This is a genomic window from Peribacillus sp. NPDC101481 (genome assembly GCF_044767165.1).
In the GTDB taxonomy this organism is placed as follows: Bacteria; Bacillota; Bacilli; order Bacillales; family DSM-1321; genus Peribacillus.
Genome location: NZ_JBIWNJ010000002.1, coordinates 632524 through 690194 on the forward strand (window position 1 = coordinate 632524; position 57671 = coordinate 690194).

62 protein-coding genes, 1 tRNA gene and 1 pseudogene (2 of these 64 only partly in view) are annotated in these 57671 nt (G+C 39.4%); 44 read left to right on the top strand and 20 right to left on the bottom strand.

Annotated elements, in window-relative coordinates:
• On the top strand, window positions 1–438 hold the 3' portion of the coding sequence (locus ACIROD_RS13045) for a putative glycoside hydrolase (protein ID WP_230177444.1). It extends 708 nt beyond the left edge of the window; 438 of the gene's 1146 nt are visible here — the last part of the coding sequence; its start codon lies beyond the left edge, outside the window; the stop codon is at window positions 436–438.
• Window positions 439–488: 50 nt separating this feature from the next.
• Here ACIROD_RS13045 and ACIROD_RS13050 read toward each other — a convergent pair whose 3' ends face one another.
• Entirely contained in the window at window positions 489–677 is a 189-nt protein-coding gene (locus tag ACIROD_RS13050; RefSeq protein ID WP_101224111.1) for a hypothetical protein, read from the bottom strand.
• 96 nt (window positions 678–773) lie between these two features.
• Between ACIROD_RS13050 and ACIROD_RS13055 the strand changes: the two genes are divergently transcribed.
• The 6 genes from ACIROD_RS13055 to pepF all read left to right on the top strand — a co-directional run bounded on the left by ACIROD_RS13055 (window position 774) and on the right by pepF (window position 8938).
• Window positions 774–1355, top strand: coding sequence for a GNAT family N-acetyltransferase (locus ACIROD_RS13055; protein ID WP_402941375.1), 582 nt, complete (start codon window positions 774–776; stop codon window positions 1353–1355).
• 1090 nt (window positions 1356–2445) lie between these two features.
• The gene (spxA, locus tag ACIROD_RS13060) at window positions 2446–2841 is read left to right on the top strand and encodes a transcriptional regulator SpxA (RefSeq protein WP_034314502.1); all 396 of its coding nucleotides are present in this window, start codon (window positions 2446–2448) and stop codon (window positions 2839–2841) included.
• A gap of 494 nt (window positions 2842–3335) precedes the next feature.
• Window positions 3336–4004: an adaptor protein MecA gene (mecA, locus tag ACIROD_RS13065; RefSeq protein ID WP_034314498.1), complete on the top strand. Its 669-nt coding sequence runs from the start codon at window positions 3336–3338 to the stop codon at window positions 4002–4004.
• 113 nt (window positions 4005–4117) lie between these two features.
• A complete protein-coding gene (gene cls / locus ACIROD_RS13070; protein WP_402941378.1) occupies window positions 4118–5626 on the top strand; it encodes a cardiolipin synthase in 1509 nt (502 codons plus the stop codon).
• 98 nt (window positions 5627–5724) lie between these two features.
• The gene (locus ACIROD_RS13075; RefSeq protein WP_402941381.1) at window positions 5725–6933 is read left to right on the top strand and encodes a competence protein CoiA; all 1209 of its coding nucleotides are present in this window, start codon (window positions 5725–5727) and stop codon (window positions 6931–6933) included.
• 187 nt (window positions 6934–7120) lie between these two features.
• Window positions 7121–8938, top strand: a complete 1818-nt coding sequence (pepF, locus tag ACIROD_RS13080; protein ID WP_101224107.1) for an oligoendopeptidase F — start codon at window positions 7121–7123, stop codon at window positions 8936–8938.
• Between the two features lie 927 nt (window positions 8939–9865).
• Here pepF and ACIROD_RS13085 read toward each other — a convergent pair.
• The 4 genes from ACIROD_RS13085 to ACIROD_RS13100 all read right to left on the bottom strand — a co-directional run bounded on the left by ACIROD_RS13085 (window position 9866) and on the right by ACIROD_RS13100 (window position 12659).
• The gene (locus tag ACIROD_RS13085) at window positions 9866–10759 is read right to left on the bottom strand and encodes a ClpXP adapter SpxH family protein (RefSeq protein WP_402941385.1); all 894 of its coding nucleotides are present in this window, start codon (window positions 10757–10759) and stop codon (window positions 9866–9868) included.
• Window positions 10756–11160: a globin domain-containing protein gene (locus tag ACIROD_RS13090; protein ID WP_402941388.1), complete on the bottom strand. Its 405-nt coding sequence runs from the start codon at window positions 11158–11160 to the stop codon at window positions 10756–10758. The genes ACIROD_RS13085 and ACIROD_RS13090 overlap by 4 nt, the downstream gene beginning before the upstream one ends.
• 233 nt (window positions 11161–11393) lie before the next feature.
• Entirely contained in the window at window positions 11394–12050 is a 657-nt protein-coding gene (locus ACIROD_RS13095; RefSeq protein ID WP_402941391.1) for a lytic transglycosylase domain-containing protein, read from the bottom strand.
• A 30-nt stretch (window positions 12051–12080) separates the two neighbouring features.
• Window positions 12081–12659, bottom strand: a complete 579-nt coding sequence (locus ACIROD_RS13100) for a CYTH domain-containing protein (RefSeq protein ID WP_101224105.1) — start codon at window positions 12657–12659, stop codon at window positions 12081–12083.
• Between the two features lie 316 nt (window positions 12660–12975).
• Here ACIROD_RS13100 and yjbM point away from each other — a divergent pair, with 316 nt between their 5' ends.
• The 3 genes from yjbM to ACIROD_RS13115 are packed head-to-tail and all read left to right on the top strand — an operon-like array spanning window position 12976 to window position 15357.
• A complete protein-coding gene (gene yjbM, locus ACIROD_RS13105) occupies window positions 12976–13596 on the top strand; it encodes a GTP diphosphokinase (protein ID WP_034314484.1) in 621 nt (206 codons plus the stop codon).
• A 49-nt stretch (window positions 13597–13645) separates the two neighbouring features.
• A complete protein-coding gene (locus tag ACIROD_RS13110) occupies window positions 13646–14440 on the top strand; it encodes an NAD kinase (protein WP_053534153.1) in 795 nt (264 codons plus the stop codon).
• Between the two features lie 17 nt (window positions 14441–14457).
• Window positions 14458–15357, top strand: a complete 900-nt coding sequence (locus ACIROD_RS13115) for an RluA family pseudouridine synthase (protein WP_402941395.1) — start codon at window positions 14458–14460, stop codon at window positions 15355–15357.
• Window positions 15358–15444: 87 nt separating this feature from the next.
• Here the strand turns inward: ACIROD_RS13115 and prpE are convergent, their stop codons facing one another.
• The gene (gene prpE / locus ACIROD_RS13120) at window positions 15445–16188 is read right to left on the bottom strand and encodes a bis(5'-nucleosyl)-tetraphosphatase PrpE (RefSeq protein WP_402941398.1); all 744 of its coding nucleotides are present in this window, start codon (window positions 16186–16188) and stop codon (window positions 15445–15447) included.
• Window positions 16189–16310: 122 nt separating this feature from the next.
• On the opposite strand from prpE, the gene mgtE reads away from it, so the two are divergent.
• From mgtE to spoVIF, 11 genes are all read left to right on the top strand, one after another.
• Window positions 16311–17681, top strand: a complete 1371-nt coding sequence (gene mgtE, locus ACIROD_RS13125) for a magnesium transporter (protein WP_402942911.1) — start codon at window positions 16311–16313, stop codon at window positions 17679–17681.
• Between the two features lie 133 nt (window positions 17682–17814).
• Window positions 17815–18588: an enoyl-ACP reductase FabI gene (fabI, locus tag ACIROD_RS13130; protein WP_402941400.1), complete on the top strand. Its 774-nt coding sequence runs from the start codon at window positions 17815–17817 to the stop codon at window positions 18586–18588.
• A gap of 306 nt (window positions 18589–18894) precedes the next feature.
• The gene (locus ACIROD_RS13135; protein ID WP_260356938.1) at window positions 18895–19209 is read left to right on the top strand and encodes a hypothetical protein; all 315 of its coding nucleotides are present in this window, start codon (window positions 18895–18897) and stop codon (window positions 19207–19209) included.
• Window positions 19210–19220: 11 nt separating this feature from the next.
• Window positions 19221–19793, top strand: a complete 573-nt coding sequence (locus ACIROD_RS13140; RefSeq protein ID WP_402941403.1) for a hypothetical protein — start codon at window positions 19221–19223, stop codon at window positions 19791–19793.
• A gap of 14 nt (window positions 19794–19807) precedes the next feature.
• Window positions 19808–20173 (top strand): DUF1360 domain-containing protein, encoded by a 366-nt coding sequence (locus tag ACIROD_RS13145; protein WP_402941406.1) that lies wholly within the window; start codon window positions 19808–19810, stop codon window positions 20171–20173.
• A gap of 402 nt (window positions 20174–20575) precedes the next feature.
• Entirely contained in the window at window positions 20576–20962 is a 387-nt protein-coding gene (locus ACIROD_RS13150; RefSeq protein ID WP_230177398.1) for a YhcN/YlaJ family sporulation lipoprotein, read from the top strand.
• Window positions 20963–20979: 17 nt separating this feature from the next.
• Window positions 20980–21450 carry a stage V sporulation protein AC gene (gene spoVAC / locus ACIROD_RS13155; RefSeq protein ID WP_230177400.1) on the top strand — a complete coding sequence of 157 codons (471 nt, stop codon included), beginning with the start codon at window positions 20980–20982 and terminating at the stop codon, window positions 21448–21450.
• Window positions 21451–21453: 3 nt separating this feature from the next.
• Complete coding sequence (gene spoVAD / locus ACIROD_RS13160) at window positions 21454–22479, top strand: stage V sporulation protein AD (RefSeq protein ID WP_402941411.1); 1026 nt, start codon at window positions 21454–21456, stop codon at window positions 22477–22479.
• Between the two features lie 16 nt (window positions 22480–22495).
• Window positions 22496–22852 (top strand): stage V sporulation protein AE, encoded by a 357-nt coding sequence (gene spoVAE, locus ACIROD_RS13165; protein WP_063577046.1) that lies wholly within the window; start codon window positions 22496–22498, stop codon window positions 22850–22852.
• Between the two features lie 102 nt (window positions 22853–22954).
• Window positions 22955–23095, top strand: a complete 141-nt coding sequence (locus tag ACIROD_RS13170; RefSeq protein WP_101224097.1) for a YjcZ family sporulation protein — start codon at window positions 22955–22957, stop codon at window positions 23093–23095.
• A 113-nt stretch (window positions 23096–23208) separates the two neighbouring features.
• On the top strand, window positions 23209–23463 hold the full coding sequence (spoVIF, locus tag ACIROD_RS13175; RefSeq protein ID WP_034314458.1) for a sporulation-specific transcription regulator SpoVIF: 255 nt from the start codon (window positions 23209–23211) through the stop codon (window positions 23461–23463).
• A gap of 197 nt (window positions 23464–23660) precedes the next feature.
• Here the strand turns inward: spoVIF and ACIROD_RS13180 are convergent, their stop codons facing one another.
• Window positions 23661–25934 (bottom strand): ATP-dependent helicase, encoded by a 2274-nt coding sequence (locus ACIROD_RS13180; protein WP_260357950.1) that lies wholly within the window; start codon window positions 25932–25934, stop codon window positions 23661–23663.
• A gap of 152 nt (window positions 25935–26086) precedes the next feature.
• Here ACIROD_RS13180 and ACIROD_RS13185 point away from each other — a divergent pair, with 152 nt between their 5' ends.
• Window positions 26087–26383, top strand: a complete 297-nt coding sequence (locus tag ACIROD_RS13185; protein ID WP_402941416.1) for a hypothetical protein — start codon at window positions 26087–26089, stop codon at window positions 26381–26383.
• A 55-nt stretch (window positions 26384–26438) separates the two neighbouring features.
• Here ACIROD_RS13185 and ACIROD_RS13190 read toward each other — a convergent pair whose 3' ends face one another.
• The 5 genes from ACIROD_RS13190 to ACIROD_RS13210 all read right to left on the bottom strand — a co-directional run bounded on the left by ACIROD_RS13190 (window position 26439) and on the right by ACIROD_RS13210 (window position 29335).
• Window positions 26439–26927: a spore coat protein gene (locus ACIROD_RS13190; protein ID WP_101224094.1), complete on the bottom strand. Its 489-nt coding sequence runs from the start codon at window positions 26925–26927 to the stop codon at window positions 26439–26441.
• 233 nt (window positions 26928–27160) lie between these two features.
• The gene (locus ACIROD_RS13195; RefSeq protein ID WP_101224093.1) at window positions 27161–27424 is read right to left on the bottom strand and encodes a hypothetical protein; all 264 of its coding nucleotides are present in this window, start codon (window positions 27422–27424) and stop codon (window positions 27161–27163) included.
• 159 nt (window positions 27425–27583) lie between these two features.
• Entirely contained in the window at window positions 27584–28012 is a 429-nt protein-coding gene (locus ACIROD_RS13200) for a GNAT family N-acetyltransferase (RefSeq protein ID WP_402941421.1), read from the bottom strand.
• A gap of 4 nt (window positions 28013–28016) precedes the next feature.
• Complete coding sequence (locus tag ACIROD_RS13205) at window positions 28017–28532, bottom strand: YjcG family protein (RefSeq protein ID WP_101224091.1); 516 nt, start codon at window positions 28530–28532, stop codon at window positions 28017–28019.
• 80 nt (window positions 28533–28612) lie between these two features.
• Window positions 28613–29335 carry an alpha/beta hydrolase gene (locus ACIROD_RS13210; RefSeq protein WP_101224090.1) on the bottom strand — a complete coding sequence of 241 codons (723 nt, stop codon included), beginning with the start codon at window positions 29333–29335 and terminating at the stop codon, window positions 28613–28615.
• Between the two features lie 191 nt (window positions 29336–29526).
• Here ACIROD_RS13210 and ACIROD_RS13215 point away from each other — a divergent pair, with 191 nt between their 5' ends.
• Window positions 29527–30084 (top strand): phosphatidylglycerophosphatase A family protein, encoded by a 558-nt coding sequence (locus ACIROD_RS13215; RefSeq protein WP_101224089.1) that lies wholly within the window; start codon window positions 29527–29529, stop codon window positions 30082–30084.
• Between the two features lie 17 nt (window positions 30085–30101).
• On the opposite strand, the gene ACIROD_RS13220 is transcribed toward ACIROD_RS13215, so the two are convergent.
• Window positions 30102–30323 carry a hypothetical protein gene (locus ACIROD_RS13220; RefSeq protein WP_101224088.1) on the bottom strand — a complete coding sequence of 74 codons (222 nt, stop codon included), beginning with the start codon at window positions 30321–30323 and terminating at the stop codon, window positions 30102–30104.
• Between the two features lie 211 nt (window positions 30324–30534).
• Here ACIROD_RS13220 and ACIROD_RS13225 point away from each other — a divergent pair.
• The 9 genes from ACIROD_RS13225 (at window position 30535) to ACIROD_RS13265 (ending at window position 37024) form a co-directional block, all read left to right on the top strand.
• Window positions 30535–30606 (top strand) — tRNA-Val (locus ACIROD_RS13225).
• Between the two features lie 346 nt (window positions 30607–30952).
• Window positions 30953–31192, top strand: coding sequence for a hypothetical protein (locus ACIROD_RS13230; protein WP_402941426.1), 240 nt, complete (start codon window positions 30953–30955; stop codon window positions 31190–31192).
• 243 nt (window positions 31193–31435) lie between these two features.
• Window positions 31436–31852, top strand: a complete 417-nt coding sequence (locus ACIROD_RS13235) for a hypothetical protein (protein ID WP_054397148.1) — start codon at window positions 31436–31438, stop codon at window positions 31850–31852.
• 287 nt (window positions 31853–32139) lie between these two features.
• Window positions 32140–32442, top strand: coding sequence for a WXG100 family type VII secretion target (locus tag ACIROD_RS13240; protein WP_230177407.1), 303 nt, complete (start codon window positions 32140–32142; stop codon window positions 32440–32442).
• A gap of 35 nt (window positions 32443–32477) precedes the next feature.
• Window positions 32478–32645 carry a hypothetical protein gene (locus ACIROD_RS13245; RefSeq protein WP_402941431.1) on the top strand — a complete coding sequence of 56 codons (168 nt, stop codon included), beginning with the start codon at window positions 32478–32480 and terminating at the stop codon, window positions 32643–32645.
• 260 nt (window positions 32646–32905) lie between these two features.
• Window positions 32906–34153: a glycine zipper domain-containing protein gene (locus tag ACIROD_RS13250; protein ID WP_402941434.1), complete on the top strand. Its 1248-nt coding sequence runs from the start codon at window positions 32906–32908 to the stop codon at window positions 34151–34153.
• 9 nt (window positions 34154–34162) lie between these two features.
• Entirely contained in the window at window positions 34163–34960 is a 798-nt protein-coding gene (locus ACIROD_RS13255) for a hypothetical protein (protein ID WP_402941437.1), read from the top strand.
• Window positions 34961–34973: 13 nt separating this feature from the next.
• Window positions 34974–35531 (top strand): DUF5381 family protein, encoded by a 558-nt coding sequence (locus ACIROD_RS13260; RefSeq protein ID WP_230177409.1) that lies wholly within the window; start codon window positions 34974–34976, stop codon window positions 35529–35531.
• Between the two features lie 665 nt (window positions 35532–36196).
• Window positions 36197–37024 carry a hypothetical protein gene (locus tag ACIROD_RS13265; RefSeq protein ID WP_402941440.1) on the top strand — a complete coding sequence of 276 codons (828 nt, stop codon included), beginning with the start codon at window positions 36197–36199 and terminating at the stop codon, window positions 37022–37024.
• Between the two features lie 473 nt (window positions 37025–37497).
• Here the strand turns inward: ACIROD_RS13265 and ACIROD_RS13270 are convergent, their stop codons facing one another.
• A complete protein-coding gene (locus ACIROD_RS13270; RefSeq protein WP_402941443.1) occupies window positions 37498–38634 on the bottom strand; it encodes a site-2 protease family protein in 1137 nt (378 codons plus the stop codon).
• Window positions 38635–39570: 936 nt separating this feature from the next.
• Here ACIROD_RS13270 and truA point away from each other — a divergent pair.
• Together truA and ACIROD_RS13280 are read left to right on the top strand one after the other, a co-directional pair.
• On the top strand, window positions 39571–40308 hold the full coding sequence (gene truA, locus ACIROD_RS13275; protein ID WP_402941446.1) for a tRNA pseudouridine(38-40) synthase TruA: 738 nt from the start codon (window positions 39571–39573) through the stop codon (window positions 40306–40308).
• A gap of 109 nt (window positions 40309–40417) precedes the next feature.
• A complete protein-coding gene (locus ACIROD_RS13280) occupies window positions 40418–40942 on the top strand; it encodes a type 1 glutamine amidotransferase domain-containing protein (protein ID WP_230177678.1) in 525 nt (174 codons plus the stop codon).
• A 177-nt stretch (window positions 40943–41119) separates the two neighbouring features.
• Here the strand turns inward: ACIROD_RS13280 and ACIROD_RS13285 are convergent, their stop codons facing one another.
• The gene (locus ACIROD_RS13285; RefSeq protein ID WP_402941450.1) at window positions 41120–41809 is read right to left on the bottom strand and encodes a DUF421 domain-containing protein; all 690 of its coding nucleotides are present in this window, start codon (window positions 41807–41809) and stop codon (window positions 41120–41122) included.
• A gap of 310 nt (window positions 41810–42119) precedes the next feature.
• Between ACIROD_RS13285 and ACIROD_RS13290 the strand changes: the two genes are divergently transcribed.
• From ACIROD_RS13290 to ACIROD_RS13305, 4 genes are all read left to right on the top strand, one after another.
• Window positions 42120–44222: a YhgE/Pip domain-containing protein gene (locus ACIROD_RS13290; protein WP_402941453.1), complete on the top strand. Its 2103-nt coding sequence runs from the start codon at window positions 42120–42122 to the stop codon at window positions 44220–44222.
• Between the two features lie 270 nt (window positions 44223–44492).
• Window positions 44493–45335, top strand: a complete 843-nt coding sequence (locus ACIROD_RS13295; RefSeq protein ID WP_101224077.1) for an ABC transporter ATP-binding protein — start codon at window positions 44493–44495, stop codon at window positions 45333–45335.
• The gene (locus ACIROD_RS13300) at window positions 45268–46020 is read left to right on the top strand and encodes an ABC transporter permease (protein WP_101224076.1); all 753 of its coding nucleotides are present in this window, start codon (window positions 45268–45270) and stop codon (window positions 46018–46020) included. The genes ACIROD_RS13295 and ACIROD_RS13300 overlap by 68 nt, the downstream gene beginning before the upstream one ends.
• A gap of 41 nt (window positions 46021–46061) precedes the next feature.
• Window positions 46062–47078, top strand: a complete 1017-nt coding sequence (locus tag ACIROD_RS13305; RefSeq protein WP_402941457.1) for an aliphatic sulfonate ABC transporter substrate-binding protein — start codon at window positions 46062–46064, stop codon at window positions 47076–47078.
• Between the two features lie 135 nt (window positions 47079–47213).
• Here the strand turns inward: ACIROD_RS13305 and ACIROD_RS13310 are convergent, their stop codons facing one another.
• Complete coding sequence (locus ACIROD_RS13310; RefSeq protein ID WP_402941460.1) at window positions 47214–48152, bottom strand: DHH family phosphoesterase; 939 nt, start codon at window positions 48150–48152, stop codon at window positions 47214–47216.
• 447 nt (window positions 48153–48599) lie between these two features.
• Here ACIROD_RS13310 and ACIROD_RS13315 point away from each other — a divergent pair, with 447 nt between their 5' ends.
• From ACIROD_RS13315 to ACIROD_RS13325, 3 genes are read left to right on the top strand one after another with little or no spacing between them, the layout of a single operon-like run.
• Window positions 48600–49787, top strand: a complete 1188-nt coding sequence (locus ACIROD_RS13315; RefSeq protein ID WP_101224073.1) for a CaiB/BaiF CoA transferase family protein — start codon at window positions 48600–48602, stop codon at window positions 49785–49787.
• Window positions 49788–49801: 14 nt separating this feature from the next.
• Window positions 49802–51007 carry an acyl-CoA dehydrogenase family protein gene (locus tag ACIROD_RS13320; RefSeq protein ID WP_101224431.1) on the top strand — a complete coding sequence of 402 codons (1206 nt, stop codon included), beginning with the start codon at window positions 49802–49804 and terminating at the stop codon, window positions 51005–51007.
• Window positions 51008–51030: 23 nt separating this feature from the next.
• Entirely contained in the window at window positions 51031–51342 is a 312-nt protein-coding gene (locus ACIROD_RS13325) for a DUF3870 domain-containing protein (RefSeq protein WP_402941463.1), read from the top strand.
• A gap of 206 nt (window positions 51343–51548) precedes the next feature.
• On the opposite strand, the gene ACIROD_RS13330 is transcribed toward ACIROD_RS13325, so the two are convergent.
• Together ACIROD_RS13330 and ACIROD_RS13335 are read right to left on the bottom strand one after the other, a co-directional pair.
• Window positions 51549–52046, bottom strand: coding sequence for a hypothetical protein (locus tag ACIROD_RS13330; RefSeq protein ID WP_402943007.1), 498 nt, complete (start codon window positions 52044–52046; stop codon window positions 51549–51551).
• A gap of 22 nt (window positions 52047–52068) precedes the next feature.
• A pseudogene (locus ACIROD_RS13335) lies at window positions 52069–52122 on the bottom strand (hypothetical protein); the annotation flags it as partial.
• 176 nt (window positions 52123–52298) lie between these two features.
• Between ACIROD_RS13335 and ACIROD_RS13340 the strand changes: the two are divergent.
• Together ACIROD_RS13340 and ACIROD_RS13345 are read left to right on the top strand one after the other, a co-directional pair.
• Window positions 52299–53390 carry a CotH kinase family protein gene (locus ACIROD_RS13340; protein WP_402941466.1) on the top strand — a complete coding sequence of 364 codons (1092 nt, stop codon included), beginning with the start codon at window positions 52299–52301 and terminating at the stop codon, window positions 53388–53390.
• 164 nt (window positions 53391–53554) lie between these two features.
• The gene (locus tag ACIROD_RS13345; RefSeq protein ID WP_402941470.1) at window positions 53555–54508 is read left to right on the top strand and encodes a TRM11 family SAM-dependent methyltransferase; all 954 of its coding nucleotides are present in this window, start codon (window positions 53555–53557) and stop codon (window positions 54506–54508) included.
• A gap of 157 nt (window positions 54509–54665) precedes the next feature.
• On the opposite strand, the gene ACIROD_RS13350 is transcribed toward ACIROD_RS13345, so the two are convergent.
• Both ACIROD_RS13350 and ACIROD_RS13355 read right to left on the bottom strand, forming a co-directional pair.
• Window positions 54666–55862 carry a M14 family zinc carboxypeptidase gene (locus ACIROD_RS13350; RefSeq protein ID WP_402941473.1) on the bottom strand — a complete coding sequence of 399 codons (1197 nt, stop codon included), beginning with the start codon at window positions 55860–55862 and terminating at the stop codon, window positions 54666–54668.
• 176 nt (window positions 55863–56038) lie between these two features.
• On the bottom strand, window positions 56039–57004 hold the full coding sequence (locus tag ACIROD_RS13355) for an MBL fold metallo-hydrolase (RefSeq protein ID WP_402941476.1): 966 nt from the start codon (window positions 57002–57004) through the stop codon (window positions 56039–56041).
• A 328-nt stretch (window positions 57005–57332) separates the two neighbouring features.
• On the opposite strand from ACIROD_RS13355, the gene ACIROD_RS13360 reads away from it, so the two are divergent.
• On the top strand, window positions 57333–57671 hold the 5' portion of the coding sequence (locus ACIROD_RS13360; protein ID WP_402941479.1) for a 2-hydroxyacid dehydrogenase. 639 nt of this gene lie beyond the right edge of the window; the window shows 339 of its 978 coding nt (coding positions 1–339); it begins with the start codon at window positions 57333–57335; its stop codon lies off the right edge, out of view.

The following is a 57671-nucleotide window of genomic DNA, read 5'->3' on the forward strand; positions in this document are numbered from 1 at the left end:
AGGAAACAACTGGAGCCATATGATGTGGAAGTATCTGTGGATATTTTTGGATATGCAGCTACATTGCCTGAAGCTCCCGGAATAGGGCAAAACTTCACAAAAATCTCTGAGAATGTCGATGTAATTTCCTCGATGATCTATCCGAGTCACTGGACATCTTATTTTGGTATCGATAAGCCTGATTTGGAGCCTTATAATCTCGTTAAGGAATATGCGAAATTGGAGAACGGGAAGCTGAAGGAATTAAAAACCCCACCTACTTCAAGACCTTGGCTACAAGATTTTACTGCCTCATATTTAGGTGAAGGGAATTACCAAAGGTACGGAAAGGAAGAAGTGGAAGCCCAAATAAAAGCATTGAACGATAATGGTATTGATGAATACTTATTATGGAATGCGGCAAATCGATATACAAAGGGAGTAGACTATACCCCGTGAAAAAAAGGATGACCTTGGAAGAACTTCCGGTCATCCAATTTCTCTCTGAATTACCGCTTTTTATTCCCGCCAACTTTACTCCACCCTGACTGAATTCGTTTGGATTGATCGAAAATATGAGAGTGACGTTTCCCGCCAAACCATTTTTCGCCGATGCCATTCGTCACAACGCCATTCACAGCTGTAATGCCAATAACGCAAGCAGCGACTAAAAAAAAGTCCAAAAAGTAACTGATCATCAAAACCCTCCTAATATTTTCAAGCTATTCAAGTTCCATTGTAGTGGATAAGAAAAAATCTGGAAAGTATAATCTAGCAAATGAGGAGATTAATTTATGAATTGGTATGATAAGCTGAACCAGTATTTCCCTATTGAAGAAATGAAGTCCAAAGAACATATAGAAGTTCTTTTAGAAGATAAGCAGGAAATATATAAAAAGGATGAAGGTCCCGATCATGTTTTATTATATGTGGAAGGAGAAGAGTTTATATTCGTTGATTACCTTTTTGTATCAAAGAATTCAAGGGGGCAGGGACTAGGAAGGAAATTAATTCAAAAATTGCAAAAAAAGCAGAAAACGATCTTGCTGGAAGTAGAACCAGTACAAGAAAATGATGACGATACATTGAAAAGGCTGAAATTTTATAAAAGGGAAGGATTCCAGCATGCCTCTTCAATTACCTACAGCAGAAAATCCCTTGCCACCAAGGAGAATACGCCTATGGAAATCCTATATTGGCCAGCAAACCCATCGGTTGATGAAGAAGACGTATTTGATTTCATGAAAGAGATTTATTCTGAAATCCATACCTACAAAGATGATGACCTATATGGGAAATCTTATCAAGATGTAGAGGATGTACTAAGCTTGAATGCAAGTCAGGAAACGGATATTTTTAAAGAGATGGAAATTTAGAAAAAAGGGGCCGGGCGCTTAACCGGCCCTTTTTAGTTTGTCGGAAAAAGTACGGTATAGAGGTCGAATAAAGTATGGTGTAGGTCGAATAAAGTGCGGTGTAGGTCGAATAAAGAGTGGTGTAGGTCGAATAAATTCGTGAACGGCTGAAAAAAGTGCAGTGATGGAAGAAAAAACTGCGTGAACGGCTGAAAAAACAGCTCAGTACGTCGAAAAAGAACAGTAAGGGCCGAAAAAAGTGCTCCAGCAGAAAACATCTGGAACGTTTTTTAAAGAAAAATTGAGGCAAACTGTTCTTTCTTAAAATTTGTCCATAAAGGAGGTTCGGAATGGTCTCACCCCAACCTCGATTATAAAAGGTTATCGTTTAGGGCTTTTTACTATTCTATGAAAACCCTCAATAGGTTGAAGGAAATTGCGACACTTCTGCCGAAAAACTGGCTAGCCGGGACCCCGGAGTCGCGTGCTTTGATGCGGCTTGCAGACAGTCGGCGGGAAAGGGAGCGGATTTCTGAAAACAACTGTTATGGTTTTTTCGAGTGCAGTCAAACTGTCTTTTCTTATTGTGCATTTTTTGCAGGCAAATGAATATCTATAACTTCTCGAATGGTAGATTACTCACTTATCGCCGATTTTTTCGAATTACTTTTTTACTTTTGGAAATATATGTGCTAAAAGAATGGTTTTTCTTGTAAAAGGAGGAATTTGCTTTTTATTAAAGAAAATATATTAACATGTACTTGTTTATTGACAAAGATAGGGGGTAAATAAAAGTAACGAGTTAATAAAAAAATCATGAGGGCCGAATTGAGAGTTAACTGAGAATGGCAGGTAGGTATTTTCAATTAGAAAAAGCGGTTTTAATGTATTACATAAAAAACAGAAAAAGCTATAGTACAGGCTAAACTAGAAGTTTATAAGGATTTTTCCAAATATCAAAAAGGGTATTCATTTTAAATAATTTAGTGTATAATAAAGAAAATGAAATACTTAATTAAAATTATTTCAAATTAGAGTGGTACTTATGAATACTAATAGTAGATTTCCCCTCATAGATCACCGATTCTATATTTAGGGAGTGTGAGTAAACATGGTAACATTATATACATCACCTAGTTGTACTTCATGCAGGAAAGCAAAAGCATGGTTAGAGGAACATGAGATTGGATATAAAGAAAGAAACATTTTTTCAGAACCGTTAACGATTGATGAGATTAAAGAAATTCTTCGAATGACTGAAGATGGAACCGATGAAATCATTTCAACACGGTCAAAAACTTTCCAAAAGTTAAACGTAAATTTAGAGAGCCTGCCTCTTCAAGAACTATATAAATTGATCAAGGAAAATCCAGGTCTGTTGAGACGTCCAATTATCCTTGACGAGAAACGGCTTCAAGTTGGTTATAACGAAGATGAGATAAGACGCTTTTTACCACGTAAAGTTCGTACCTTCCAGTTACGGGAAGCACAACGTATGGTCAACTAATAAGGTCTTTCAAGCTCTGCCAGGAAATGTGCAGGGCTTTTTCTTTATACATAACCGATTTTCCGCTGATTTTTTTTACTTAATGACGGGTAACATAACAGGATTCATAGGGGACAGCAGACGTTTCGGATTTGCAGCAGGTTCCTTGAACCGGTCATCATTTAAAGAAAAAATAAGAATGCACACCATCATGCCGTGTATATAATAAGGCATAAATGGCAGGAAGTTTAAAATTGAAGAAAGCATTAGGATAGTTGCATGCGGATGAATTTTTTTATAGAATGAATGGAATATTAGGCAAACAATTGTTTTTTAGATAAGTAATGTTTTTTATTTCCCTTCTTCAAGGTTTTGTCATAAAATGATGTAAAATAGTCTGTTTTAATGGCTATCATGATTTACAGTATTCACTTACGGGTAAAGAGCTTTTAAGAGCAATTTTCGCTTGGGGGTTATTATCCCTTCAAAATGAGATAGGAAGGGAGAGGGGAATCATGGAAATCGAACGCATAAATGATGATACAGTTAAATTTTATATTTCCTATATAGATATTGAGGAAAGAGGCTTTGATCGCGAAGAAATTTGGTACAGCCGTGAGCGAAGTGAGGAACTTTTTTGGGAAATGATGGATGAAGTGCATCAAGAAGAAGAATTCATGATTGAAGGACCTTTATGGATTCAAGTTCAAGCCCTTGAAAAAGGCTTGGAAGTTTTGGTCACAAAAGCCCAGCTTGCCAAAGATGGTCAAAAACTCGAGCTGCCTCTTTCAGATGATAAGTTAAGGGATTTGAATGTATCAGACAAGATGGATACGCTTCTTGATCAACATTTTCATGGAAAAGATGAAGAAAGCGGTATGACATTCGAAGATGGTATGATTGAATTCATCACGACTTTCGAGGATTTTGAAGATGTCATTTCATTAAGCAAGCGTCATGGCTTGGATGACTGGACGACTAAACTTTATGTTTATCAGAATAAATATTATCTTTATATCGAATTTTCCGAAGCAGAAATTGATGAGGAAGAAATCGATAATGTTCTAAGTCTTTTATTGGAATATAGTCAGGAGTCACCTATAACGGTGCACATGCTTGAAGAGTACGGGAAGATAGTTATCGAAAATGATGTATTCACAACGGTCGATAAATATTTCGCATAGACTGTTGAGGCCGATTTCAGTAGAAATCGGCCTTTTCGTCCAAGAATGAGTGTTTTACCTCAGCAGGGAGGTTTTTATCATGTGCCTGTGTTTGTTAATTGGAGGTAGTCTAGGTGAAGAATATAGTTGGCATCGGTCTGCTAATTCTCTTGTTGGTCGGCTCTTGGTATTTTCTAATAAATGGTGTCGATGGCAGGGTGATTTTTTATTCCAGCCTTGTATTGACCCTTTTCTTGGTGATAATTGGATTCAACATTTTCCTGGAAAACAGAGATCCCATCGAGACCATAACATGGCTGGTTATTTTTTGCGCTTTCCCATTCATCGGTTTCATTTTTTACTTTTTGTTTGGCGGTCATTTTCGGAAAGAAAGGATATTTCGCAAGAAGTACTTTTTGGATAAACAGAGTTTCGTTAAAATAGGCGGCGAGGCGGAGTATAATGACCGAATTAAGGAAATGGGCGAGAACCCTCAGCAGTTAATCACTCTTGCAAATAGGCTGGGTAATAGCCCTATTTCATTTACGACTGAAACCCGGGTTTTAAGGAATGGTGATAAGACATTTTCCAATATCATCGAAGAATTAAAAAAAGCCACACATCATATTCATTTGGAATATTATATTGTTAGGGATGACCGCATTGGCGGTCTGCTAAAGGACATCTTGATACAGAAAGTAAAAGAAGGGGTAGAGGTCAGATTTCTCTATGATGCGGTTGGTTCCTGGAAGTTAGCTCGTTCATATATCGATGAACTGAGGAGTGCGGGAGCTGAAATGGTTGCTTTTGGTCCGTTGCATCTCCCTTTATTAAATAATACATTCAACTTTCGCAACCATCGTAAAATAATTGTGATAGATGGCTCTGTCGGATTCATCGGCGGCCTCAATATTGGGGATGAATATTTGGGACAAGATCAGAAATTCGGTTCTTGGCGGGATACACATCTTATCATAAAGGGGGAAGCGGTCAGGACTTTACAGCTCATATTTCTGCAGGATTGGTATTATAGCACCAATAATAGTTTTTTAAGTGATGAATATCTCATGGTTGGCCTGCCGAACCATCATGGACCTGGCGGAGTTCAATTGATTGGCGGCGGGCCGGATAGTGAGTGGACGATTATTAAAAGCATTTTTTTTAAAATGATCGCTTCGGCAGAAAAGTCAGTCTGGATTGCCTCTCCGTATTTCGTTCCTGATGACGATATCTTTCAAGCGTTGAAGGTAGCTGCCTTAAGTGGTTTGGATGTCAGGCTGCTCGTACCGAAGAACCCCGATAAACGTATCGTATTTCATGCTTCGAGAACTTATTTTCCCGAATTGCTCGCTTCCGGAGTTCGTATATTCCAATATAATGAAGGCTTCATGCATAGTAAAATCATCATCGTTGATGACCAACTGGCGTCAATTGGGACAACCAATATGGATATGAGAAGCTTTCACCTGAATTTCGAAGTCAATGCTTTTCTCTACAGGACGGAAAGTACTCGGCAGTTGGTGAATGATTTTTTGGAAGATATAAAGGTATCTCAAGAAGTGGAGTTTGATGCGTTTTCCAAACGGAATTTCGGTTTGAAAGTATTGGAGTCCACATGCCGATTGCTTTCACCCCTTCTTTAGATAGCAACTTTACTTTATGCCGATGAGGCATTTTTTTTTTGCGGATTAAAAGGAATCCTAAGCGAAGCAGGCGAATGTAGTGGGTGAGGAGGAGATGTATGCTAACCGCGATAAAGAAAGATGGAACTTGGATTACCCTCCCTGAAAAGATATCGGCAAACGAGATTGATGAATGGAGAAAATCGGCAGATTATTACTGTCCATGCTGCAAGATGGAAATGACCATCAAAGCGGGAAACGTCAGGATTCCTCATTTCGCACATAAAAATAGTTCTTCATGCCGTGCTTCTTCAGAACCGGAATCCGCCTATCATTTAATGGGAAAAAGAAAATTGTTTCAGTGGTTATTATCACATGGTTACCAAGTGGATCTAGAAGCCTATCTTCCTGAAATTAAGAAAAGGGCTGATATTTTAGCTGTGATAGGAGGCAATCGCTATGCAATAGAATTTCAATGCTCAGTTATCCCCGAGGTGGAATTCATGGAAAGGACAAGAGCCTACCAAAGCATAGGCATCAAGCCAATCTGGATCCTCGCTGCAGAACGCTTAAAAAGGAAAAGCTTGTATGAATTCAGTTTAACCCGCTTCCAATGGCTCTTCGTCACCGGCAGCTTCCATCATCCGTTTCTTTGGATGTATTGTCCGGAAACTGATCATTTATCAGTATTGAAGAACCTCACTCCGTTTACCTCTAGAACCGTCTTAGCCGAATTGACAACAGCTTCTTTAAAGCTCCTTCCCCCTAGTCGGGCATTGCCCCGAAATTGCTTTGTTTTCCCTTTTCTGCCTGCGTGGAGATTTAAACGAAATGGCTGGTCCCTGCATCGAGTGAAAACAGCACGCAGATGCGATCCTTTTTTCGAAGAGCTTTATTCACATCATATTACACCAGCGACACTTCCCGTTGAAGTGGGTGTTCCCGTCAGGGGGATGCTGTTGATCGATACTGCCTCGATCGAATGGCAGGCATGGTTATACATGGATGTGTTTCAAGAGAAAAGAACAGGGGAAAAGATTTCTATGGCTGATATTATCTGCATTTTTAGAAAGCGCTCAAAAAAAGGGGAAATAAAGTTCAGACCATTGCCATTGCTTCATGAAAAACCAATCGAGTATCCTGTAGGTCAATATATCAGGATTTTGGAGCAATTGGGTTATCTATCAAAGCTGGAAAAAGGGGTTTTTAAAGTTGAAAGGGAATTTACCCTGCCCTTCACCAGTGATCAAGCTCAAATTTTGGAAAAAAATTTCTATGATAAGCATAAATTGATGATGGAAAAAGGGAATATCCAGTATAATCAGTGATAACATCTCTATTTATCTTGAATTCAGATGAAATGGCAGGATTATTTTTGTTAATGGAGAAATAGTAATAAGAACTGGGAATTAAAAGCTTTAAAAAGAATGAACGCCGAATGAAGCATTGCGGCGTCTATCCGGTTTACGAGTAAGCCCAATGGCAAGTTTCTATAGAATGAGGAGGAATTTTTTTATGGCACAGGAAACAAAAACGAATACATTACCCTCAAGAAGTGAAATAGCTCCTGAAGATACTTGGAGACTGGAAGATATCTTCGCAACCGAGGAAGATTGGGAAGCTGCCTTCAAAGCGGTAAAGGAAGACCTCAAGAAGGCGGAGGCACATAAAGGCACGTTGGGTGAAAGCGCAGAGAAATTATTCGCGGCGCTTCAACTCCAAGATGAAGTATTCGAGAAGCTAGGGAAAGTTTATTCTTATTCACATATGCGCAATGATCAAGATACAACCAATCCTTTTTATCAAGGGATGGAGGATCGGGCAAAAGCTTTATATGCCCAGGCAGCGGCTGCGTTTTCATTTATGGTTCCTGAACTATTGAGTATTGACGAAAGCAAAGTGGAAGGGTTTTTGGAAGAAAAAGAAGAATTGAAATTGTACAAGCATTCTTTAGAGGAAATCAATCTTCAGAGACCACATATCTTATCTGCAGAGCAGGAAGAATTATTGGCGCAGGCATCAGAAGTACTCGATGCATCGGGCAATACTTTCGGTATGCTTAACAATGCCGATTTGAAATTCCCGACCATCAAGGATGAAAAGGGAGATGAAGTGGAAATAACTCACGGAAGATATATCAGTTTTCTTGAGAGTGAAGATCGCCGTGTACGTGAGGAGGCATTTAAGGGGGTATACAGCAAGTATGGGGAGTTCCGCAATACATTTGCTTCAACCCTGTCTGGTGAGGTGAAAAACCATAACTTCAATGCCACTGTTCGAAAATATGATTCAGCACGCCAAGCGGCATTAAGTAATAACAACATTCCGGAGACTGTATACGATAATCTCGTTAAAACGGTCAATGACAATTTGCCTTTACTTCACCGTTATCTTGACTTACGTAAAAAAGTACTGCAATTAGATGAACTTCATATGTATGATCTATTCACTCCTCTTGTTAAAGAAGTGAAGATGGAAGTGACTTATGACGAGGCCAAGGATTATGTCCTTAAAGGACTTGCTCCGCTTGGGGAGGATTATTTGAATGTTTTGAAAGAGGGGTTTGAAAACCGGTGGGTCGATGTGCATGAAAACAAAGGGAAACGAAGCGGTGCCTATTCTTCTGGTACATACGGGACGAATCCTTATATTTTAATGAACTGGCAAAATAACGTCAATAACTTATTCACGCTCGTTCATGAGTTTGGACATTCGGTCCATAGCTACTATACACGTAAATATCAGCCATATCCATACGGAAATTATTCAATATTTGTAGCGGAAGTTGCATCGACTTGTAATGAAAACCTGTTGAATGATTATTTACTGAATTCAATCGAAGATGAAAAGAAACGCATTTATTTATTGAATCATTACCTGGAAGGTTTCCGTGGCACATTGTTCCGGCAAACGATGTTTGCAGAGTTTGAACATACCATACATTTAAAGGCTCAAAATGGGGAAGCGTTAACAGCGGATATGCTTACTAAGGAATATTATGAGCTGAACAAGAAATACTTTGGCGAGAACGTGACCATCGATGAGGAAATCGGTTTGGAATGGGCGCGTATTCCACACTTCTACTATAATTACTATGTTTATCAATATGCGACTGGAATCAGTGCAGCAACAGCATTGAGCAAGCAAATCCTTGAAGAAGGAGAGCCTGCTGTCAAAAGGTATCTGGAGTTCTTGAAGTCAGGAAGTTCCGATTATCCGATTGAAGTACTCAAAAAGGCTGGTGTCGATATGACAAAAGCCGAGCCTGTACAAGAAGCCATGAATGTATTCGAAGAAAAATTAAATGAGTTGGAAGAGCTTTTGAATAAATAGGATGTGAAAAGGGACCCTAGCACTGCCGGGTCCTTTTCATCATATATGATGTCCGTCATAATCCTTTAAAACGATTTCTCTGATTTAAGCTATGAAGAATTATAAAGAATACAAAAAATAAAATAGGGGAGGTAAAATACAGAGGAATGAGGTTCATGATACCGAGTAGCTGGACAAATAGCGACCCTATCAAGAGTATGAGAAGAATAAAGACTTTCAATTTGGTCACCTCCAACCTGGTAGCAGAAAAAGCTCATCTGCTCTTTATTAGATAGTATGTTTTAGAATAAGCAGTATTCTAAGAATATGACAATAATGTGAAGTTGCGCACAAAGTTCTTGCAATTAAGGTATGTAATCTGCTATAGTACAGATATAGAAGTTATCACATCCCAAACATATACCCCTTTGTTTGTTCGTCGTGAAATTTCTCCCATCCCCTTATTCGTATAAATAGATGAAAACCCCAGCAAATTTAGCGGTTTGCCGGGGTTTTTCATTTGCATGAAAAGTAAAAAGAATTAAATGATCGGCTTTAACGGAAGTTAAAAAAGGCTTAGGCAATACAAAAAAATAATGTGATTTGTTTCACAAATAGATTTATTCCATTTTAAATCAGATATTAAGAGGATATCTAAAACTCTTATAGCTTTAAATAAAATGGGATTATATTTAGCTATATATCGGAATGGATAATAAAAAATGAACAAAATATATATTGTGAACAATTTGTGAAAAGTTACACATATAGTTGAAACGCAAATGGGTTATCTGTTATATTATTTATTGTGAAGTGAATCACAAACAAACTTATACCCCTTTGTTTGATCGTGAAAAATTTCTCCCATCCCCTTATTTTCTTATAAAAAGCCATGCAATCTTTTGATTGCATGGTTTTTCCTTTAAAATAACAAAGAAGCAGTCAAATTCATGACTGCTTCTTTGTATATCTCCAAAACGTTCCGTATTTAGCAGGTATCTTCTCTGCAACCTGTTTTAAAACAAGCTTTTTCATTTCCAACTCGACGTTATTCTTATTCATATTATAAACGGTTTCAATTTCCTTCGTGGCCACTAGTTTGAAACAGCTTAAAAACTCTTCGAGAGAGGGGGGGGTTGCAGGGGCTGGAAGACCATTCAGCATATCTTCTAAAATTTGAACATATACCTCGTAAGAATAGACACCTGAAACCTTTATTCCCTCTTCTTCAATATTTTGATTGAAAAAGACAAGGGAAGGTATTTCAGTCACTTCCATTTCGCTCGTGATTTTCATGTCACATTGAAAGCCTTTGGCTGCACTGGAGGAATTGATGTCATAAAGGAATTCTTCCACATCCAATCCAACCATCTTGGCACATTCGGTCAAGACTTCGATATTGGATATATCCTTTTTTCCTATGAATAAATATTCTTGAAGCTGCCTTAAAAAGCGAATGGCCAATTTACGGCCCTGCAATTCCGCTGCTTTTATTGCGATGGAAGCTGTATATGGAGAAGAGATTGGGTTTTCAGACCAAAGGCTTCCGTCGCAGGACATTCCCGAGCGGCTGGCTGTCTTTTCCCAAACTTGAGCAATGTTTTCATAATTTTTATTTTTCCCCATATTAAGAGAATCGATTTTACCGCTTAAAACATGGCGTAAACTGAACAATTGGCCATATTCTATCTGTAATTTCCTAATAATTGGTTCTAAGCCCCAGCATTCGGGACAAAGCGGATCAACAAAAACATAAATTTCAATTGGCTTTTTTCCTATATCATAGCAATGCTGCGTCTTGATCCAATCGGAAATATTGAAAACTGGTTTTTGTGCGCTCAACTGCCTTCTCCTTTCCCGTCAGTTCCGGATGTATTGATCATATGCTGCGCCGTCAAATAGAGGCGGTGATAGAAAAACTCCCTAATCTCACCCTCAAGGCCAACTTCGTCCATAGCTTGATACATGCATGTGAGCCATGCTTTCGCACGTTCTGGTGTAATTTCGAAAGGTATATGTCGAGCCCGCAACATAGGATGGCCATGCTCTTCTGTATATAAAGAGGGACCGCCTAAATATTGAGTCATAAATTGTTTTTGTTTACGGACCGTTTCTGTTAAATCGTCAGGGAATATTGGGTGCAGATCCGGGTGTTGACTAACGTTGGAGTAAAACACATCAATTAACTTGTGTAATTGCCCTTCTCCAATTAATTCATATGGTGTAGGGTTCCCTTGCATCATGTTGATTACTCCTTTTAAAGAAAGATGGTTGATATTTATTCATATTTTATCAATGACGTCATGATATAACAAATATATAGCTTAAAGAAAATTTTACATCTGTAGTATGACACATGCGAATGATCCGGAAATGACAGGTTTTTGGGGAGCTTTACGATTTGTTAACAATTCGTGGAAAAAGAATATAGACATGAAAAGACTGACCCTTCACAAATAAACAGGGTCAGCTTGCTTTAGCTTGAAAATGTGCCATAAACTTTCTGAACATAGTTCTGAGTTTCTTTAAAGGGAGGGATGCCGTTATATTTATCTACATTTCCAGGCCCTGCATTATAAGCAGCAAGGGCAATCTGGATGTCCCCGTCATAACGTCCCATCATTTGACTTAAATATTTACTCCCGCCCATGATGTTTTGTTGCGGATCGGTTGCATCATCCACCCCAAGGCTTTTTGCAGTTGCTGGCATTAACTGCATAAGGCCAGTTGCACCCGCATAACTGGTGGCTTCAGGGTTAAAGTTCGATTCTTGTTTAATGACGGACTTAATCAGTTTTTCCGGGAGATTATATAAGCTGGCCGCCTGGCTGATGATATGATCATAGTTTGGTGCTGTTTCACTGCTCTCATTGTCAGCAGGGGCAATGGATACCGGGTTGATGTTCATGGGTGTCATGCCGCCGGGTTGAAGGAAGGACTTCGTTTCCGCTTCCACGCGTGATAAAAGGGAACCCAATGTCTGTGAAGCGCCTTCAAGAGCATCAACCGAAACCAGTTCCGAGAGCATGTCCTGGAAAATGGATCGAGATGAATTTGCATTTGTGTTGTTGCCATTTGTGAATTGCTGGATTGCCTGCAATTCCATGAACGTTTTGAAATCTTGGATCTTCAACTCTCCACCTCCGAATGGGTTCAAACAGGATTATTTTTGGAATTTGGCGCGATAAAACCTCTTCACTTTATTTTCGGTTTCCCTTACTGGAATTTGAAGGGTTTCAAGGAGGGTCAGGAAATTTTTTTTCCCGGCGTTTGCATCCGTCACTTCATATTCAAGCTCAAAGTCTTCCTGATTCAAATACGAACTATGATCTAAAACAAGTAAGCCCTCTTTGTAAGGAAATTCAAAACGGTCCGTCTTTAATGTCCCAAAGCAGGTAAAGTCTTTTGGATCAATTCCGCATTCAAGGATAAGAAGTTGGATCTCGCCATCAGGGAATGTGTTATGATTCAGAAACGCATATGCGGTTTCTTCAGAGATATCTTGATTCGTTTCCAATAATCCTTCTGTAGCGGGCTGTTTTAAAGTCAGCTCGTAACGCCCGTTTTTCTCGCGGATCCTAAGGGCAGAGTCTTGATTTTTTAAAGTGAATCCGAGTGTATCGAAGTAATGATTTTTCTGTGTTTTAAAGTTCGATGCCCCGACATGAAAGTGTTCGATCAGTTGATGAAATTCTTTTTCGCTTAAGAGGTTTTTAAATTCAATTTCAATATGCTGGTTCATGTGTTCCATCCTTTCTGGCTGATTCTTAGGTTAATCATATAAGAACCATTCGAGCTGTCAAATTGAATGCAATAATTTTTTGCTATTGTACTTGAATATTTAGGAATCAATTGCAGGATATGATAAAATATAAACGTTGAGCATGAGAAATGGTATATCGTATATATAGAAATTTAATACATACTTTTTGCTAGAAAGATTTAATAGGATCCAGTGGTGAATGGCATAAGGTCATGTGACTGCTGGATTTAGGAGAGCGTTCTGCCCATACCAGAGTTGAACAGGCGCTTTTTAGATAGATATAGGTGGTGTGGCAATGGAGAGTTGGGACGATTTCTTGGCGCCTTATACTCAGGCTGTCGAAGAATTAAAGGTTAAGCTTAAAGGATTAAGGAAACAGTTTGAGAGAGAGAATATTCACTCACCGATCGAATTTGTAACAGGCAGGGTAAAGCCGATTGTCAGCATTTTGGATAAGGCGAGCCTGAAGGATATTCCCATTGATAAATTGGGAACGGAAATACAGGATATTGCAGGGCTTCGGATGATGTGCCAGTTCGTGGATGATATCGAACAGGTAGTTGAACTATTACGAGGCCGCAATGACTTCGAGATAGTCGAGGAGAGAAATTATATTTCCCATAAAAAAGCAAGCGGCTACCGTTCTTATCATGTTGTAATCCGCTATCCGGTCCAGACGATCCATGGCGAAAAGAATATCCTTGCCGAAATTCAAATCAGGACCCTTGCGATGAATTTTTGGGCGACGATCGAACATTCTTTAAATTATAAATATAAAGGCATTTTCCCGGAAGATATACAACTGCGACTCAAACGTGCAGCTGAAGCTGCCTTCCTGCTTGATGCTGAGATGTCGCAAATCCGTACGGAAATCCAGGAAGCACAGCGTCTTTTTTCCCGGAAGAAAGATTCTTGAAAGCATAAATGGGTAAACGAGAAGAAATCTAAATTGAAGGTGGGATTACATGAAATTTGCGATTACGTCAAAAGGAGATGCGAAATCGAATACTTTAATGCAAAGGATGCGAACGTATCTTCAGGACTTTCATTTGGAATATGACGAAGATCAGCCGGATATTGTCATTTCTGTCGGTGGTGATGGCACTTTATTATATGCTTTTCATCGTTATAAGAATCGATTGGATAAAACCGCCTTTGTTGGTGTACATACAGGACATCTTGGTTTTTATGCAGATTGGACCCCTGATGAAATTGAAAAATTGGTGATTGCTTTAGCAAAAACACCATTTCAAATTGTGGAATATCCACTGCTCGAAACGATTGTCCGTTATCAGCATGGTGGACGGGAAGCCAGATTTTTGGCTTTGAATGAATCGACAGTCAAAAGTGTTGAAGGGACGCTCGTCATGGACGTTGAAATTCGCGGCCAGCATTTTGAGACGTTCCGTGGAGATGGTTTATGCATTGCGACGCCATCTGGAAGCACGGCGTATAATAAGGCGCTTGGAGGGGCCATCGTCCATCCATCAATCGATGCCATCCAGATTACCGAATTGGCATCCATTAATAACCGGGTGTTTAGGACGGTAGGATCCCCACTTCTGCTGCCGGCACATCATACTTGTATGTTCAGGCCGGTCAATGCGGTCAATTTTCAAATTACCGTCGACCATTTGTCCTTGCTTCAGGAAAATGTAAAGTCAATACAGTGCCGAGTGGCAGATGAGAAGATCCGATTTGCCAGATTCCGCCCTTTTCCTTTCTGGAAAAGAGTGCATGATTCATTTATTGCTAATTAAGGAGATAGACTCACCTCATGTCAAATCAAAACTTTTCTTTGACCTGGTCGGTTTTTGAAGAGGATTCTGGCTCTTTATTGCGAGAGTTTCTCAACAAATGCGATATTTCAAAACGAGCATTAACGGATATTAAGTTTAAAGGTGGATATATCCAGCTGAACGGCGAAGAAGTAACCGTAAGGGAACGGATAGAGACAGGCGACATCGTCACCGTCATATTTCCGCCGGAGCAGGCAAGCGAAGGCCTTTTGCCGGAACCCATCCCCCTGAATATCAGGTATGAAGATGAGTTTGTATTGGTTGTGGCAAAGCCCCCTTCCATGAATACCATTCCTTCCCGCGAGCATCCCCACGGCAGTTTGGCGAATGGCTTGGCGGGCTATTATAGGAAGACGGGAATACAGGCAACGATCCATATAGTTACACGTCTTGATCGGGACACATCCGGTCTGGTTTTAATTGCCAAGCACCGGCATATCCATCACCTTTTGAGTGAACAGCAAAAATCAGGACAGGTTAAACGGAGATATCAAGCCATAGCTGAAGGAATCGTTGAAGGTCCTGTAGGAGAGATAGTGGCGCCAATCGGACGAAAATCGACCAGCATCATTGAACGGGAAGTCAGGGAGGATGGCCGGTATGCCAGTACCCTATTTAAGGTATTGGCATACACAGAGTCCCATACATTCCTTAATTTGGAACTCCAAACAGGGCGAACACATCAAATCAGGGTCCATATGGCGCATATAGGTCACCCGCTGGCTGGTGATGATTTATATGGAGGGAAAAGGAACGGTATCCCTCGCCAAGCCCTTCATTGTTTTGAATTGAAATTTTTACATCCTTTCACCAAGAAGATGATGTTGTTTCAAGAGGAGTTACCAGAAGATATGAGCCGTTTGCTCGAGGGAAGTTGACTTTATAACCGGCGCATTAAAACGAATTCAAGCCTATGAAAAATCCATAGACGCAAAAAAACTCACCAAGATGGCGAGTTTTTTTGGTTAATCAAAAGATGTCCTGAATTTTTCCGCAATATAGGGCATAGTTGAAGGCACCTCTTGAAGCTCCATTTCGGGATAACGGACAGCGGTCAGTTTTCCACCGAAGACGCAGCCTGTATCAATATTGTATGTATGATTGACTCGTCTAGCTTCAGGAACTGGTGTATGTCCATATACGATCCATGTTTCCCCTTTATATGTTTGGGCCCAGTCCTTCCTGACCGGAGACCCATCGGGATGTTTGGAGCCATTTATATCACCATAGAGGACAAAGGTTTTTACCTTACTGCTATATTGACCAATATAGTCACTGCGAATTCCTGCATGGGCAATGATCAATCGCCCTTCATCAAGGAGTTGATAAAGTGGGGAACGTTCATACAGATCCATGAATTTTTTTCGGATCTTCTTCTGCTCCCGGATGTTCAGTGATTCATATTCAGCTACAGTAGTCTCTAAACCGTGCGATATTTGAACTTTATTGCCTGAAAAATAACGATACAATTTATTGCAGTGGTTACCTGGGGCATACCTTGCAATATTTTGGTTAATGACTAATTCATGGACAACCTCTATTACTTGTAGGGAATTTGGGCCGCGATCGGTTAAATCCCCTACAAAGCCGAGAATCCTTCCAGAGGGATGTACAGGAAACCCAGTCTCCCACGTATAGCCCATTTTTTCGGTCAGCTGCCTGAATTCAGCGAAACATCCATGAATGTCCCCGATGATATCGATGTTCATTTGACACATCCTTTGTTTGTTTTGTCTATGGTTATGGTATTAGTATAGTATTATTTAAAAAAATAAAATATAAACGAGGAAATGAAAAAATATGTATTAGGAGGTGTATGGTCATGGAGGAGATGAAGGACCGGGAGCAGGAGAGCAGTCAAATGAATAACGAGCTTTTGCTTGAAGCGCTTAAAACGGAAAATCTGGATCAGTTTCGTACGGAGTTCCTTGAAATGCATCCATATGATCAGGCTCAATTTTATACAAGCCTGTCAGATGAATTCAGATCCGTCGTTTACAAATATTTGTCACCGGAAGAAATGGCAGGCCTTTTTGAAAATATAGAAATAGATGAAGATGATTATGAAAGCCTGCTGGCAGAAATGAACCCTTCTTATGCAGCGGATATGCTTTCCAATATGTATGCGGATGATGCGGCTGACGTCCTGAATGAAATCAATGATGAGCAGGCGGTCAGCTATTTGACCATCATGGATGATGAAGCTGCAAGTGAAATCCAAGAGCTTCTGAACTATGAGGAATCTACGGCAGGAAGCATCATGACGACAGAGTTCATTGCCATTGAAGCAAACGAAACAGCTCGATCAGCCATGCAAATCTTAAAAAGGGAAGCTCCGGAAGCGGAAACGATATATTATGTGTTCGTTACCGATCAGGATAAGAAGCTGCTTGGTGTTTTATCGCTCAGGACATTGATCATAGCTGATGAAGATGCCTTGATCGGTGATTTAATGGATGACAGGGTAGTTTCCGTACCTGTATCGGAAGACCAGGAAGAGGTGGCACGAAAAATAAGGGACTATAACTTCCTTGCCGTGCCTGTCGTCGATTTCCAAAACCATTTGTTAGGGATTATTACGGTTGATGATATCATTGATGTCATGGATGAAGAGGCGTCTGATGATTATTCCAAATTGGCGGGTGTATCAAATTTGGACCATGTTGATAAGAGTCCCTTTTCTGCTGCTAAGAAACGGCTGCCATGGTTGATCATCCTTTTGTTTTTAGGTTTATTGACCGCCAGCCTAATTGGCCGTTTTGAGGAGACACTTAGCCAAAAAGCGATTCTTGCTGTATTTATTCCATTAATAGGCGGAATGGCCGGTAACACAGGAACTCAAGCATTGGCTGTTGCAGTACGGGGAATTGCAACAGGGGACTTGGAGCAGGATAGCAAGTGGAAGCTAGTTTTGCGTGAGGCCGGGACAGGCCTCATCACCGGCTTGACATGTGGAATAGCCATCACTTTAATCGTATATATTTGGCAAGGGGATTTAATGCTCGGTTTATTGGTCGGCATATCTATTTTCATTACATTGATAGTCGCCACACTCGCGGGATCGCTTGTACCGCTCCTCATGCATAAAATGAAGATCGACCCGGCGGTAGCTTCCGGACCATTCATCACAACCATCAATGACATTATCAGTATCCTGATTTACTTCGGATTAGCTACATTATTCATGGGCTATTTACTATAAGCTAAAGAAGGCCTTTTTGAAGCGTTATTCCCAGGTGGCTTTAGAAAACGGTGTTTTTATCAAAGGAAATTTGATATACTGTAATTAGTAGCAGGTACTAATAACTTGTATTAAAAATAGGAGGTCATATACGTTGACTTTTTCATTAGAAGGAAAAACGTTTGTCTTAATGGGTGTAGCTAATAAAAGAAGTATTGCATGGGGAGTTGCCCGTTCCTTACATAAAGCAGGTGCAAAGCTGATCTTCACTTACGGAAAAGACCGTACGGAAAAAAGCGTTAGGGAACTATCTTCTACATTGGAAGGGAAGCCCTCCATCATTTTACAATGTGATGTAACGAAGGATGAAAGCATTGAAAAATGTTTCGCGGCGATTAAGGAAGAAACAAGTATCATTCATGGCGTGGTACACAGTGTGGCATTCGCTAACAAGGAAGAGCTGGACGGTGAGTTCGTCAACACGAGCCGTGAAGGGTTTTTGCTTGCCCATAATATCAGTTCATTTTCTTTAACCGCTGTAGCTAAAGCGTCGAAGGATATCATGCCGGAAGGTGGCAGCATTGTCACAATGACTTATCTTGGCGGTGAACGTGTCATGCCTAATTATAATGTAATGGGAGTGGCCAAGGCCTCACTTGAAGCCAATGTCCGTTACCTGTCTAGTGATCTTGGCAAAGATAACATTCGAGTGAATGCAATTTCTGCCGGACCTATCCGTACCTTATCCGCTAAAGGTGTTCGCGACTTCAATACAATTTTAAAGAAGATTGAGGAAGAAGCACCGCTTCGTCGTACAACGACTCCTGAAGAAGTAGGGGATACGGCAGTATTTTTATTAAGTGACATGTCCCGCGGGATTACCGGGGAAAATATCCATGTGGATTCGGGTTATCATATAATTGGATGACAATATAGGAGGGGGGCCGATATCGGTCCCCTTTTTTTGTTGATTCTCCATTCTGCAGGTATATTTAGTGACTGCATCCTCAATTGAAATCTTTCCGATTTTTTCATCTTCGAATGTTTTAGTTTTTTCAGCTAATCCCCAACATCCTTAAGCTTGGTTAGTGTCCTTTTTTGGGGGAGTGTCACATCTCCAGCATAAAGAAGGGTGAATTTCATATAAATGATACATAGAGCGGATATTCATTGTTTGCGTGAATCAGCATAAACCTGCTTTCAACCCTATTCGTGAAAAAGAAGGAGGGGCATCATGGACGTGAAGAAAGTTGGTCTGCCTTGTGCTGATGGAAAAAAAACCATACAAAATACGCTGAAGAGACATATCAATTTACATGAAAAAAATATCAGCACTTCATATACCGCCGAGGAACTGGTGGAGCTATTGTCCCGACTTCCAGCCTTTGCACCTAAGCCTGTTTGTAAGTTCATCATCAATGACCGTACACTATTCGGGAAATTGGAACAAAAAAAAGAATCCAGTTTGTTCATAAGGCATAAATTCGGGAAAAAAGTTGTCCAATACCAAATGGAACAGCTGCAGTCCGTGGATATTCTGAAATATTAAGGAGGGTTTTCATGTCAGGGAAAAATGGCGATAAAGAATCGAAACCACTTATATATGTCGATCAAGCAAAAATATCAGATCTGCGTGGGAATATGCAAAGTGATTTTCGAACGAAAAAAGCTAAACCTCAAGACAGCGTTGAGCTGGAACTTCAGGAAGAAGACGAGAATAAAGAAGAAAAAATCGAACAGGTCAAACGCGAATTTGGTGTTTATGATGCCATGAAGGAAATTGAAAAGGAGATTACGGGTTTAAGGAAAATCACCGAACAATATGTCCCTGAGCAAAAGCCGGTTGAAGAAATGAAACATCCTGAACAAATAATACAGGAAAATGAAAAGCCAGTTAAGAGAAAAAGGAAAAAGGTGGAGAAGAAAGATTCTTCCCGGGACATCATTTCCCGCCTATCCAATCATCAAGGTTTTCCAAAGCCACTATGTGAGGCTGTTATTAACGGAGAAACGCTTCAATTTCATGTGTTGGGAATGAAGGGGGAATCAGTGAAGATTAAAAGAGGGAACCAAATCCGTTTCGTCGGTCTGCCTGATATTATCGATGCCAAAATAATTGAAAAATCCAAGTGAAGGAGCAATATTAAATGTTTCCCCCACAAAATGAATTTACTTTATTTATCATATTAGGCTTGGCTTCCTTCAGGCTGACACGTTTGATCGTCTTCGATAAAATTATGGAGCCGTTGCGCCGCCCCTTTTTTAAAGAGATAGAGGAAAAAAATGAAGCAGGAGAAGTGGAAATATTTTTAATTCCCAAGGAAAAGGGCCTGCTTGGCTGGTTTGGCCAATTGCTAAGCTGTTTTTGGTGCGTGGGTGTCTGGGTCAGCCTTTTTCTGGTTTTTATTTATATCCAACATTGGTTTATAGGTGACGTACTGATATTAATCCTTGCCGTAGCAGCAGTAGGAGCGATTATTGAAGTCATAATCAGCAAAATTATGGACATTTGATTGGAAACAACTTGTCTCTTCGTTCATATAGTATGGTATAGATGTTAAAGGAGGAGTCATAAATTGAATCAGAATCAAAATCCATGGGCTTATGCCAAACCGATCAAAAAAGATCAACCGGTCAAAATCAAGAAAGACTGTGGCTGTAATAATAACAATAAAAATAAAGGATATTGAGTATAAAAAAACCTTTCCATTCGGAAAGGTTTTTTTATTTCCTAATCCTACCATTCATAAAAAAACAGTTAAACAAGAAAATAAAAAGAGAACGATAAATTAGGATGTGATTCTATGTTCAGACAAGGAAGGTTTTTTAAGGCCAGCTTTCTGGTTTTTATAGTTGTTTTGTGTGTGCTTACTGCATGCAGCAATAAGAATGATGGAAAAACGGAGAATTTAGCAATGATAAAACGTACGAATCCTGAACCGATGGATATCATTAATGGGATGGATGAGAAGGATGAAAAAGGACTGATCTCAAAGGTCAAGGAAACAGTTGCTAATGAAGACACCATCTATGACGTGATCGTCGTGAAAAACGACAAAAAGATTATCGTCGCTTATAAAGTTAAGCACTTACAACGTTTTCATATGAAGAAAATTGAAAAGACTGTGACTAAACATCTGGAAGAGAAGTTTCCCAAAAATGATTTTATCGTATCTAGCGATTATAAAATCTTTTTGGAATCGGTAAGATTGAACGAGTTACTTAAGGAAAAAGATGTACCCGAGAAAAAGGCAAGGAAGAAGTTCAAGGAAATTGAAGAACTTCAAAAAGAATTAATTTAGAAGAGAGGTTCAGCACTATGAGCGGCAAGGAGAAAACGACCCCACAGCAGGATGCGTATCAGGAACTCCAAGGGAAGCATGAAATTAAAAGACCGATAGTGAAGAATTGTTTGAAGGCCTTTTTAGTAGGTGGCATTTTCTGCATAGTGGGACAAGCCATTTCCTACTTCTATATTTATTTTTTCAACTTTACGGAACAGACAGCCGGAGGCCCGACCACTGCTACCATGGTGTTCCTGGCTCTTTTGATGACCGGTTTCGGATTTTACGATCGCATTGGCCAGTTTGCTGGGGCAGGAAGTGCCGTCCCTGTCACTGGGTTCGGTAACGCAGTAATTTCGGCAGCCATCGAACATCGGACGGAAGGTTTTGTACTTGGAGTTGGATCCAATATGTTTAAATTGGCCGGATCGGTCATTTTATTTGGAGTATTTTCAGCCTTTGTCGTGGCGTTGATAAAAACGATTTACCTAATGATTGGGGGCTAAGCGGTGTTAAAGGGAAAACAAACATGGATCTTCACAAATAAACCGGTCATCTTGGAAACAGGGGTAACAGGCGGGCCATTTGAAGCTAATGGAGAAATCGCGGGTGATTTCGATATTCTATACGACGATTTGTGGATGGAGCAGGATTCATATGAAAAAGCTCATCGGCATTTGATGGAAAAAGCGGTTGAGCTTGCATTGCAAAAAGGTAAGATCGACAAGGAGCAGGTGCAATTTTTCTTGGCGGGTGATTTAATCAATCAGATTACACCTACAAGCTTTGCAGCCAGAACCAATGGAATTCCATATTTCGGCTTGTTTGGAGCCTGTTCCACATCGATGGAAGGGCTTGCTCTAGCTGCGTTCATCACTAATTATGGCGGGGCTGATTATGTGTTGACAGGCGCCTCGAGCCACAATGCAGCTGTTGAAAAACAATTTCGCTATCCAACTGAATATGGCGGGCAAAAACCACCTACAGCTCAATGGACGATAACGGGAGCGGGGGTGGCGCTTGTTGCTCCTGATGGAAGCAAGCAAGGGGAATTTCCTCATATTGTCTCCGCCACTATCGGTAAGGTCATTGACATGGGATTGAAAGATCCTTTCAATATGGGGGGAGCGATGGCCCCGGCGGCAGTCGATACGATACTTGCCCATTTCAAAGATACTGGTTTGACCCCGGATGATTATGATTTCATCATAACGGGTGATTTAGGTCAAATAGGGAGTGAGACAGCTCTTGACTTATTAAAGCAAAAAGGCTGTGAAATCAATCATGAAAAATTCAAGGATTGCGGATTGATGATTTTCAAAAAGGATCAGCCTGTTTTGGCTGGCGGGAGCGGTGCGGGATGTTCGGCAGTGGTATTATACGGTCATATACTGAATGAAATGATTTCCGGCAAATATAAAAAAATCCTGCTGGTCGCAACAGGAGCATTATTGTCACCACTTTCCGTCCAGCAAAAAGATACGATTCCGTGCATTGCCCATGCTGTAGCCATTGAATATGGGATGAATTCATGAAAAAGGAGAGATTTCGATGTTAGCAATGTTTTTTTGGGCGTTTGTCATCGGTGGCTTGATCTGTGTAGTCGGCCAGCTACTTTTCGATGTTGCTAAGCTGACACCGGCGCATACGTTAAGCTTATTCGTTGTAATAGGAGCTGTTCTAGGCGGATTTGATTTATATGAGCCGCTTGTTGACTTTGCCGGTGCCGGAGCAACCATACCGATCGTTTCGTTCGGGAACTCGCTGGTGAACGGGGCGATGATGGAATCCGAAAAACATGGTCTAGTCGGCGTATTGACAGGCATGTTTGAAATTACAAGTTCCGGTATCTCTGCAGCAATCGTCTTTGGCTTCATCGGAGCTTTGGTTTTCAGACCAAAAGGATGAAACAAGCGGAAATAGGCAGCCTGGACTAGGACATGGCCTATACATATATGTCCAGACCTACATATGTTATCAGTAAGCTTTAGCGAGAGCGAGGTGATATGTATGTTTGGTTATGGTGGCTACGGTTGTTGTGGCGGCAGCGGTTATGGATACGGCGGAGGATACGGTGGCGGCGGTTCCACTTTCGCGATAATCGTTGTATTGTTTATCCTATTGATCATTGTAGGGGCTTCTTTCTGCTAAGGAAAATGGAATAGGCAGAAGAAGCCTATTCCATTTTTTTTTATTTGTATGGGCCTAGCACCATTTTTCTGATAATGCCATAGGATAGGTACAGAAAAGGGAGGGGCTTAGGTATGGATAATAACTTTTTTAAAAACATAGAAGGTAAAACCGGCGTAAATATGAAAGATGTATTAGAATTGGCAAACTCGCTCCAAGGAGCCAATTTCAAAGATGAAACGACTGTTAGAAATGTCATTAAGCGCGTTTCAAAAATCGCGAATAAACCGGTCAATAAAGAAACGGAAGATAAAATCGTTCATTCCATCGTAGCTGAAGGGAATAAACTCGATTTCGGGACGATATCCAATATGATAAATAAAAAGTGAAAAAAGGCCTGCTATCATGCAGGCCTTCAGACTGCAGACAAACTCGAGGAAAGCGGGTTTGTCTGCAGTTTTTTTATTTAAAAAAAGTTCAAGCTTGATTTCATTCCATAAATTTGTAAGTGATTCGGGATGAGGCCATTCCGAACCCTATTTTGTTTTATCCATCCAATTCCATATATGGTTAGCATCAGCTTTGGTCAAAGCTTCAAGAAACGTGATGGATGGGCGGTCCGTCCGCGTCTAGTTTGCAAGATGGAAAGGTAAAGATCCTTTTTGGCCCTGGTTGCCGCTACATAGAGCAATCGTCTTTCCTCTTCAAGAGGGGTTAGTTCCCCTTTTCGGTAAGATTCAAGTGCGAAATCATGAGGGATGCTGCCATCAACAGCAGCAAGGACATAAACGGTTGGGTATTCAAGCCCTTTGGAACGGTGTATGGTGGTAAGCTGTATGGCATCCTTAAAATGTTTCGATAGCTGTTTGATCTCTTGGATCATCGCAGTCATATGATCTACATGTTCTAGGAAAGCGGCGACGGTAGGAAAACGATTTGCCGCCACCTTTAAGTCACGGATGTCATCGGACCCTTTTTCCAGGTTCGCATCATTTCCGCGTTTTTTTACATATTCCTGGTATCCTAAATCTTTTTCGATGATTTCCAAAGCTACGAGAGGCGACATTATTTTTAAAGAGCGGATCTGTCCTGGAATCGTTTTTAATCTTCGTTCCTGAAAAGCATGTCCTGTCTTAACAAAAGCAAATGCATCAATAAAATCACAATCCTGCAATATTGTCATTGCTTTTAATTCCTGTAATATACTTTGCTTTAAGAATAAGGAGGAAAGGACATCAGCTGCTGCCTTGCTGTCATGCGGGAACAAACTCAAACGCATAAAGGCAAGCATGCCGCGAATGACCTTGCGCTGATAAAACGAATCCGCATCCTTTTCAATGACGAATGGCAGGTTGGAAGCGGCCAGCCGTTCAAAAATGGCCCTGGACATCGTGTGTGTCCTGTACAATACCGCAAAATCCCCAGGGTTTGCTCCCTTGGATATTTTCTCTTGGATATCGGATACGATCATCGTTGCTTCCAATTCCTCATCATAAGGATAAAATAAAACAGGGGGATTTCCTGAATCATGCTGTGCCCTCATCTTTTTCTCCATCCGGTTCTGGTTGCGCTTGATCAATCGGTTCGCTGTAGCGACAATTTCATGGGAAGATCGGTAATTCTCCGTCAGCTTCACAACTTGGGAACGAGGGAAATCATGATTGAAATTCAAAATATACTTCGGATCGCTTCCCCGGAATGAATAGATCGATTGATCATCATCGCCAACTGCACATACATTTTTTGATTCAGCAGAGAGGAGTTTTATCAATTCATATTGAACTTTATTGATATCCTGAAACTCATCTACCAAAAAATAATTAAACCTTTGCTGATATTTCTTTAAAAAATCGGGGTGGTTTTTTAAAAATACATAACAGCCTACAAGCATATCATCAAAATCATACTTCCCTGTTTGCTGTTTATATTCTTCATATTTCTTATATAAAAATAAACACGATTTCTCCCAATCGTCCTTAGGTTGGATATCCTCTGGAAAAGCCAATGAGTTTTTCCAAAGCCCAATTTGTTGAAGGGCTTGATCATATGCAAATTCCTTTTCATCAAGTTCCAATTCCCTGCCAGCCTGTTTCAATACCTTTTCTTTTTCCCACTCCCACTTCAATAGGAAATCACGCTGCCATTTGGCTGGTTCATGGAAAATGAGGATTTTATAAAAGATGCTATGAAAGGTCCCGCTCACGATTTGAGAAACAAGGGAAGGAGTCATATATGGATAACCGAGCAGACGCTGCTGCATTTCCTTTGCTGATTTCGCCGTAAATGTTACAAGCATGATACTTTTAGGATCAATCTTTTTCACTGTAAGCATGTAGGCTGTACGTACCGTCAATACGCGGGTTTTCCCGCTGCCTGCTCCGGATAGGACAAGAATTGGTCCATCGATTGTCGTTACCGCCTTGAGTTGCTCTGCATCGAGAACAACCCCTGATGAGGATAATTCTTGAAAGTATGGTTCTTCTGATTGTGCCAGACAGGATGGTTTATCTGAATATTTCGGGTTGCCGGTTATGGGCCGGCTTTTAAGGAAAGGTTCTGTAATGGTTTTTGTTTCCGTAATGGTTCGTGATGTAGGAATCCTAAATCCATTCTGTTCCATATATTCTAATGGCTTTTCCTCATTTATTGTTTCTGAAATTGGCAAGTCACAGGGTACCTGCGATGGATCACTATGATAAAAATAAGGCGTTTCATGGATTCCAATAAATAATTTCACTGGTTTATGACAAATGATACAAGAAAGCTGATCACGTTTTCCTTTTTCAAAAAGTGTCTGCAGCTCACCAGCTGAAACGGTATGTAAATGTACGATTTCATTGCCAGATTTTGCTTGATTCATATAAATGGATACCTCTAATCTATTAAAAATATCGGCAATACTCATCATACCAGAAGATTAGGAAAAAAGAATGCGGAAAATCGTGTTTAAATATTGTTTCGGACGGGTAATTAAATGACAATACAACTATGTAAATATAAGGAGGGAAAACTATGGGGTACATAGCACCTGTCACACAATTTGATTATATTCAATATGCCAACCGGACGATCGAAGCTGCAGAGAATGTAAGAATTGTTAAAGGGACGACACCCATTCAACCTGTCCGTTTTGATCAGGTGCTTAAAAGTGAAAGGGGAAGCTTTGAAGGATTACATCAAATTAAAGATAATAATCGGGAAAGTACATATGGGGCAGGCACAAATAAATATCAAATGGGCATGAGGGTCAGTGAAGAAATAACGGCGGAAATGACAGGAAAAGGAGGGTTCTTCAACGAAGTTGTCTAGATATGCCACCAAAAACAAAAGAGGACACGCGAAGTGTCCTTTTTGTGTTGATTCCTTAGAGAATGTCAATTTCTACGATTAGAGCTAACAATAGTTGCAATAATAATTGGATGTTTAGAGCGATTTGTGCATCAGTTGTTGTAATGTCGATATCACGGCTGTTTTCAACAATTGTTTTTTGGCGCGTGATTTGTTTAACATTAGAAGATTGGATTAATTCTTGAGTGATCTTTTCAGCATTATCAGAATCTGCGATTGAAATGCTTACGATGACCGCAATTGCAGCTTGTAGAGCAGCTTGAAGAGAAAGGGCCGCTTTAACATCCGTTGAAGTGACATTTACATTACAAGAATCTTTAATGTAAATAAGTTCTTCAGAAAGCTGAACTTGATTATTATCCTGTCTTGCCTCTTGGTCAATGCGTGTGTCATCGTCGTTACAGAACCCTGACAGGGGATGTCTGGAAGCTGAATCTAGAGCCGACCATGATCTTTCAGAGTCTTCATGTGTGTTACAGTTGCTACGATATACATTTTGGTTCATGTTGTTTTTTCCTCCTTAGGTTTTATTCCCTATTAAAATATGCTTTGATGGGTAATCGGGTTGGACGAATAAATCAGTTAATTCGTCTATTTTTTAATACTTAGAGAAAGTATTAGTGTGTGGGGATGAATAATAAAGAAGCTGGAGCTTTAGGAATGAAATGTAAGTGCTGCTATGACTCGGTTTACTTAATTCTCGCCAGCAAGTAAGGTTTGATTAGGTGATATGGTGTGTCATTTATCTTTGGAATCCGTGAATTTGTTGTGAATGGAATTTGTAACTGGATTAACATCATGTTCAGTGATGTTCTTTTCTTGGTTTATGATTTTTTGTGATTGCTCTTGTAAATGGCGAATGGTTTCTTTAAGGTTGTTTTTCTCTCTTTCAGTCAGATCGACTTTTTCCTTTTTGAAACCATGTTTTCTCATAGTCCTCGAAACCAGCAGTTCCATCAGTCTTTTTTGAGACTCCTCCAGGTTAAAATCATTGTTACCCATAAAATTTTCCCTCCTTCTTGCTTTCTATATATAGACTATGTATTTTTGCTGAGATTGCCATTGAACGGAAATGGTTTTTTTTATTAAACGATAATTTAAGTTCATGAACGAACAAAAAAAGCTGTCCAATCAGAGAACTGAAAGGACAGCTTTTGTATATTATAAAACGGTTTTCTTCATCGTTTTATGAGGAATGCCGGCATCCATGAATTCGTCGGAAACGACCTCATACCCTAATTTCGAATAAAAAGGGATGGCATGGACCTGGGAATCAAGCTTCAATTGAGGTACTTTCTGCTGGATGGCGTATTCCTCAATAGCATTCATGATCATGGCACCGGCACCATTCTTACGGCCAGATGATAGTACACAAATGCGCTGGACTTTACCGATGTTGTCGATGCCCCTGAAACGGCCGGCACCGATTGGCTGATGCTGATCATCATATAAAACGAAATGTGTAGACTCTTGTTCATATTCATCGATCTCTTCTTCAAGAGGGACGTTTTGTTCTTGGACGAACACTTTTTTTCTGATCATATAAGCATTTTCAAGCTCTTGGCTGTTTTCTGCGATTTTTACAAACACGAAATCATTCAGCTCCTAATCTAAATGTTTCATAAACTGTCCATGCCCCATCTTCAAGTTGATACAGCAAGTGAACTCGTTTCACCTCTTCTTCATGGCTGATGTCAAGCATGCTTAATTGGCCTAAAACATCAGAGTGCTCATTATCGGATAAATCTTGAGCGATGGTAATATGCGGGACAAATGCATGTTCACTTTCACTTTTCATGAAGTCCTCATTGTTAAGTGCATCATGCAGCTCTTGAAGCCCTTCGGATAATTCCACTTTGAAATAAATGGTATTGCTTACAGGTTGGAAAGACTTCGTTTTCGTAACGCTTATCGTAAAAGGCCTGCACTTACGAGCAATGTCTTTTAATTGATCGGCGATTGTTGAAATTTCCATATCCGTCGCTTCGAACGTTGGTTTAAGCGTCAGATGCGGTGGTATGAAAGCATATTTCGTATCATACCGTTTGCGATAGGAGTTAGCTAAATCTTGAAGTTTTTTTGAAGGGAAAATTGCAACACCATATTTCATAAATAAAACCTCCTGATATTTTTTTATCGTTGTATTATAGTTGACCATGTTTTTCTTTAACCCTTCACAAAAGGAGAGGGTTAGAACATTTCCAATAGTGCTCGTTTTAAATCTGCCTGCCAGTATTTCCAGGTATGATTACCTTCAAATTCTTCATAGAAGTACGGAAATCCTTTTTGATTTATTAATTTATGCAATTCCCTGTTGGGCTCTATGAAGTTTGCCTTCTTGCCATCCGTCGTCGGAACATCCGTTTCCCCAGTCCCGATCACATGGTAAAGTTCGAGAAGATGCGGATCCTCAAAATTACGTACAGCATCCATTACTGCCTCATTGGCAAGTGGCGACTGCATGATGCATTTCCCAAATGTATGCGGATACTTTAGTGCGGCCAATAAAGAAACTGTACCGCCAAGAGAGTCACCGATCAAAGTTCGACCATGTCCCATTTGATAGGTAGGGAATTCATCATCTAAAAACGGGACAAGTTCATGGGCAAGAAAACGTATGTATGCAATGTGCTGTTCCCCGTCGGGATGATATTTGCGCCTGCGGTCAAAGCGGTCTTTATAGGGAATGCCGACAATGATGATATTCTCAATCTCATCGTTCCCTAACAGTTCATCTGCTACCCGACCAATTCGACCCATTTGAAAATAATCACGGCCATCCTGAGCAATCACAAGCGAATATTTATACAGTGGCGAAAAATTAGCAGGTAAGTAAACAAGCAGTTCCAATTCTTCTGCTAAAGCTTCGCTTTTAAACATGTACTCTTTAATTGTGCCTTTGCGTAAACTCATTCTCCCGCACCTCATGATAATTAATAATGAAAAACAACTTACTTGATTATTTTAGCATAGCCTAGCGACTTTTTCCCGTGACAAGATTTTAGAATAGAAAATTTTCATTGTATTTTCTAAAAATTTGAATAATAAGGTGCTATAATAAAAGGATATAGAAAAATAATACAATAAAAAAGGTGGCGAATAAAATGGCAGATGTACAAGTACACAGCAGGGAAGTAACGAAGGCGGCTAAACGAACATTATTAGAGCGTGGTGTCAGTGTGGAGGCAATTGCAAAAATCGTTTATGAATTGCAGTTCCCGTATAAAGCTGATCTAAAGCTGGAGGAATGCATCCACAGCGTTGAGCGTGTCCTGTTGAAAAGGGAAATTCAACATGCCATTTTAGTCGGTGTGGAGCTGGATAAACTGGCCGAGCAAAAAAAACTATCAGAACCCCTGCAATCGATTGTTGAGTCTGATGAAGGGCTATTCGGAGTGGATGAAACGATTGCCTTTGGTGCAGTGCTCGGTTACGGAAGCATTGCTGTAACGACCTTTGGCCATTTGGATAAAAATAAAATAGGCGTCATACACGAACTTGATAAGAAGCAAGAAGGAATCGTGCATACCTTCCTGGATGATATCGTTGCTAGCATTGCCGCGAGTGCCGCCTCAAGGTTAGCTCACCGTCTGAGAGATGAAGAAGAATCGTTAACCGAACAGGAAAAGGACATCCAGGAAGAAGAAGAGTTAATCGGTTGAACCTTGATTAACAATCTTCAGCCAGACCTATCAAACCTAGCCTTAATGAGGCGGGCAGAAAGGATATTGGCCACTTTAAATGTCCGTTTTGTCTGCCTTAGAAAACAGAATGCGTGAATATGGCCTGGATAAATTTCAAGCACCTGTATTTTCCGCTGCGTGATCTTACCTTGTTCGGAGAGATAAATTATCTCCAATGGAGCATTTCCTTCCATATGTTTACGAAGTATATATTTCATTCCCTGTCACTCCTTTGCTGACTTGCTTGCTATCATTATATGCGAACGTACGTTTTATATGCAAGTGAAAAGGGAATGTTTGTTCGTGTTTTGCGGAGCGGGGAAATAAAATAAGAAAAAATTAAAACTTTTTTAATATAATGCGTTGACTTTTTAACAAAAAAACTTATAATAAATTATGTACTTAAGTAACCAGTCAGTCATTACATACGACTTGTTAGCTCAGTGGGAGAGCACTTCCTTGACAGGGAAGGGGTCGTGGGTTCGAATCCCTCACAGGTCATCAACTGCCAAAGGCTCAAATCCTTGATATCACAAGGATTTGGGCCTTTTTTTATTTTTAAAAGAATATAGTTCATTTTGTATTATTTACTCAATTGGTGGCGGATGGAGAAGGATTAAAACGCATTACAGGTCAATTATTTGTAATAATTAATATTTCAAGGACTGTAGGTAAAGCCTTTTGCTTATTCAGCTCACGTTGGATGTTAAAAATAAGACCGTATTTTTGGCTTTTCTTTAAAAGGTACAAAATTATATTCTTCGGTAAAACCCACTTTACTATAATGTGTTGGATTACCTTTACTATCAAATACCATGCACGGGAATACTTCTTGGAAGCTCTGAACATGACGCATGAAGACTATGCAAAATATCGGCAAACGATGAAAGACTTCAGAGTTAAATTTTCAGCTCACAGAGAGTGTGGTTACAACGAACCTGTCCCCTACTTTGATATTGCGCATAATGTAGCACTTCATTACGTTTCTTGGCTTGAAAAGTATAATACAATCCCTTCACTTGAAATGATGGTAGAAGAATATCAAGAAGAATTACAAGCAATGATAGAAAGTTTTAAAGTGAAATAAATAGAAGGAGGAAAGTATGGAAGAGTAATTAAAAGTAAAATTCCTTTCCAATTAGGGGTTCTATTAGGGGATTAATCATACTTCTCGTATGACTTCCCCTCCACTTCAGTATTATATGGTAAATGTTTCCTGGTTTTAACTGTGTGATTTTAATATCTCAACAGTTTATCATATTGATATAGGAAGAATAACTTAATCTACTACTATAATGAAGTAAGTCTTTAAAAGGGAAGTGATAGTTAAATGCTTTATATAAGCGATATCGAAAAGATAATTAATAACACATTAAATGAGCACAATTTGGATATTATTTATGAATTTGACAATAATCTAAGTGCACCTATGAGTTATAACGTATCGACCAATACTATAAAATTCAATTACCTTCAAGTTAACGGTTATAAAGGGAAAATTAGAATTAAAGAGACAGAGGAAGACTTTGTTAAAATTATTCTTTATCGTATGATTGGTTATTATTTAGATTTTAAGAAAAACAAACATGATTTAAGGATTTTAATGTATGGTCACGAAGAAGAAAAAGAAAAGCTAAAATCTGAAATAGAAACTAATGCTTGGGATTATGGGAGAACATTAATACCTGAACAACTATTGGAGTCATATGATAAGGTTCGTGAATTAGATAAAATGCTAATAAATTAATGTACTCTAAGAAAATGGTGCAGAAATGGATAAACCTTCTTCCTCTGAATGAGGAAAATTGCAGTTTTCCTCGTTATATCATGGCATACTTTTCAACTACACTCGTTATGTTAATAAAATAAAACATTCCTCCTATATCTATTTCTTATTTCAATACTGGGGGCCTATGGAAGTGACTTAGTAATTATAGTAACATTTACTTATCTAAAATAGGGAATTGTTGTATTAAAATGGTATTTGAGAATAAATAGAGAAAAAGTACGTTGACTCAATAATGAGGTGAAAAGATGAATTCGGATAAAGTCAGAGCATTAACAAAAGTGTTTCAGGAATCTTCTGAGGAGTTAAAATTAGATGAATCAAAATTAATGCAGAGTATACATACAAATACGGAGACATGGGCTGGCGAAGCCCGGAAAAAATTTGATTCAATACTAGATGAAGCAGCTGTCCTATTTCAAAGACATTCAGACAATCTTTATCAAATAAGTAGAGAATTAGAAAGCGCAGCAAATGAAGTTGACAGAGTGAGAGAAGAGATTGAAAGACAAAGAGAATTAGAGCGCCTAGCTTGTATGAAGGATGAGTAGAAACAAAATGAATGAAGGATATAAAGAGGTGTCATATGAAACCGAAGAATAGGGATCGTAAAAGTTTGGAAGAGGAAGGCTGGATGCTCCCGGATAAGAATAAGCAAAATAAAGATGGTAGTTTACTCCCCGGCTGCGGTGGTTTTTTTATTTTGTTCATTCAATTTGGTGTTTTGGCACATCAAATAATCACTCTTTTTTAAGTCAACCTTATGTCCGCTAAAGTTATACAACTGTACTTGCCAATATGATAATCGTTTTGAAAGGTTTAAAATGGCTCGTAATAAGTAGAGACAAGGAAAGAAAAAAGAAGATGGCGGTAAGCAAGGAATGGATAAAAATTGGGTACCGGATTGTGTCGACCCATTTATCCTGCCTTTACAGATTATTCTATTAGGACATCACTTTTTTCATAGTATATAGATGAAATAGTTCATAAAGGAAAAGAAAAGAGGATGATACAGTGGGGAATAAAATTTCCGTAGACCCAGATCGTTTAGAATATTTAGCAAATGAGTTTGTCTCGCACTTGTCAAAAATTGAAGAAGAATACAAGAGTCTTCATTTGGAACTAGTGAACCTAATTAGCAGTGCTCCAGCAGAGTATAGTCATTGTTTTTATCAAGTAGGAGATCCGTGGGGAACAGGAAATCAAATAGTTGACCTTCTGAGTGAAATGGAGATCGACCTTCGAATGACCGCCAATAAATTTTCCGATGCTGATAACTTAGTCGGTCAACTTTATAAACTGCATGAGAAATATGGAGCGCTCACTGCAATGGGTGCTTTAGTATCAAAGCAGCTTGCATTTTATGGGCTAGGATTTACACAATTTATCAAAAATAGTGATGATGTCTATATGTATAAACATATGAATGTCCTAAATAAACTAACAGATGTAGTCGATAATTCCAAATTTCGTAATGTAGCAAGAGCCTATTTAAATCCAACCTTTTTATTGAAAAAATATAGAGATGTTCCATTTGCTGATTTAGTTCACAAAAAGGTTGCCAAATATCTTCCTGGTGATGTTGTTAAGTATACAGATAGTTCAAAGGCATTATTTGAAGGGATTAATCATCGAGCATTGGACTCTACAACGTTTAAATCATTTCTACAGACGGGAGCGAAATTTGCCAAAACCAACGCTGTTAGTGCAGTACTGGTAACAGGAGTAATGGAAGCAGGCGGAATGGGACTGAAAATTTCCGAAAACTATGCGAAATATGGAAATAATCCAGAGGTCTTAAAGCGAGAAAATGCAAAAGCGGTAGGAAATGCAGTGAATAATACCGTAGCGATTTCTGGAGGTTCCATTGCGGGAGCATTCGTAGGAGGGGCTCTAGGAAGTTTAGTAGGCCCAGTCGGTACGGTTGTAGGAGCCGCTGCAGGTTCATTTGTAGGAGGACTTGTTGGAGAGCAAGCGGCTAAGCTTACGGCAGGTATAGCAGAGAAAGCAGCGATTATCATTAAAGAACCTATACATGATGGGCTTGGACTGATTAAAGGTGGTTTGGAGAAAGCTGGGAAAGTTGTTGAAGGTGTTAATAAAGGTGTTGATTTCTTAAATGATCAAATTAAGGATACTATTGCTGACCCAATAGGGAAGGTGGGGGAAATTGGTAAGGGATTATCTAAAGCAAAAGAAACAGCGAGTTCCCTTGCCGATGGAGCAAAAGATTTTTTTGAGGATAAATTTTCATTTTTTTAAGGAGGATATATGAATACCGTTCAATTAAGTATTGAAGAGTTACTTTTTTCATTTTATAGTGAAGGTTTATTTGAACAAGGAATGTCGATTAAGGAAACCTATTTTCAAACGCTTCAAGATGCCGAGTTGAAATTAATGCTAGAAATTGCCTCTCGCTCTTTGTTAGCAAAAGATATGTTAAAGGAAGTAAATAATCAATATAAGTTAAAAGATGAATTTGCTGCCTATATTCATACATTGAATAATGCAGAAAGTACCGTAACGGCTTCTAAACATCAGCCAGACTTAAATGGAGAAGATAGTATTTCCTTTCATTTTAAAAAAGGAGAGGTTTATTTACATAAAGTATTGTACGATCATCAAGTTCACTCTATTTCTAAGCTGCCGAAAGAAGAAATCCTTTCAGTTATAAGCGGTTTTTTCCATTTCCATACGTTAGAAAAGCAAGGTGAAGTTATTCTTCAGTTAAAAAGTGAAGAATTTGAAGAACTTTTAGAAGATGTAAGTCAATCTCATTCTTTACCGGAGTCAATTGTTCAGAAATGGGTAAGTAAAAAGGGAGAGTCTACTAGTATCTTAGAGTTTTTAAATGATATTTCGAATAGAAACGGTAAAATGGATAGTTTAGTAAGCTTAACGTATGACTCAGAGAATAACCCTGACCTAAAAGATCTTTATTTTATGATTCCAGGAAAGAATGAATGTTGGCTAGCTACAAGGGACAACAACCTTGACCTGAGTATTCAGAGAGCAAATGAGGCATCTATTAATCAACTATTATTAACCAACAAGATTCTTCCAGCTTAAGGAGGTGCATTATTTGGTAAACGTTAAGAAAGAAAATAACGCCATTCAGATAAAAGGGTCAAAGTTCATGTACGGGTGGATGTTTCTTGCGACTGTAGGGTTTTTAATTGCTTGTTTTTTCTTAATCATACACGGTTTGAAATTTGAGTCCAAGTATTCCTTATTTTACCTTGGTGGTGGTCTCATCTTTACTCCTTTTTACCTTTACCTAACGCTTTGGTCACTTCCAGGTTTTATTCCAGGAAAGGTCCTGTTAACGATTGTCCAAGGTGAAAATGGTACGATTAAGACGAAGAAAGGTACAGTTTATATTAAGAATATCCGGAATATCGATTTAGTAAGAAATCCACTGAATTTAATCAATGATATAGTCATTGACACCCTTGATGACAAAACCATAAAAATTCGTACGTATAATTTACTTGATGACCTGGATTATCAGGTGGTCGTTGATCAATATCTTTATCCCTATATTACAGAAAATGCAAAAAAAGTATGGGATCGCAAGGTGGATTTAGATAAATTGCAAAGAGTAGCCAAATACGAGCGCCAAGAGCAGAAAATTGATTAACGATCATTCAAATTAAAAGATCTCAGTCCAAAGCTGGTGATTCGTGTCCAATTGTCTTTTTCATTATAAATCTGTTATAATCCGATTACTTTCACTTCCTGACAGGGAAGGGGTCGTGGGTTCGAATCCCTAACAGGTCATCAACTGACAAAGGCTCAAATTCTTGATATCACAAGGATTTGGGCCTTTTTTGTTTATAAAATATAGTTCATTTTGTATTATTGACTCAATTGGTGGCGTAACGGTGGCGGATTGAGAAGGATTTAAACGTACTACAGGTCAATTATTTATAATAATTAATATTTCAAGGAACTGTAGGTAAAGCTTTTTGCTTATTCAGCTAATGATGGAGGTTAAAAATAAGACCATCACCGATTCGGTGTTTCGGCTGTTTATCGAAGAGATAGTCCCTTCAACATACATTCAATAAATGCAATCCATTTGTCTTCCTTTTTTGAACGATACATAGGTGAATTTGTGAATTTGTTAAATCAGTATATGTTTATTCGTGTTCAATATTATCAGCTGTACCGAGTGAAATTAATGTTTGATGAAATCAGCCGAATTAGGGTCGATAATACTTACGATGGTTTAATATTGTAAAAATTTAACAGACGAGTTATTCTTAAATCACCTAACAAGGCACAATATTAAAGGAGAAAATAGTGAGTTATCTCGGAAAGTATTTGAAAATGCCACCAACAATTGAAAAGCTCCATAAATTAGAGAAGGAAATTGAAAAAGAAGGCCAATCCTTAAGTGATTTATCCCTTTATTTGGAATTTGACTTCTCCCCTTATGAAAATACTCCCTATGATGTCATTACATTTGCTAGTACAGGCGTTGACGGCATACATTTCGGATTTCTAACTGACTTCGGAACAGTATCTGATTTAGAGAATGCTTTTGTTGTATGTATTAGTCCAATGGATTTTGATTCACAAATAAAGATTGTAGCAAGGAATATAAGGGAGTTTCTTAACTTGGTTTGTACGATGAAAGATGCCTTAACTATTTCTAACTTTAATATCCTGGAAGAAGAGGGACAGTATATTCGTTTGCTCAAAGAACTAAAACAAGTAGAACCTGAAGATGAGGAATTTGAAGAGGACGCAAACTATGTAGTGGAAAAGATAATAGCCACATTCGATAGCGAACGAATAGAAGATGTCTATCATTATGTGGAAGGAAAAGTAAGGACAGAAAGAGAGCAACAAACTATTTTATCAACCCTTGATGGGTTAGGCATAATATCTGTAGAGAACATTACAAGCAATTTTCTCCCATACAAACTTGAAAAAGATATGACGATTGACATGGAAGAAGTGAAGGCCTTTTTTAATTCTGCAACAACAGAAAGTAAAATGGCTTTTTTCAGAGATGTCCAATTTACTTACTTAATTGCAGATGAGATAGCGTTAAAAGAATTGGTCATACATGAAATGATAAAATTAGGTTTACAGGATGAAGTCGATAGATTATACGTGTTTTAGGTCCTCTTTTTCTTGTCTAATTAACACCATAACCCTTAACATAACCAAAAATTATTAGAAGGTTACTTGTAGGGGTATTTACTTAATCATAAATGATCCAAACGAGGGCTTATTTGGAACATTAATTAAGGAGGCTTTCACCAAGTCGTAAATGAAGGTGAAGTCAATGGAAGCCTCCATTTTACGAACCAAATGGTTCGCCGGCACCGGTTGATCTCACTGAATAGAATTATGTTTCGAAAGCATCCTCATCACCTCAAGTTTTAATAGATCTATTTTAAAACAAAAAAGACTGTAGGAAAAAGGAGTTCTATCTAAATTTTTAAACATAGTTGATTGGAGCGAGTGCATGGAATGGAAATCAACGTCCAAATTTGTACAAGCAAAAAAACTGTAGACAAACTCGATGAAAATCGGGTTTGTCTACAGTTTGAGGGGACCTTCATAAATTGAGGTCCCTTTTTCATAATGTATTACGGTAATGAAGTTTTATATTGTTCCATTAAATCACCTGCATATAAGCTTGTTATCATTAAGAAAATGGCAAGCCCAATGTATAATGAGAACCAGATGACTTTTGTTTTGAGACTCGATGAGTAATAGGATTTCTCTTTATCCCTAATTTCAGTTTGTTTTTGCACTTCTTTAAAGAACGTTGCTACTATTCGTTCATACGTGCCTATATTTTCAAAATCGGTCGGTCCGTTCTGGTATTCATTCGAATTAGTAGCATCCATTAAGGATCTATAAATATTTAATTTTACCTCGGTCAGCTGTTTTTCTTTTAGCTTATTATCATCAAATAGCGGGATATGCCAACTCTTCATGTTGTTAAACTTTTCATATAGTTGGCTTAATTCCATATTCCAAATATTAACCAGGCGAATTTTTTCTTCATCTGTTGCACCTGCATATTGTTCGAGTTGCCCTAACCCAAATTGATTCAGTTCGATGATGATGTCTCTTTGATTTCTGGTTGTCTCGCTACGAAATTCTTTCCACCACTTAGAAATACCCAATAATAAGAAAAGAATTAAAAATGGATTTGGATGGAGAAACAAATATACAACCATTCCGATAATCCCTAATACCCAAAGCTTTGTTGAGATGACTCCCACTATACGTCCTCCATCAAGAGGATGCACAGGCATTAGATTTAATAGGTTAATCATGGCTCCAAGTGTAATAACTAAAAGCCAAAATGGATTTTCCGTCATCATAAATAGGGGGATGGCTGGTAGAAATGCTAATGTACCTAATAAAGGACCTCCGAAGGCAAGATAAGCTTCTTGGTTAGCATTCTTGGGCTCTTCTTTAAGGGCAATTAATGCTCCTACAAAAGGGATGAAAATGGCATTGGATGTTTTGATGCCTTTTCTCTTAGCAGCAAGTAAATGCCCCATTTCATGGATGTAAATTAGATAGACTAGGGCCACGGCAAATTTCCAACCGTAAACCAAGGCATACGCTCCTAATGAAACGAAAATAGAAATCAGGGAACCTACTTTTGCTATTTTCAATAGCGCAAACAACCATTTTATTTTTCCCAGAAAAAATAACCCGATTGCCCCCAAACTTAACCATCCTTTATTCAATTTAGATTCTTTCAAAATGTACCTCCTAGAGTAAATGGGAAAATAGATGACCCCAGTGACACTATGTCAACCTGAGCGTCTTCTTGATTTATCATTTTGCTAATATCCTTATTATATCGTATTTTTCTTATCCTTTTAGGAATATTTTTCCTAGAGTATTAACTTTCAAGTATTACATTTTTTTATAATTAAGATTAAGTCCTTTATATTTAGGAATTTCTTTTCCGCCTCTCTTCACGCCAAAGCCATCAATTCAAATGCTTAATTAAAATCGATAGTTTAAAGCGGTACAATCACTATTTTATTAGTAATATACGGTCTGATTGGGGGCGAATTCCAAATAATCGGAAAGTATCAGAGGGTAATTTTATTGTGAAAAAGAGCGATAACCCCTTACGTGTCAGTATTTCTGGGAATAATAAAGAACTAGAGAAAAACAATGAGATAGTTTTGACAGGGAAGGGGTCGTGGGTCGAATCCCACACAGATCATCAACTGCCAAAGGCTCAAATCCTTGATATCACAGGGGTTTGGGCCTTTTTATTTTTTTGATTTCCATTTATTATTCCTGTGTGATTCTGCATTGCACGGAAACTGGATTTGTGACGCCGGCTCGTTCGTTGCATGACGTTAGCCACTTTGGTACACTATGCAGAAGTGCTTTTTTAGTTTGATTGCTAGGATTTACTATGGAATCGCATGGATGAGCTGCAGGATCTTTACATAAATCATGGTCCATGGGGGTGTATCTTAAACGAACCCTTAAAATGGAACTCCTTTTACTCTGTAGACTAGTGCAGCAGTTACAAAACCATTAACAACTTAACAATTTAAATGTTTCTAAGAAAGGACCATCTGTTCCCTCATACAGCAGGAGTTGTATGGGGGCTTGTATTTTATCGAGAATTTTCTGTTTAGATGACTTTACAGGAATAAAATAAGGAGGACGCAATGAACAATTATAAATTGACCATTCAATATGATGGCGGGCGCTATAAGGGCTGGCAACGACTGGGTAATAGTGATGATACGATTCAAGGGAAAATAGAAAATGTATTAACGGAAATGGCAGGGGAAAAAATTGAAATCATCGGATGCAGCAGAACGGATGCAGGTGTACATGCCCTTGCTCAAATCGCCAATTTTAAGCTCGGTGAAAATCTGACTGAAGCTGAAATCATGAATTATTTAAATAGATATTTACCCCGAGATATCAGCATTGTCGATGTTACGCTAGTTCCTGATCGTTTTCATGCCCGTTATAATGCTAAGGATAAAACCTATTTGTATAAGATCTGGAACGAGCCATACACAAATCCTTTCATGAGAAAGTACAGTATGCATGTAGAGGAAAAGCTGGATATCACTAGAATGAAAAAAGCATGTCAATTTTTTATAGGTGAACATGATTTCACTGCTTTTTCAAATGCAAAGTCCAAGAAAAAATCCATGGTGCGTGAGATATATTCCATTGATATAGAAGAAAATGCCGGCTTCATCCAAATTACTGTGCGAGGCGATGGATTTCTTTATAATATGGTTAGGAAGATTGTCGGGACGTTGATAGAAGTAGGGTTAAATGAAATAGATGCTGAAAATATACCGAGTATTTTAGAGTCAAAAGAAAGAATCCAAACGGGCCGTATGGCGGAGGCAGCTGGGTTGTGCTTGGTTAAGGTTGATTTTTAGGTCAAATATTGATGCATCGGTTATTGCATGTAAAGTGTACAGGCAGTAGAAAAAGGGAAGTAATAGGGAAGAATGGTAAAGCAATAGAACGAAAGAAGGAGAGGGTTTCATGAGATTAGCAGGAAAGAAAATAATCAGTCTTGTGCACCATGATTTTGAGGATTTAGAGCTCTGGTATCCGATTTTACGATTAAAAGAAGAAGGAGCGATTGTTCACCTCGCCGGAGAAAATGCGAATGAAACATACATTGGAAAATATGGTGTACCAGCCATATCCGATTATGGGTATGGCAGTATTAAAGCTGAAGAATATGATGCCATTCTTGTACCGGGCGGTTGGGCACCTGACAAAATTCGCCGTTTTCCTGAAGTGATATCACTTATCCAAAGCATGGAAGAAAGTAAAAAACCAATTGGCCAAATTTGTCATGCTGGTTGGGTATTGATCTCCGCTAAAATTTTACAGGGGAAGAATGTAACGAGTACACCGGGCATTAAAGATGATATGGAAAATGCCGGGGCAACTTGGATAGATAAGCCCGTCGTAGTAGATGGAAACCTTGTATCAAGCAGGCGTCCGCCTGATCTACCGGATTATTTAAGGGAATTGATAAACGTGATCGAAAAGAGTTAAATATAATAGGCTGAAAAAGTGGTTTTTCCTTTTGGAAAAACCACTTTTTATTTATGAAATATTAAAATGAAAAGGAGTACCTTCACTCATTTAATCCAGTTTAATTTTATGAAACACGGTCAATCATGATATGGGCGATATTGTTAAGATATTTGATGCTTACTGAAAACCAAAAGATTATTCCGTTGATTGATCCTTAATCAAGTCAATATACAAATTTCCTTTTGTTCCTACGACAGCATACGAGATATCAAAAACAGCAAGGTTTCTTTTTTTGAGTTCTGCCATTAACGATTCGTAATCGTAGGGGTGTTTTGATAAGTTTTCATAAAGAATCTTTCCATCATGGACCAGTTCTATCGGTACTGTTGCTGAGGGCAGTAAAGGTAAATCCTGCTTGGCGGCATTTTGGTATTGTTCTTTCTTTAATACTGAGAGGGAGCCGTTTGTCTCTAAAATGGCACATTCCACTTCTTCAATGTTGAAGATATCTTTTCCTCGCAAACCCTGTTTAAGAGAATCCAGTGAATATCCCATTCGTTCCATTGACTCTTCGAGAATTTGTCCTTTTTGAATTAAGGGAGCAGGTTCTCCAGCGATCCATTTCCCGAAGCGTGGATTTCGAATCGATAGAAGATTCAGCATATATACGATGGTACCCATAACAATAATTGCAATGATAAAATACAGGAATTTGATTTTTATATTGAATGCTAGATTCCCTGCAATTGTCCCCATCGTAATTGAAGCGATATAAAGGTGATAGGTCCTCTGGGCAATCGTCTGTTTACCAAGGAGATGGACAAATACCCATAATAAAATAAAAGACGTCAAGGTTCGAAAGATGATTTCAACAGATTCTGACATGACAATTTCTCCCTTGCAAAACTCCCGACAATTCGTTTGTGATAGTATGTTCTTACACCTTGCCGTTTATTCTGTAACTCAAAAAGGAAAAAGACAAGAAACCGTCCTTGAATTGGGAGCCCATCTTACATAAATTGATAGCTTTATTTTTAAACCAGGTATTCAAGATTCGTGAAATCTCAGGAAGCAAGCAGTTCGTTACTTGCTTCTTTTTATTTGGTCTGAAAAAATCGATGGATATGTTTACTTGTATCGTTAAAGAAATTTCTTCGAATAATAGTATCAAAATACTTTTGCACGGGGGTATGTTTTGAGAAATATTCAGGAAATTTTCAAAGACGATTTAAAAAGCATTTATAAAAATTTCTTTGTATGTATCGTAGTTGTTTTTCTCATGTTCATCCCTTCCATTTATGCGTGGTTCAATATTGTCGCATCTTGGGACCCGTATGCAAATACGGAAGGAATCCTTGTCGGTGTTGCCAATAATGATAAAGGTGCGGAGTTAAATGGTGAAGCCGTGAACATAGGCAAGGAAGTAATGGAAGGGTTAAAGGAGAATAAGGATCTAGGCTGGAGATTCACATCGGAAAAAGAAGCGATAGAAAAGGTGGAAAAGGGGGATTACTATGCTTCCATCATCATTCCGGAGAACTTTTCCGAACATATTGCGACGATCATGACCGATGACCCTAAGAAGGCGGAAATTGATTACTATGTTAATGAAAAGATCAATTCCATTGCTCCTAAAATAACGGCAGCGGGTGCCAACAGCATTGTGGACAATGTGAGCAAAACCTTTATCAAATCAGCCAGTGGGAGTATCCTTGCAATCTTTAATGAACTCGGAATCACCTTGCAAAACGAGTTGCCGACGATTCAAAAAATGAAGAATATGGTGTATTTATTAGAGGGTGAACTGCCTGAGCTCGAGCAAAATATCAAAACCGTTCAAACACATGTCAAAAAGGCTGAAGATATCATTAAGAAGGTTAATGATGGCCTGGATTCGATAGAAGGAGTAACATCGCAGAAGGACAAATTGGTATCGGACGTTTCTAGTTATGTAGATTCAACAAGGCAGGCATTCGAAGGAATCAGTCCCCTTTTGAAAAATGATATTGCGAACATCAGGAGCGATAATGAATCCGTTATAGTGCTGGCGAATCGGTTAACGGGTCAGGATTTGCCTGGCAATGAGTATGATCAGCTAGTGGAACAAGGGGTAACGAGGATAAATAAAGAGTTGTATCTTTTGGACAGTATGTATAATTTATTGGTGAGGGTCAATCAATTTAATGAGCAAAACTTGCTTCAGCCAGAAATACAGCTGGTTGATGAACTAAGGGATAATGCTTCGAACCAACTTCAAGCGCTGAATAACCGATCCTTCGGCAAACTTATAGAACTTGGCGGGAACAATGATCAAGTCTTGGCAAGATTCCAGGAGAGCTATTCAAAGGAAACAGGACCAAAATTCACTGAAATCTGGACTGAAACAGAAGCAATATTGAATAGTGTCCAGATTACGATGGAGGAGGGAGCGAAGGTTCTTCCTGAGGTTAGGACGCTATTGAATGAGACCAATCGAACATTGGAAACACGTACAGGGGATATCGATAAGTTACAGAATAAGTTTCCGGAAATCGAAACGAAAATAAAGGCTCTAGCTTCTAAAATGAGGGAATTCGATAAGTCTTATAATATGGAAGAAGTGATCGATTTCCTAAGGAATGATATTGAACAAGAAAGTGAATTTTTTTCAGAACCAGTACTGCTCAATAAACACAGTCTCTTTCCGATTCCGAACTATGGATCCGCCATGTCTCCTTTCTTTACGGCACTTTCCCTTTGGGTCGGCGGTACAATATTGATTTCCATGCTTAGCGTGGGTGTTTCTCAAAAGGTCTACAGCCCGTATCAAATTTATATCGGGCGGTATCTTATATTTTTCATCATTGGGGTAATGCAGGCTCTTAGTGTTTCCATTGGGAATATCATCCTGATAGATGTATATGTAGCGGATAAATTTGAGTACATCCTGTTTTCTGTTCTGATAAGTACAGTATTTACACTCATTGTCTACACCTTCGTTTCCGTTCTTGGAAATGTTGGAAAAGGGATAAGCGTCGTATTGATGGTCCTTCAAATATCAAGTTCAGGAGGTACCTTCCCGATTCAGGTCACACCGCCCTTTTTTCAGCATATTAACCCGTACTTGCCGTTCACCTATGCTGTGGGTTTACTTCGTGAATCTGTTGGGGGAATAACTTGGAGCGTAGCTGGCAAGGACATTTTTATCCTGATTCTCTTTTTAATGTTCACACTCATCTTAGGTGTCATTTTGAAAAAGCCTCTGCATGCAAGGACACAAAAGATGAAGGATAAATTGTATGGAAGCAGGATTTTTTAAGGTCATCGAAAGAGTTTAGGTGAAAAAATGGATATTAAAATTAGCCTGAACCCTTACAAAGGGCTCAGGTTTTTATATTTGCTGATTGGGATTTGTTCATTTGTATTTTTGTGTAAGTCTGGAATATTTATCAATACATCGACAATTGAATAGAAAGATACCGATAAATTAGAATTTTTGCATTTTTATAGTTGACAAAAACCATTGGATTAATCATTATTAAGAAATAATGTTTAGTAAATCGTTGCGATATAAAAGTGGGGTGACTTTATGTATTTAACAATAGATGGCATTGAAAAAAGTTTTAAAAATGAAAAGAAAGAAAGCATAAAGGTGCTCGATAAGATAAACATAGAAGTCGAGAAAGGAAGCTTCGTTTCGATCGTCGGCCCTTCAGGATGTGGGAAATCCACGCTCCTTTATCTGATTGCCGGACTTGATAAGGCAGATACAGGTGAAATACGTGTAGCTGGGAAAAAAGTGGTGAAGCCAGGTCCGGAACGGGTTGTAGTGTTTCAAGAGGCGGGATTATTTCCTTGGTTGACGGTACTTGAAAATGTTACATACGGATTGAAGTTAAAGAAAATTCCCAATGAAGAAGCTAAAGCCAAGGCATTGGACATTTTAAAGATGGTTCACCTCAGCCGATATGTTGACTCCTATCCACATCAACTCTCAGGGGGCATGAAACAGAGGGTAGCCATCGCAAGAGCATTGGTGATGGAACCGGATATCCTGTTGATGGATGAGCCATTCTCTGCGCTTGATGAGCAAACGAGGATGGTCTTGCATAAAGAGCTGCTCGAAATCTGGAGAAAAACTAAAGTGACGATCTTTTTCGTTACCCATAATATTCGTGAGGCTGTTCAGCTTTCCGAAAAAATCATCGTCTTTGCAACCCGTCCAGGGAAAATCAAAGAGACGATTTCCGTCCCTTCCATGAAAGATGGAGTTATGCCGGATAGTGTAACTTTGCATACAGAACAAAGGGTTCTATCGATTTTGCAGGAGGAAATTGAAAAAGTGCTGAAGGAGGAAATGGGGAATGATTACAGCTTTAAGACGAATCATATTCATCGCGATGATAGCGGGGATATGGGAAGTCACATCTAGACTTTCCAGTCTTCCGGATTTCATGTTCCCAAGCCTGACTCAGGTTTTGGAAACTCTGTTTAATGGACTGATGAGCGGACAAATAACCGAAGCCATCGGAAAAAGCCTTGGCCGTATCCTGATCGGCTTTATGATTGCCATTATAGTAGGTCTGATATTAGGATATTTCATTTGGCGCTTTAAATTGGTCGAAGACACTTTAGGATTCGTCGTGACGGCTTTACAGTCCATCCCGAGTATCGTGTGGTTCCCTTTAGCGATCATTTGGTTTGGATTGAATGATTTTTCGATCCTCTTCATCGTCACCATCGGCGCAACTTGGACGATGACGGTTAATGCAACGAGTGGCTTCCGGAATGTACCACAGTTGTATCAGCGGGTTGCAAAAACATATGGATCGACTGGGTTTCATTTTCTTCGCACCGTGATTTTACCAGCATCCGTCCCGCAAATAATATCCGGTCTCCGAATCGCATGGGCCTTTTCCTGGCGTGCATTGATGGCCGGTGAATTACTTGGCGGGGGAGGCGGTCTTGGACAATTGCTGGAAATGGGCAGATCACTGGGACAAATGGATTTGGTCATCTCCGTGATGATCATCATCGCTATCATCGGAACAATCGTGGATAATGTCGTCTTCTCCCGTCTTGAACGTAATGTTCAACTGAAATGGGGAGTGAAGTAACGGTAGTTTAATAAAATAATAGTTAAAAAGGAGAGAAAGATATGCTGAAAAAATCATTTTTTGCCCTTATACTGTCTGTATTGTTAATCGGAATAGTAAGCGGATGCACTCAATCCAGCAGTAATGATGAAGAAGGAGAAGGCTCCGGGGGGAAATCCGTGAAAATTGGGTATTTTCCTAACTTAACCCACAGTGCAACGATCATTGCACTTGAAAAAGGCTTTTTCGAAGAAGAGTTTGGTAAAGATGTTAAGATTGAAACCAAAACAGTGGCCAATGGCGGATTATTCATGGAAGCAATGGCTACAAACGCCATTGATGTCGGAACGGTCGGTCCTGGTCCATTGCTTAACTTTTACGTAAAAAACCCTGAATACCACTTGATCTCCGGGGCTGTTAATGGAGGTGCCGTACTTGTTGCTAGCGAGGGCAGCAAGGTTACGGATTTAAAAGATTTGGGCGGTAAAAAGGTAGCGATTCCCGTCATTGGAAGCACACAGGATGTCATGCTTAGGAAGGCCCTTCAAGATGTTGACTTAAAACCGACTACAAATGGGGGTACAGTTGAGCTGTATGCGGCAGCACCTGCAGACACAACCGCCCTTTTTGTCCAAAAATCAGTCGATGCAGCAGCAACCCAGGAACCATGGGGTTATGTATTGGAAAACCAGGCAAAAGGAAAGTTACTGCTTGACTGGGATCAATTTGCATGGGGGAAAGATTCACCTAACACGGTAGTGGCTGCAAGCCAGAAGTTCTTGGATAGAAAGGGGCTCGCTGCTTCCTATTTGAAAGCGCATGAAAAAGCGGTGAAGTTTATACAAGACAACCCTGAAGAAAGCCAAGAACTGGTTATTAAGCATTTGAAGGAACTGACTGGAAAAGAATTAAGTAAAGAAGAAGTCGCTTCAGCATTTTCACGCCTTGAAGTGACAACCGAAGTTAATGAGCAAGTCATTCAGGAAATGGCCGACATAAGCAAAGAAGCTGGTTATATCCCTAGCAATGATATAAAAGGCATGATCGATTTATCAATTCTTCAAGAAGTGTCCAAATAAATTGAAACAAGCAAGCGCCTCAGCCATCCTGGCTTTGGCGCTTTTTTTGTAATCAGGCGAAGGATGAATTAATCCGTTTTAATTGAACTGGGTAAATATTCCTGAATATAAACATCGCAGGTCATGAACTCCCTGTTATGGACAGACTTGATCCAATGCTTGGATAACATGATCAACCTCTTCCCAGGAATGGATGGTAGCTCCTGAAGCCAGTGAATGTCCTCCTCCATTGAATTGACGTGCGACTGAAGCGATGGGAATATTCCGTGAACGTATCCTGACACGGATTTCAGAAGGATGTTCGATGAAGAAAGCCCAGATTCTATTGCCCCTGACACTTGATAGTGTATTGACTAAATTCGAAGCTTCGAGCCGATCCACGCCATACATATTTAAAAGTTCCTCGGTAATAATGAAGTAAGCTACTCCTTTATCGGTTACCTTGAAGCTCATGAGGATGTCTTTTTGAAGTCTTGAAGCGTTTTTTCCCTTTACATTAAGACTGTTATGAATTCTTTCTGGCTGAATATTATAAGTTCTTAAATGTGAAACCATCTTTAATGTCCGCGGAGTGGTATTCCCATTCATGAAATTCCCTGTATCACTAAGTATTCCTGCATAAAATGATTTAGCCGCTTCTTTATTCATGACGAAGCCCACTGGAAATTCCAAGAATAAATCAACAAGCATTTCACTTGCGGAGCTATAGGAAGGGTCAACCCAAGAAAGGTCACCGAATTGTTCATATTCAGGGTGGTGGTCAATTTTGATAAGCATGTCCCCTAGATCATAGCGGGAATCACTGATCCGTGAAATGTTGGCCGTATCACAAACAATCACTAAGGCACCTTTGTATTTGTTATCGGAAATGACATCCATATCGCCAATGAATAGAAGCTTATCCACTTCTTCGCCTACCGCAAAGACTTCTTTAGAAGGGTGGGAATGCTTCAATAGCCTCTTTAAACCGATTTGTGATCCCAATGCATCCGGATCCGGATTAACATGACGATGAATGATGATCGTGTGGTATTTCTTGATCGCTTCGATTATTTCCATTTTTTTATTGTCCATATCGCCATCTCCCTTTCATTTTTCCTAGTCTAGCGAGCGATAATTGATATTTATGTATAATTCAAATATTGACAGCTATGCATATTCAATCATCACATGCCTCACGAATAAAGGCAATTCCGATTACTACTGGAAGTATTATTATATTAACGGGAGGTATGCTACAGAGTATTTCAGAGGAAGTAATAAAAACACCGGTACAAAATTATTGCAAAATTCAAAAAATAGCACTATACTTAATTTACCAAACCGATGACAACAAGTTACCTTGTTGCATGGCCGGCTTGTTATAAAACTGGAATCTATAAAAATTGACTTGGTTCACTTGATCTTCCTTTGCAGGAAGACAGTTCGTGGATAAGGGTCAGTGAAACATTCAATGTAATGACATTGTTGGTTTTACTGGCTCTTTTTTGTGTATCCCGACAGTTTGAAAGGGGTGATGATATGAATGGAGCTTTGGAGGGAGTCAGGATTATCGATGTATCCCGTGTTTTGGCGGGGCCGTTTTGTTCAATGATTCTCGGTGATTTGGGTGCCGATGTTGTTAAAATCGAGCATCATGAATCAGGTGATGAAACGAGAGGCTGGGGTCCGCCATTCGCCCAAGGAGAAAGCGCTTACTATTTATGTGCCAATCGAAATAAGCAAAGCATGACCTTGAATTTAAAGTCGGAACAAGGGAAAGAGATTTTCCGGAAGTTAGTGGCTTCAGGGGATATAGTGATCCAAAATTTCAAGACGGGCACATTGGAAAAAATGGGGTTAGGTTATGAGGATTTAAAGGAAATGAACCCCAAATTGATCTTGGCCTCGATTACTGGATTTGGTTTAACAGGCCCTTATAAGGATTTGCCTGGCTATGACTATATCATTCAAGCGATGAGTGGTTTGATGAGCATCACAGGAGCAAAAGATGGGAGTCCTGTGAAGGTCGGGGTGGCCATAGCTGACATATTGACTGGCTTGTATACATGCATTGGCATTTTATCCGCTTTACATCATAGGGATAAAGCGGGGGAAGGTCAGGAAATTGATATTTCGTTAATGGATTGTCAGGTTTCTTCATTGGTGAATGTCGCCAGCAACTATTTATTCAGTGGCTTGACCCCTGAAAGAATGGGAAACCAGCATCCCAATATCGTTCCATACCAGACATTCCGGACAAGCGATGGAGAGCTTGTCGTTGCAGTAGGAAATGATGATCAGTTCAGAAGGTTTTCAACCGTTATAGGCAGACCTGATTTAGCCCAGCAGGAACAGTTTAAGCATAATGAAAAACGTTTGCAAAACAAGGAAGTCTTAATACCGATAATAGAGGATTTGTTGAAAGGAAAGACAAAGAAGGAATGGAAAAGGCTGTTTGATGATGCAGGGATACCCAATGGTCCAATCAATGATATAGCAGAGATGTTCGAGGATCCGCAAATCATCGCAAGAGGCATGTTGGTGAGCATGGAGCATCCCACAATCGAAGAGCTTAGAGTGACGGGATCGCCCCTGAACCTTTCAAAAACGCCGGTTACGATGAGAAAGCATCCGCCGCTCTATGGTGAGCACACCGATTCCATTTTGGCTGATATTGGATATAGTACAGACCAAATAAGCAAATTCAAAGAAAATAAAATTATTTAGGAGGAATTTTAATGATGAATTTCGAATTAACAGAAGAGCAGCAAAGCGTGAAGAAAGTGGTAAGGAAATTTGTCGATAAGGAAATTATCCCTTACATTCAAGAGTGGGATAGGCAAGGTCAATTCCAGCCACATATTTTAAAAAGATTAGCGGAATTGCAGTTGATGGGCGTTTGTATACCAGAAGAGTATGGCGGGGTCGGAATGGATTATAATACCCTGGCCATCGTTTGTGAGGAGCTGGAGCGAGGCGATACGGCTTACCGTACTGCAGTTTCGGTACATACAGGGTTGAATAGCATGACCCTGCTGCAATGGGGGACGGAAGAACAAAAACAGAAATATTTAGTACCGCAGGCAAAGGGGATCAAGATAGGTGCTTTTGGTCTGACTGAACCGAATGCAGGGTCTGATGTTGCTGCAATGAAATCAACGGCAAAACGTGTTGGGGACCACTATATCTTGAACGGGTCTAAAACATGGATTTCGCTCTGTGATTATGCAGATCATTTCCTTATCTTCGCCAAGACGGATCATGATGCCGGTTCAAGGGGCATCACTGCTTTTATTGTGGAACGGACTTTCGAGGGAGTGGAGTCGAAAGCCATTAAAGGGAAATTGGGAATTCGTGCCGGGAATACAGGCGAAATCTTTTTAACGGATGTAAAAGTTCCAGTGGAGAATAGGCTTGGTGAAGAAGGTGAGGGCTTTAAAATTTCCATGTCGGCATTGGACAGCGGCCGGTTTACAGTGGCCGCAGGTGCTGTAGGGTTAATAGAAGCAAGCCTGGAAGCAAGCTTGAAGTATTGCCATGAAAGAAGCACATTCGGAAAAGAGATTGGCAAGCATCAGCTCGTTCAACAGATGATTGCCAAGATGACCGCAAATTTAGAGATTTCCAGATTGCTCGTTTTTAAAGCGGGTACCTTAAAAAATCAAGGAAAAAGGAATACGAAGGAAACATCGCTTGCCAAGTGGATATCATGTAATGCTGCAAACGAAGCTGCCAATGATGCTGTTCAAATTCATGGTGCCTATGGCTACTCGGATGAATATCCAGTGGAACGTTTTCTGCGGAATTCAAAAGCTCCGGTCATTTATGAAGGAACCCGTGAGATTCATACTGTAATGCAGGGTGAATACGCACTTGGCTACAGACAAGATAAAGAGCTTCGTAAGCAATTGCCTGCATGGCCCTTCGAGCAGGTTTCCGTACATTAACTATAGATAGAGGAGATCAGATGATGAACACATACTTTATTGCAGGGCATGCAAAGCTTCCACAAGGGATGGCAGCGAGAAATATATATGATTCCATCACCATCACGGTAGAGCTTGACTTTAAATATGGAGTAATAGTCGAGGCTTCATGTACACTTGCTACAGAACATGGAAGGGAATACATTCGTCAGCTGCTGCGCGGTTATTGCCTGAAAGATGGTATCGATGAATTGATTGATCGTGTGCAAATGCATTATCGTGGGAAGGCTGGTCAAGCCATTCAAGCAGGGCTGAAGGATGTGTATGCACAGTTCGAATTGGTCTCCGTTAAATAAGCGAAACTTGAAGGATCCTACCGTATGTAAAAGGGTAGGATCCTTTTTTATTGTTTAAGGAAAGGGACATTTGACTGGATTTAACGATCGTGATAATTTTAAAAACACAAAACTCGCCCCTACCTATAGGACGAGTTTGTGTTTTTTTATAGAAATTGGACTTTAAAGTAAAGCTTAATAATCCAGTAAAAAAATATTAGTTGTAATTAAAACGGTACCATGAAACTAGAAGCACCTTTTCCGTTTATTGCGAAAGTTATTGCCGCAAAGCCAACTGCAGTGGTTGGACGAACACCGGTTTCTGTTGGAGCGCCGTTGTCTGCTGCAAGTGGACCTCCTCCTGCTAGTGCGCCTTTGCGTACGGCAAGTGGACCTCCTCCTGCTAGTGCGCCTTTGCGTACGGCAAGTGGACCTCCTCCTGCTAGTGCGCCTTTGCGTACGGCAAGTGGACCTCCTTCTGCTAGTGCGCCTTTGCGTACGGCAAGTGGACCTCCTTCTGCTAGTGCGCCTTTGTGTGCTGCAAGTGGATCTCCTCCTGCTAGTGCGCCTTTGTGTGCTGCATGTAGATCTCCGTTTCCAGCAAGAGCGTCTTTGCGTGCCGGAAGTGGACCGATTCCTGCTCGTGCAACGTTTAGTGCTTCTACGGGAAGTTCGCCTATTATTGTTGTTTTTACGTGAAGAACGGCCTTTTGAACATGGGTCATTATACATGAAATCGCCTAACCCGAAGGAATTGGCTCTATCCACCGCATTTTGTATATTTCGAATGATGTCAGACATATTTATATATCCTCCTTTCTATTCGTAAACTATGCGTTTGTACGTAATATGCCAGAGATAATAGCACAATTTTTAATAAAAATTTGTTTTGGTGACACCCCTCGCTTTTTTTCATAATTTAATATGAAAGTGAAAGTGAAAGTGAAAGTGAAAGTGAAAGTGAAGGGAAGGGTTATATGAATTCTGACCAGAAGCTGCCTGTGTACCAGCTTTTTATTTCACCAGTTAATTTAATGGAACTTCGCAGAGATATATGGTGCAATGATCCTTTACCGGCAAAGTTAACACTTAACAGAAAAAAACTTGATATTGATATTGTTTACCGTGGCTCTCATATCCGTGGTTTTCGCAAAAAATCCTATAATGTAGTCTTTTATAAACCTAATACTTTTAAGAGTGCCAAGGAAGTTCATTTAAATGCCGAATATAAAGATAAATCTTTACTAAGAAATAAATTATCTTTAGACTTTTTTGCGGATATAGGAACCTTATCACCGAACTCCCAGTTCGTTTTTCTGAACTTGAACGGAAAAGACGAAGGGATATACCTGGAATTGGAATCGGTGGATGAATATTATTTGAAGAAAAGGGGTCTGCCACAGGGGTCCATTTTCTATGCAGTGGATGGTGATGCCAATTTCTCATTGATGAGCGATTTGGATAAAGGAATCAAAAAATCATTGGAGATGGGCTATCAAAAAAAATGCGGAACAGAAAAGGATGAATTATATTTACAAGAGCTAATTCTTCAAATCAATACAATTTCAAGAATGGATTTTGAAAAGGAAATAGTAAAATATGTCGATATCGAAAAATACCTGCGCTGGCTGGCCGGTGTCATATTCACACAAAATTTTGATGGGTTCGTTCATAACTATGCCTTGTATCGAAATGGAGAAACTGGACTCTTTGAAATGATTCCATGGGATTATGATGCGACATGGGGCAGGGATGTTAACGGGAAAGTGATGGAAGAGGATTATGTGGGAATCGAGGGGTTCAATACATTGACTGCTAGAATCCTTGATGTAAGGGGTTTTCGTGTCCGATACCAAGAACTTCTTAAGGAGATTTTGAACAATCAATTTAACGTGGGCTATATGAAACCTATCATTCAGGAAATGCATGATCAAATAAGACCATATATTACAAAAGATCCATATATCAAGGGGGATATTGTGAAATTTGATAATGAGCCCGAATTCATCCTGAAATTCATTGAGGCGCGTGCAAAGTATATAAATAGCCGGCTGTATAAATTGGATTAATAATTCCTATCCGCTAGTGATGGAACAATGAAAAATATAACAGCAGGAATGTTGAATGATAAGCATTCCTGCTTTTTACTGCACGATTCCATTTGCTTTTCTATACTATTACAGCTATGTTTGATAGAAAGAGATAATCTAAAGTAATGAAGGATGGGAATGGATTGACTAATCATAGCCGCAAACCGGCATATATATATACGTTTACATGCACCCCTGACGAACGCTCATTATCTAAAATGGAGATGCGCTCGTTCTTTGGCTTTGAGACTTCAGGGGATATTTTGAAAAGTGATATAGCAATTGAACCGAGCAGGAGCCCTTTCATAAAAGGGCGGGTCGAAGTGATGTTTGAAGGGGAGAGCATATCCGAAATCGTTGAGCAAGTGAAGGATATCCATTTGCCTGATTCGACGTTCAAAGTATTATTCGTGAAAATTAACGATTTGAATAAAGAAGCAAAAATAGATTATGATGGACAGCGTGAAATTGAACGGGAGATTGGCTGGCACATTCAGGGAAATGCCGATGTACGCAATCCTGATCAGGTCTTTGGAATCGTGTCCCTTGGCGGACGTTGGTATTTCGGGAAGTATGTCAAACCTGAAGCGGTTTGGTTAAAACATATGAAAAAGCCCCGTGAATATTCAACAGCGCTAAGCACAAGAGTGGCGAGGGCCATTGCCAACATAGCCGTTCCGCATCCGGATGGAGTGAAGGCAATTGATCCATGTTGCGGAATTGGAACGGTATTGGTAGAAGCATTGTCGATGGGAATCAATATTGTCGGCCGGGATATCAATCCGCTTGTTACCGACGGTTCCAGGGAGAACATTGCTTATTTCGGACTCGAAGGTGATGTAACTACAGGTCCGATTTCGGAGGTCACAAGTAAATATGATGTAGCGATTATCGATATGCCCTACAATTTATATACACATGCGACGCCGGAAGATCAGCTATCGATCCTTAAACATGCCAGGGGCTTTGCTGACAAGGTTGTCGTCGTAACGATCGACACGATGGATCATATGATTGAAGAAGCAGGATTTGAGATCGCCGATCGCTGTGTTGCCAGGAAAGGCATTTTTTCCAGAGAGATTGTCGTGTGCGTGTGAGTATCTTCAGCAAGAAAAGGCTGAAATCTTTAATTGGATATGGACTTACCCCTGTCAATTAGACAAATAAAAAGGGCTTTGCTGCCATCTGGCTTCGATATTCAACCGGTGCCAGATGGCGGACAAGCCCCCCTTTACAATTAAGTTTCAAAATTGACTAGATTCCGGGTGTAGATGAACTTTCAGGAATTTTTTCATAGTCTGATGGATTAAGATTATGAACTGATCCATCTGTTACACCATTGATAATACCCATTAGCCCCGTTTCAACCGTTTTTACGAGCTGGCCATTCTTTTTTTGCCCAAAGTTTTGTGTTTGACCACGAACTTCAAATAGAACCGTCCCACTTCCGTTTAAAGCAAACGTCCCTAAAGCAGTTCCTGGCAGGTCAATAGATTGATCATATAATGAAATATTTGTAAAAACTGAATTCCCTTTTGCTTGCAGTGCATTATACGCAGTAAGTGTCAACTGACGAGAGAAATCATATTTGAAATTATCTGCATACTCTTCATATTTAGCACCTTCTGGAGTGCTTGGGTTAGGAACGAATTTTCCTGATATTGACATAGTTGCACGCTCATCAGTTCCTTCGATATATGGGAATCCCTGGTGATGAAGATCGATAAAAACATCCACTTTCCCGAATTTCGATTTTAACCCTTTATATGTGTCACGTAGCGTTTGCGCTTCGGGGGTAATAAACCAGCCTGGCTTTTCAGATGCCCCCGGGAAGTCTTGAGGCTTTGGTACATAATTTAGGTCTGGATTGAAGTCACGATTAACATCAAATCCCGGTTTGCTAGCATAGTCGTCTCCTGATCTGGGAGTAGTGTAATAGTTCCAAGTAGGTTTTGCATTAGAAAGTTGGGGGAATTTACCTACAACTTCAGACCATTTCATCTCATTTCCACGACGATCAAGCTCTGAGCCGTCTACGTTCATCATTGGAATGGCAACAATTGTTAGTTCATCAAGTACTTTCTTTACCTCAGGTGAGTTACTTTGACCAAGGTTTTTAAGAATGTTCAATAACGCGACAGTTCCTGTTTTTTCATTTCCATGAATTTCACTTTGAATAAGAACGACTTTGTCACCATGACCGACAGTCACTTTTTGAATGGAACGGCCCTGATTCGTTTTTCCGGCCACTTCGACATTGACTTTCCCTGCACTCGCTTGCTCAAGTTGATTTAATTCTTTTACAAGTTCGTCATAATTAAGGAATGCTTCGGTAGAAAGATTCGTTCCACCTGTCGGATTTGGTCCTCTTTCAGCTAAGCTGAAATTTGGGCCAAGTAAAGTTGCGGCTACTACTGTTGAACTTAAAACCTTTAAAAATTTTCTTTTCACATCAAATCCCCTATTCTGAAAATATTTAATATTCAGATAATAAATTCTTCACATTCTAATCGATTTCCTGTTAGATTAATTAAAACACCCAAAAAGGCCTATGTATTTCAGATTCAATTATTTTGTATATTTTTCCACAAAAAAGTCCCTACTAAGTGGGGACGATTTCAATAATGTCATTTAGCTTGATAATGAACTACATCTTCAACGAGTTGTTTCGTGACCTTCCCCTGATATTCTAAATAATCCAAATGGCCGATGATTTCTGACATGACGAGCGGGAATTCTGTTATATACTTTTGTTTGTAAAACTCCTTTGCCAGTTCATTGCCTGTAGAAATTCCGGATTCTATCAAGGCCAGGATCTTTTGTGATTTTCTTTCTATGCTGTTGAGTCTTTTTTCAATCGTATGACCAGGTTGTTCAATGATGTTACCATGACCAGGAAAGAGGAGATTCACCTGTAAGGCTAAACATCGTTTTAATGAATCGATATGATCTACAAGGGTCAGCATTCTATTACCGTTTTCATCAGGTTCGATCAAGGCATTGCTTGATATATGTTCAATCAATAAATCACCGGCAAGAAGCCGTTTTCCTTCTTTGTCAAGGAATGCAATTTGATCCGGGGCATGCCCTGGAAATTCGATCACTTCAAAATTCAGCAATTGTTTTTCCGTGATTGCGATGATGTCACCATTCAGTTTTTGATCTTTATTATTATCGACCGCGTTGAATAGGTAAGCCACTTGTTTATCTCCAAGTTCACCACAGCCCATCTCATGGTAAAGCTGCTTATAAAATTCAATTCTCATACTTAAGAAGGAAGGGTCCCTTTTTAAACGGGGAATGGATTTAGAATTTGCATAAACGGGAATCGGATGGAGTTCGGTAATCCGGTTGACCAAACCAACATGGTCTCCATGGTGATGGGTTAATAAAATTTCCGTTATATCTCCAACGGTAAATCCATTTTCGTTTAATGTTTGCTGTAGTGCATTCCAGCAGACGTCATCATTCATACCTGCATCGACTAATGTTAAAGATTCATCCTGTTTAACTAAATAAAAGTTTATACTTTTTAAAGATAAAGCGCTTGGAGCTATAATTGGATAAATTTTAGATGTTGTATTCGTTTTCATGAACGTCCCATATCCTCCTAAATCGAGATAAACTTCATCTGGAAAATTGCGAAAATTACTAATGACCGAATAGATTTAAAGGGTTATTATTCTATGATTAATTGAATGAACTGAAACTGTCAAGCGGAAGCTTACAGGCAATCGAGAAATTTAATAGTAAGATTGATTGGAAATGAATGGTCTATTTATCTAGTTTATTTTAAAATTGAATAAACAAGCCAGTAATTTAGCCAATATTCTTTTAATTATTTTTGTGTAAAAAAACTGAAGACGACAAAAGGTGCAAAAATGCGTTTCATGGAACGAAACGGTATGGGAGGTTTAGGGTTTGAAGCAAAAAATTTATATTACAAGGAAATTGCCAGGACAAATCATCGAAGGTCTTAGTCAAAATTATGATGTCAGGATGTGGGATCAAGAGGATATACCGGTCCCTAGAGAAGTCCTTGAAGAAGAAATGAAAGAAGTAGAGGGACTGCTTTGCTTATTGACGGAACAAATCGATGAGTCACTGATTGAACAGGCACCTAATCTGAAAATCATCGCGAATATGGCAGTGGGCCATAATAATATTGATGTTCAAAGTGCAACAAAACGGGGCATCATGGTAACGAACACACCGGGGGTTTTAACGGAAACGACAGCTGATTTAACCTTCGGCTTACTG

Coding starts and splice junctions, on each gene's coding strand:
- ACIROD_RS13330 (WP_402943007.1), bottom strand. CDS start 52,046: ATGACCCATGTTCAAAAGGCCGTTCTTCACGTAAAAACAACAATAATA.
- ACIROD_RS13240 (WP_230177407.1), top strand. CDS start 32,140: ATGAATTCGGATAAAGTCAGAGCATTAACAAAAGTGTTTCAGGAATCT.
- ACIROD_RS13150 (WP_230177398.1), top strand. CDS start 20,576: ATGATAAAACGTACGAATCCTGAACCGATGGATATCATTAATGGGATG.
- ACIROD_RS13180 (WP_260357950.1), bottom strand. CDS start 25,934: ATGAATCAAGCAAAATCTGGCAATGAAATCGTACATTTACATACCGTT.
- ACIROD_RS13055 (WP_402941375.1), top strand. CDS start 774: ATGAATTGGTATGATAAGCTGAACCAGTATTTCCCTATTGAAGAAATG.
- ACIROD_RS13090 (WP_402941388.1), bottom strand. CDS start 11,160: ATGATGCAAGGGAACCCTACACCATATGAATTAATTGGAGAAGGGCAA.
- ACIROD_RS13185 (WP_402941416.1), top strand. CDS start 26,087: ATGGGGTACATAGCACCTGTCACACAATTTGATTATATTCAATATGCC.
- ACIROD_RS13205 (WP_101224091.1), bottom strand. CDS start 28,532: ATGAAATATGGTGTTGCAATTTTCCCTTCAAAAAAACTTCAAGATTTA.
- ACIROD_RS13050 (WP_101224111.1), bottom strand. CDS start 677: ATGATCAGTTACTTTTTGGACTTTTTTTTAGTCGCTGCTTGCGTTATT.
- spxA (WP_034314502.1), top strand. CDS start 2,446: ATGGTAACATTATATACATCACCTAGTTGTACTTCATGCAGGAAAGCA.
- pepF (WP_101224107.1), top strand. CDS start 7,121: ATGGCACAGGAAACAAAAACGAATACATTACCCTCAAGAAGTGAAATA.
- ACIROD_RS13315 (WP_101224073.1), top strand. CDS start 48,600: ATGAATGGAGCTTTGGAGGGAGTCAGGATTATCGATGTATCCCGTGTT.
- ACIROD_RS13140 (WP_402941403.1), top strand. CDS start 19,221: ATGTCAGGGAAAAATGGCGATAAAGAATCGAAACCACTTATATATGTC.
- ACIROD_RS13075 (WP_402941381.1), top strand. CDS start 5,725: ATGCTAACCGCGATAAAGAAAGATGGAACTTGGATTACCCTCCCTGAA.
- ACIROD_RS13310 (WP_402941460.1), bottom strand. CDS start 48,152: ATGGACAATAAAAAAATGGAAATAATCGAAGCGATCAAGAAATACCAC.
- ACIROD_RS13245 (WP_402941431.1), top strand. CDS start 32,478: ATGAAACCGAAGAATAGGGATCGTAAAAGTTTGGAAGAGGAAGGCTGG.
- ACIROD_RS13220 (WP_101224088.1), bottom strand. CDS start 30,323: ATGAAATATATACTTCGTAAACATATGGAAGGAAATGCTCCATTGGAG.
- ACIROD_RS13135 (WP_260356938.1), top strand. CDS start 18,895: ATGGACGTGAAGAAAGTTGGTCTGCCTTGTGCTGATGGAAAAAAAACC.
- ACIROD_RS13145 (WP_402941406.1), top strand. CDS start 19,808: ATGTTTCCCCCACAAAATGAATTTACTTTATTTATCATATTAGGCTTG.
- mecA (WP_034314498.1), top strand. CDS start 3,336: ATGGAAATCGAACGCATAAATGATGATACAGTTAAATTTTATATTTCC.
- ACIROD_RS13170 (WP_101224097.1), top strand. CDS start 22,955: ATGTTTGGTTATGGTGGCTACGGTTGTTGTGGCGGCAGCGGTTATGGA.
- ACIROD_RS13340 (WP_402941466.1), top strand. CDS start 52,299: ATGAATTCTGACCAGAAGCTGCCTGTGTACCAGCTTTTTATTTCACCA.
- ACIROD_RS13295 (WP_101224077.1), top strand. CDS start 44,493: ATGTATTTAACAATAGATGGCATTGAAAAAAGTTTTAAAAATGAAAAG.
- ACIROD_RS13100 (WP_101224105.1), bottom strand. CDS start 12,659: ATGAACCAGCATATTGAAATTGAATTTAAAAACCTCTTAAGCGAAAAA.
- ACIROD_RS13320 (WP_101224431.1), top strand. CDS start 49,802: ATGAATTTCGAATTAACAGAAGAGCAGCAAAGCGTGAAGAAAGTGGTA.
- spoVIF (WP_034314458.1), top strand. CDS start 23,209: ATGGATAATAACTTTTTTAAAAACATAGAAGGTAAAACCGGCGTAAAT.
- ACIROD_RS13285 (WP_402941450.1), bottom strand. CDS start 41,809: ATGTCAGAATCTGTTGAAATCATCTTTCGAACCTTGACGTCTTTTATT.
- ACIROD_RS13255 (WP_402941437.1), top strand. CDS start 34,163: ATGAATACCGTTCAATTAAGTATTGAAGAGTTACTTTTTTCATTTTAT.
- ACIROD_RS13110 (WP_053534153.1), top strand. CDS start 13,646: ATGAAATTTGCGATTACGTCAAAAGGAGATGCGAAATCGAATACTTTA.
- yjbM (WP_034314484.1), top strand. CDS start 12,976: ATGGAGAGTTGGGACGATTTCTTGGCGCCTTATACTCAGGCTGTCGAA.
- ACIROD_RS13210 (WP_101224090.1), bottom strand. CDS start 29,335: ATGAGTTTACGCAAAGGCACAATTAAAGAGTACATGTTTAAAAGCGAA.
- prpE (WP_402941398.1), bottom strand. CDS start 16,188: ATGAACATCGATATCATCGGGGACATTCATGGATGTTTCGCTGAATTC.
- ACIROD_RS13195 (WP_101224093.1), bottom strand. CDS start 27,424: ATGGGTAACAATGATTTTAACCTGGAGGAGTCTCAAAAAAGACTGATG.
- spoVAC (WP_230177400.1), top strand. CDS start 20,980: ATGAGCGGCAAGGAGAAAACGACCCCACAGCAGGATGCGTATCAGGAA.
- truA (WP_402941446.1), top strand. CDS start 39,571: ATGAACAATTATAAATTGACCATTCAATATGATGGCGGGCGCTATAAG.
- ACIROD_RS13355 (WP_402941476.1), bottom strand. CDS start 57,004: ATGAAAACGAATACAACATCTAAAATTTATCCAATTATAGCTCCAAGC.
- ACIROD_RS13215 (WP_101224089.1), top strand. CDS start 29,527: ATGGCAGATGTACAAGTACACAGCAGGGAAGTAACGAAGGCGGCTAAA.
- ACIROD_RS13325 (WP_402941463.1), top strand. CDS start 51,031: ATGAACACATACTTTATTGCAGGGCATGCAAAGCTTCCACAAGGGATG.
- ACIROD_RS13300 (WP_101224076.1), top strand. CDS start 45,268: ATGATTACAGCTTTAAGACGAATCATATTCATCGCGATGATAGCGGGG.
- mgtE (WP_402942911.1), top strand. CDS start 16,311: ATGAAGGACCGGGAGCAGGAGAGCAGTCAAATGAATAACGAGCTTTTG.
- ACIROD_RS13190 (WP_101224094.1), bottom strand. CDS start 26,927: ATGAACCAAAATGTATATCGTAGCAACTGTAACACACATGAAGACTCT.
- ACIROD_RS13280 (WP_230177678.1), top strand. CDS start 40,418: ATGAGATTAGCAGGAAAGAAAATAATCAGTCTTGTGCACCATGATTTT.
- ACIROD_RS13305 (WP_402941457.1), top strand. CDS start 46,062: ATGCTGAAAAAATCATTTTTTGCCCTTATACTGTCTGTATTGTTAATC.
- ACIROD_RS13115 (WP_402941395.1), top strand. CDS start 14,458: ATGTCAAATCAAAACTTTTCTTTGACCTGGTCGGTTTTTGAAGAGGAT.
- ACIROD_RS13230 (WP_402941426.1), top strand. CDS start 30,953: ATGACGCATGAAGACTATGCAAAATATCGGCAAACGATGAAAGACTTC.
- spoVAE (WP_063577046.1), top strand. CDS start 22,496: ATGTTAGCAATGTTTTTTTGGGCGTTTGTCATCGGTGGCTTGATCTGT.
- ACIROD_RS13235 (WP_054397148.1), top strand. CDS start 31,436: ATGCTTTATATAAGCGATATCGAAAAGATAATTAATAACACATTAAAT.